Source organism: Paraburkholderia sp. BR10872 (assembly GCF_040965835.1).
GTDB classification, from domain to species: domain Bacteria; phylum Pseudomonadota; class Gammaproteobacteria; order Burkholderiales; family Burkholderiaceae; genus Paraburkholderia; species Paraburkholderia nodosa_A.
This window is the reverse complement of record NZ_JBFRCN010000027.1, coordinates 57052-106252: the sequence shown is the minus strand read 5'-3', so window position 1 is coordinate 106252 and position 49201 is coordinate 57052. Positions and strand designations below refer to the sequence as shown.

General features: G+C 64.9%; 41 protein-coding genes, 2 tRNA genes and 1 riboswitch (1 of these 44 cut by a window edge). Of the genes, 29 read left to right on the top strand and 14 right to left on the bottom strand.

Annotated elements, in window-relative coordinates; translation table 11 throughout:
* On the bottom strand, positions 1–574 hold a 574-nt coding region (locus tag AB4Y43_RS21535), incomplete at its 3' end, for an NAD(P)/FAD-dependent oxidoreductase (RefSeq protein ID WP_368728730.1).
* Between the two features lie 176 nt (positions 575–750).
* Between AB4Y43_RS21535 and AB4Y43_RS21530 the strand changes: the two genes are divergently transcribed.
* Positions 751–1530, top strand: coding sequence for an SDR family oxidoreductase (locus tag AB4Y43_RS21530; protein WP_028204260.1), 780 nt, complete (start codon positions 751–753; stop codon positions 1528–1530).
* Between the two features lie 64 nt (positions 1531–1594).
* Positions 1595–2035 (top strand): thioesterase family protein, encoded by a 441-nt coding sequence (locus tag AB4Y43_RS21525; protein ID WP_069268196.1) that lies wholly within the window; start codon positions 1595–1597, stop codon positions 2033–2035.
* A gap of 47 nt (positions 2036–2082) precedes the next feature.
* Here the strand turns inward: AB4Y43_RS21525 and AB4Y43_RS21520 are convergent, their stop codons facing one another.
* A complete protein-coding gene (locus tag AB4Y43_RS21520) occupies positions 2083–2655 on the bottom strand; it encodes a LuxR C-terminal-related transcriptional regulator (protein WP_069268195.1) in 573 nt (190 codons plus the stop codon).
* A 257-nt stretch (positions 2656–2912) separates the two neighbouring features.
* Between AB4Y43_RS21520 and AB4Y43_RS21515 the strand changes: the two genes are divergently transcribed.
* From AB4Y43_RS21515 to AB4Y43_RS21440, 16 genes are all read left to right on the top strand, one after another.
* Positions 2913–3632 carry a CoA transferase subunit A gene (locus AB4Y43_RS21515; protein ID WP_069268194.1) on the top strand — a complete coding sequence of 240 codons (720 nt, stop codon included), beginning with the start codon at positions 2913–2915 and terminating at the stop codon, positions 3630–3632.
* A 15-nt stretch (positions 3633–3647) separates the two neighbouring features.
* A complete protein-coding gene (locus AB4Y43_RS21510; protein ID WP_069268193.1) occupies positions 3648–4289 on the top strand; it encodes a CoA transferase subunit B in 642 nt (213 codons plus the stop codon).
* Between the two features lie 170 nt (positions 4290–4459).
* A complete protein-coding gene (locus tag AB4Y43_RS21505) occupies positions 4460–5353 on the top strand; it encodes an alpha/beta fold hydrolase (RefSeq protein ID WP_368728729.1) in 894 nt (297 codons plus the stop codon).
* A gap of 96 nt (positions 5354–5449) precedes the next feature.
* Positions 5450–5803 carry a RidA family protein gene (locus AB4Y43_RS21500; protein ID WP_069268191.1) on the top strand — a complete coding sequence of 118 codons (354 nt, stop codon included), beginning with the start codon at positions 5450–5452 and terminating at the stop codon, positions 5801–5803.
* 60 nt (positions 5804–5863) lie between these two features.
* Positions 5864–8113, top strand: a complete 2250-nt coding sequence (locus AB4Y43_RS21495; protein WP_342945945.1) for a bifunctional (p)ppGpp synthetase/guanosine-3',5'-bis(diphosphate) 3'-pyrophosphohydrolase — start codon at positions 5864–5866, stop codon at positions 8111–8113.
* A gap of 86 nt (positions 8114–8199) precedes the next feature.
* A tRNA-Val gene (locus AB4Y43_RS21490) sits at positions 8200–8276 on the top strand.
* Positions 8277–8568: 292 nt separating this feature from the next.
* A complete protein-coding gene (thrS, locus tag AB4Y43_RS21485; RefSeq protein ID WP_368728728.1) occupies positions 8569–10476 on the top strand; it encodes a threonine--tRNA ligase in 1908 nt (635 codons plus the stop codon).
* Positions 10477–10526: 50 nt separating this feature from the next.
* On the top strand, positions 10527–11048 hold the full coding sequence (gene infC, locus AB4Y43_RS21480) for a translation initiation factor IF-3 (protein WP_083245567.1): 522 nt from the start codon (positions 10527–10529) through the stop codon (positions 11046–11048).
* Between the two features lie 290 nt (positions 11049–11338).
* Positions 11339–11536 (top strand): 50S ribosomal protein L35, encoded by a 198-nt coding sequence (gene rpmI, locus AB4Y43_RS21475; protein ID WP_004191477.1) that lies wholly within the window; start codon positions 11339–11341, stop codon positions 11534–11536.
* A gap of 30 nt (positions 11537–11566) precedes the next feature.
* Positions 11567–11926, top strand: coding sequence for a 50S ribosomal protein L20 (rplT, locus tag AB4Y43_RS21470; protein ID WP_004192938.1), 360 nt, complete (start codon positions 11567–11569; stop codon positions 11924–11926).
* 223 nt (positions 11927–12149) lie between these two features.
* Entirely contained in the window at positions 12150–13163 is a 1014-nt protein-coding gene (gene pheS, locus AB4Y43_RS21465; RefSeq protein WP_069268188.1) for a phenylalanine--tRNA ligase subunit alpha, read from the top strand.
* A gap of 108 nt (positions 13164–13271) precedes the next feature.
* Positions 13272–15728, top strand: a complete 2457-nt coding sequence (gene pheT, locus AB4Y43_RS21460; RefSeq protein WP_368728727.1) for a phenylalanine--tRNA ligase subunit beta — start codon at positions 13272–13274, stop codon at positions 15726–15728.
* A 91-nt stretch (positions 15729–15819) separates the two neighbouring features.
* On the top strand, positions 15820–16230 hold the full coding sequence (locus AB4Y43_RS21455) for an integration host factor subunit alpha (RefSeq protein WP_028204248.1): 411 nt from the start codon (positions 15820–15822) through the stop codon (positions 16228–16230).
* A 127-nt stretch (positions 16231–16357) separates the two neighbouring features.
* On the top strand, positions 16358–16756 hold the full coding sequence (locus AB4Y43_RS21450; protein WP_069268186.1) for a MerR family transcriptional regulator: 399 nt from the start codon (positions 16358–16360) through the stop codon (positions 16754–16756).
* Positions 16757–16847: 91 nt separating this feature from the next.
* Positions 16848–16924 (top strand) — tRNA-Pro (locus AB4Y43_RS21445).
* 244 nt (positions 16925–17168) lie between these two features.
* Positions 17169–18107 carry a DMT family transporter gene (locus AB4Y43_RS21440; RefSeq protein ID WP_069268185.1) on the top strand — a complete coding sequence of 313 codons (939 nt, stop codon included), beginning with the start codon at positions 17169–17171 and terminating at the stop codon, positions 18105–18107.
* A gap of 91 nt (positions 18108–18198) precedes the next feature.
* Here the strand turns inward: AB4Y43_RS21440 and AB4Y43_RS21435 are convergent, their stop codons facing one another.
* On the bottom strand, positions 18199–19602 hold the full coding sequence (locus AB4Y43_RS21435) for an MFS transporter (RefSeq protein ID WP_368728726.1): 1404 nt from the start codon (positions 19600–19602) through the stop codon (positions 18199–18201).
* A gap of 637 nt (positions 19603–20239) precedes the next feature.
* Between AB4Y43_RS21435 and AB4Y43_RS21430 the strand changes: the two genes are divergently transcribed.
* From AB4Y43_RS21430 to AB4Y43_RS21420, 3 genes are all read left to right on the top strand, one after another.
* The gene (locus AB4Y43_RS21430) at positions 20240–20809 is read left to right on the top strand and encodes an acyloxyacyl hydrolase (RefSeq protein WP_069268184.1); all 570 of its coding nucleotides are present in this window, start codon (positions 20240–20242) and stop codon (positions 20807–20809) included.
* Between the two features lie 107 nt (positions 20810–20916).
* On the top strand, positions 20917–21237 hold the full coding sequence (locus AB4Y43_RS21425; RefSeq protein ID WP_069268183.1) for a DUF190 domain-containing protein: 321 nt from the start codon (positions 20917–20919) through the stop codon (positions 21235–21237).
* Between the two features lie 186 nt (positions 21238–21423).
* A complete protein-coding gene (locus AB4Y43_RS21420) occupies positions 21424–22284 on the top strand; it encodes a 3-hydroxybutyryl-CoA dehydrogenase (RefSeq protein WP_368617733.1) in 861 nt (286 codons plus the stop codon).
* 16 nt (positions 22285–22300) lie between these two features.
* Here AB4Y43_RS21420 and AB4Y43_RS21415 read toward each other — a convergent pair whose 3' ends face one another.
* On the bottom strand, positions 22301–23401 hold the full coding sequence (locus tag AB4Y43_RS21415) for an aldose epimerase family protein (protein ID WP_069268181.1): 1101 nt from the start codon (positions 23399–23401) through the stop codon (positions 22301–22303).
* Positions 23402–23459: 58 nt separating this feature from the next.
* Complete coding sequence (locus AB4Y43_RS21410; protein WP_368617731.1) at positions 23460–24671, bottom strand: XylR family transcriptional regulator; 1212 nt, start codon at positions 24669–24671, stop codon at positions 23460–23462.
* Between the two features lie 310 nt (positions 24672–24981).
* Between AB4Y43_RS21410 and xylA the strand changes: the two genes are divergently transcribed.
* From xylA to AB4Y43_RS21380, 6 genes are all read left to right on the top strand, one after another.
* Positions 24982–26304 (top strand): xylose isomerase, encoded by a 1323-nt coding sequence (gene xylA / locus AB4Y43_RS21405; protein ID WP_368728725.1) that lies wholly within the window; start codon positions 24982–24984, stop codon positions 26302–26304.
* A gap of 102 nt (positions 26305–26406) precedes the next feature.
* On the top strand, positions 26407–27897 hold the full coding sequence (gene xylB / locus AB4Y43_RS21400) for a xylulokinase (protein ID WP_368728724.1): 1491 nt from the start codon (positions 26407–26409) through the stop codon (positions 27895–27897).
* Between the two features lie 195 nt (positions 27898–28092).
* A complete protein-coding gene (gene xylF / locus AB4Y43_RS21395) occupies positions 28093–29121 on the top strand; it encodes a D-xylose ABC transporter substrate-binding protein (RefSeq protein ID WP_069268207.1) in 1029 nt (342 codons plus the stop codon).
* Between the two features lie 93 nt (positions 29122–29214).
* Positions 29215–30768, top strand: coding sequence for a D-xylose ABC transporter ATP-binding protein (gene xylG, locus AB4Y43_RS21390; protein ID WP_368617728.1), 1554 nt, complete (start codon positions 29215–29217; stop codon positions 30766–30768).
* Positions 30765–31964 (top strand): sugar ABC transporter permease, encoded by a 1200-nt coding sequence (locus AB4Y43_RS21385; protein WP_342945934.1) that lies wholly within the window; start codon positions 30765–30767, stop codon positions 31962–31964. Before xylG ends, AB4Y43_RS21385 begins: the two co-directional genes overlap by 4 nt.
* A 487-nt stretch (positions 31965–32451) precedes the next feature.
* The gene (locus tag AB4Y43_RS21380; RefSeq protein ID WP_368728723.1) at positions 32452–35304 is read left to right on the top strand and encodes an AAA family ATPase; all 2853 of its coding nucleotides are present in this window, start codon (positions 32452–32454) and stop codon (positions 35302–35304) included.
* A 72-nt stretch (positions 35305–35376) separates the two neighbouring features.
* On the opposite strand, the gene AB4Y43_RS21375 is transcribed toward AB4Y43_RS21380, so the two are convergent.
* Positions 35377–37668, bottom strand: coding sequence for an ATP-dependent DNA helicase (locus AB4Y43_RS21375; protein WP_342945932.1), 2292 nt, complete (start codon positions 37666–37668; stop codon positions 35377–35379).
* Positions 37665–39416, bottom strand: a complete 1752-nt coding sequence (locus AB4Y43_RS21370; RefSeq protein WP_368728722.1) for a VRR-NUC domain-containing protein — start codon at positions 39414–39416, stop codon at positions 37665–37667. The genes AB4Y43_RS21375 and AB4Y43_RS21370 overlap by 4 nt, the downstream gene beginning before the upstream one ends.
* A gap of 120 nt (positions 39417–39536) precedes the next feature.
* Between AB4Y43_RS21370 and AB4Y43_RS21365 the strand changes: the two genes are divergently transcribed.
* Positions 39537–40124, top strand: a complete 588-nt coding sequence (locus AB4Y43_RS21365; protein WP_342945930.1) for a hypothetical protein — start codon at positions 39537–39539, stop codon at positions 40122–40124.
* Between the two features lie 131 nt (positions 40125–40255).
* Here the strand turns inward: AB4Y43_RS21365 and AB4Y43_RS21360 are convergent, their stop codons facing one another.
* A complete protein-coding gene (locus tag AB4Y43_RS21360) occupies positions 40256–41353 on the bottom strand; it encodes a DUF3443 domain-containing protein (RefSeq protein ID WP_368728732.1) in 1098 nt (365 codons plus the stop codon).
* A gap of 179 nt (positions 41354–41532) precedes the next feature.
* The gene (locus AB4Y43_RS21355) at positions 41533–42006 is read right to left on the bottom strand and encodes a DUF2844 domain-containing protein (protein WP_342945928.1); all 474 of its coding nucleotides are present in this window, start codon (positions 42004–42006) and stop codon (positions 41533–41535) included.
* A 386-nt stretch (positions 42007–42392) separates the two neighbouring features.
* On the opposite strand from AB4Y43_RS21355, the gene bamC reads away from it, so the two are divergent.
* A complete protein-coding gene (gene bamC / locus AB4Y43_RS21350) occupies positions 42393–43631 on the top strand; it encodes an outer membrane protein assembly factor BamC (RefSeq protein ID WP_069268172.1) in 1239 nt (412 codons plus the stop codon).
* Positions 43632–43741: 110 nt separating this feature from the next.
* On the opposite strand, the gene AB4Y43_RS21345 is transcribed toward bamC, so the two are convergent.
* The 5 genes from AB4Y43_RS21345 to AB4Y43_RS21325 form a co-directional block, all read right to left on the bottom strand.
* Positions 43742–45340, bottom strand: a complete 1599-nt coding sequence (locus AB4Y43_RS21345; protein WP_368617721.1) for an L-lactate permease — start codon at positions 45338–45340, stop codon at positions 43742–43744.
* Positions 45341–45571: 231 nt separating this feature from the next.
* A complete protein-coding gene (locus AB4Y43_RS21340; RefSeq protein WP_368728721.1) occupies positions 45572–45961 on the bottom strand; it encodes a hypothetical protein in 390 nt (129 codons plus the stop codon).
* A 318-nt stretch (positions 45962–46279) separates the two neighbouring features.
* Positions 46280–46501, bottom strand: coding sequence for a glycine zipper 2TM domain-containing protein (locus AB4Y43_RS21335; protein WP_368606296.1), 222 nt, complete (start codon positions 46499–46501; stop codon positions 46280–46282).
* 212 nt (positions 46502–46713) lie between these two features.
* A complete protein-coding gene (gene thiC / locus AB4Y43_RS21330) occupies positions 46714–48645 on the bottom strand; it encodes a phosphomethylpyrimidine synthase ThiC (RefSeq protein ID WP_069268169.1) in 1932 nt (643 codons plus the stop codon).
* A 104-nt stretch (positions 48646–48749) separates the two neighbouring features.
* Positions 48750–48879: riboswitch (TPP riboswitch) on the bottom strand.
* 97 nt (positions 48880–48976) lie between these two features.
* On the bottom strand, positions 48977–49201 hold the 3' portion of the coding sequence (locus tag AB4Y43_RS21325) for a GreA/GreB family elongation factor (RefSeq protein WP_342945925.1). The gene runs 183 nt beyond the window's last position; 225 of the gene's 408 nt are visible here — the last part of the coding sequence; its start codon lies off the right edge, out of view; its stop codon occupies positions 48977–48979.

Genomic DNA, 49201 nt, shown 5'->3' with positions numbered 1-49201 from the left:
TGTACTTGGCGTGCAGCTCCATGCCGAGCTGGAAGTTTTCGGTGGGCTCGCCGTCCTTGCCGACACCCATGTTGCCGGTGGCGACGCCCTTCACGGAACCGTCGTCGTTGTAGAGCACTTCGGCAGCCGGAAAGCCGGGGAAGATTTCCACGCCCAGGGCTTCGGCCTGCTGGCCCAGCCAGCGCGTGACGTTCGCGAGGCTGATGACGTAGTTGCCGTGGTTCTTGAAGTTGTCGGGCAGCGCCCAGTTCGGCACAGCCTTAGCCCCCGTTTCGGAAAGAAAAAGGAACTTGTCCTCGGTCACGGGCACGTTCAGCGGTGCGCCTTGCTCCTTCCAGTCCGGCATCAGTTCGTTCAGGGCACGCGGATCCATGACCGCGCCCGAGAGGATATGCGCCCCGATTTCCGAGCCTTTCTCCAGCACGCAGACGCCGATCTCAGTGCCTTTTTCCGCGGCCAGCTGCTTCAGGCGGATCGCGGCAGACAGCCCGGCGGGACCGCCACCGACGATCACCACGTCGTATTCCATCGACTCGCGTGGACCGTATTGCTCTAAAAGACTTGCGGGGGTCATCAATGCTCCTCTTGCCATTAGAATGCTTTTTTCGGGTTCGTATTGTCGGGTAACGTTCCCCGTGCCGCAACCCAACAGGCTAACATTAGCACGACCGTTCTATTCTTTGGCGTCAGATTTGGCGGGCCGACCCCGCCGCGTTCTGGCGCTTATTTACTTCTGAACAGGAACCGGAAATGGGCCGTTCGATCAATCTGGAAGGCAAGGTCGCGATGATCACGGGGGCCTCCAGCGGGCTCGGCAAGCGTTTCGCGCAGGTGCTCTCGCAGGCGGGTGCAAAGGTCGTGCTGGCGAGCCGTCGTGTGGAGCGGCTCAAGGAACTGCGCGCCGAAATCGAGGCGAGCGGGGGCGCCGCGCACGTCGTTTCGCTCGACGTGACCGACTACCAGAGCATACGCTCGGCGGTCGCGCACGCGGAAACCGAGGCGGGGACCATCGACATCCTCGTCAACAACTCGGGCGTCTCCACGACGCAAAAGCTCGCCGACGTCACGCCCGCCGACTTCGAATACGTGTTCGACACCAACACGCGCGGCGCCTTCTTCGTGGCCCAGGAAGTGGCCAAGCGCATGATCATGCGCGGCAACGGCGGCGGCCCGAAGCCGGCCTACCGCATCATCAATATCGCTTCGGTGGCGGGACTGCGTGTGCTGCCGCAAATCGGCCTGTACGCGATCAGCAAGGCCGCGGTCGTCCACATGACGAAGGCGATGGCGCTCGAGTGGGGCCGCCACGGCATCAACGTGAACGCGATCTGCCCGGGCTACATCGACACGGAGATCAACCACCACCACTGGTCGACCGAGCAGGGGCAAAAGCTCGTTTCGATGCTGCCGCGCCACCGCGTCGGCAAACCCGAAGACCTGGACGGCCTGCTGCTGCTGCTCGCCGCCGACGAGTCGTCGTTCATCAACGGTTCGATCATCACCGCCGACGACGGCTTCGGGCTCACCTGAACTGAGGCGAGTCCGGTCGGCGCCCGGCATTCTGTTTTCCGCAACAACACGAAGTTGAAGTGCAATGAGTGACTACCACCCCGTATTTGAAATGACCATGCCGATCCGTTGGGGCGACATGGATGCGTTCGGCCATGTGAACAACACGGTCTATTTCCGCTACATGGAGCAGGTGCGCATTTCCTGGTTCGAGCATCTGGGCGTGGCCTCCGAGAGCGGCGACGGACAGGGCCCCGTGATCGTCAATGCTTCGATGGAATTTCTCAAGCAACTGCATTACCCCGGCGACATCGTCTGCACGATGACGGTCGGCCAGCCCGGCCGCAGCAGCTTCGACACCGGTTTCGAGCTGCGCCGCGCCGACGAGCCGGACACGCTCTACGCACGCGGGAACGCGCGCTGTGTGTGGATCGACTACGCGGCAGGCAAATCGGTGCCGATTCCCGATATGTTGCGCGCCACCATCGAGCATGCCGGACTGGTGAAGTCCGACCGGATAGGCTGAGCGCCCCGATGTCGCGCGCTGCCCCGCAGTGCGCGGCCCTGGCGTCCTTACTGGCCGAGCAGCCGCTGCAGCAGCTCGGTGGCGTTGCCGGTGTCGTACTTGCGCATGAGACGCGCGCGATAGACATCCACGGTGCGCGGGCTGATATCGAGCACGCGCCCGATCTGCTTGCTGGTCTTGCCCGTAACGAGCTGCGCGGCGATCTCGCGCTCGCGCGGCGTGAGCTCGATGGCCACGCGGCGCGTCGCGCTCAGGTCTTCAAACGTCCAGACGCCCGCCGCGTGCGGCTCGGCGCGATCGAGAGAGCGCCCCGTGACGTGGCACCAGAAGAGTTCGCCGTTGGCGCGCTTCATGATGCGGTCGTCGGCATAGCTGCCTTGCGCCGTCATGATCGGCGGGATGCGTGCGCCAATGCGCTCGAACTCGTCCGCGGAAGGGTAGAGCACCTGGAACGACTGGCCGATCAGCGCCTCGCGTACGCAGCAGAAGATTGCGGCGACCTGGTCGTTGCAGTCGACGATGGTGCGCTCGCGCGCCAGTACGAGGCCGATGGGCGCGAGATGGAACGCGGTCTGGTAGTCGAGCGCGGAGCGTTCGACGGATTGGGTGGGAGCAGCCATGGCGGACGGTGCGGGTATTGCTTTATGTAGTTTTGCGTATTGTGCCGCAACAGGGGGCCAGCGTACGCTTTGCACCCATCGGAGGGGCAGTTTTCCAGGCTCGCGCGGCTCGTTTGGGCCCGTGCGCACGGCCCGGCCGGGCTGCCGGCTTCACGGCAGCGCCGCCGGGGCATGACTAGAATTGAACATCCGGACGCGCCAGACGTCCGCGCGACAAACCGGATTGGCGGATTTCCATTCGAGGAAGGGACACACTGATGAACAAGGTCTATAAAAGCGCGGCTGCCGCGCTCGAGGGCATCGTCAAGGACGGCCAGACATTCGCGGTTGGCGGTTTTGGGCTGTGCGGCATTCCCGAAGCCCTGATCGCCGCACTGCGCGATACGGGCGTGAAGGGCATCACCTGCATCAGCAACAACGCAGGCGTGGACGGCTTCGGCCTCGGCCTGCTGCTGGAGACGCGCCAGATCAAGAAAATGATCTCCTCCTACGTGGGCGAGAACAAGGAATTCGAGCGCCAGTATCTGTCGGGCGAACTCGAACTCGAATTCACGCCGCAAGGCACGCTGGCTGAAAAGCTGCGCGCGGGCGGCGCCGGCATCCCGGCGTTCTTCACGAATACCGGCTTCGGCACGCTGATCGCCGAAGGTAAGGAAACGCGCCAGTTCGGCGACAAGCACTATGTGCTCGAGCATTCGCTCACGGCAGACGTCGCGCTCGTGAAGGCATGGAAGGCCGACAAGTCGGGTAACCTGGTGTTCCGCCGCACGGCGCGCAACTTCAACCCGATGTGCGCGATGGCGGGCAAGATTACCGTGGCGGAAGTGGAAGAGATCGTCGAGAACGGCGCACTCGATCCGGACGCCGTTCATACGCCGGGCATCTTCGTGCAGCGCATCGTGCTCAACGCGCACCCGGAAAAGCGCATCGAACAACGCACCGTGCGCGCCGCAGCTGGCAAACCCGCGGGCAACTGAGGAAGGAGACCGACCATGGCTTGGAATCGTGACGAAATGGCCGCGCGCGCGGCGAAGGAACTGCAGGACGGCTTCTACGTGAACCTCGGCATCGGGCTGCCCACGCTCGTGGCCAACCATGTACCCGCGGGCATGGAAGTGTGGCTGCAGTCGGAAAACGGCCTGCTCGGCATCGGCCCGTTCCCGACCGAAGACGAAGTGGACGCCGACATGATCAACGCCGGCAAACAGACCGTGACAACGCTGGCGGGCTCGTCGATTTTCTCGTCCGCGGACTCGTTCGCGATGATTCGCGGCGGCCACATCAACCTGGCGATCCTCGGTGCGATGCAGGTGAGCGAGAAGGGCGACCTGGCCAACTGGATGATCCCCGGCAAGATGATCAAGGGTATGGGCGGCGCGATGGACCTCGTGGCGGGCGTCGGCCGCGTGGTCGTGCTGATGGAGCACGTCGCGAAGGGCGACCAGCACAAGATCCTCGAGGCCTGCACCTTGCCGCTGACGGGCGTGGGCGTGGTCGATCTCATCATCACCGACCTTGGCGTGATGGAAGTGAGCGATGCGGGTCTGAAGGTGACCGAACTCGCACCGGGCGTCACGATCGACGAGATCAAGGCGAAGACCGGCGCGCCGCTCGACGTGAGCGCCGTGGGCTGAACGTCGTCGCGTAAGCACGATTGGCGGCGGGCGAGACTTCAGTCTCGCCCGTTTCGTTTTTGCGCATGGCGTGCGCACGGTCCGCGTGCGGCTTGACCGACGATGCCGTGCGGCAAAGCCGTTTACAATCGGCCGAAAGCCTTGATGCGCCTTCGAGCGAGGATTCCGCGATGACCGAATCGACCGCAGTGCCGCGCCAGCAATACGTCCAGTGTCTCAGTCCCGCGGGCCTGCACCGCATCGCGTACACCGAGTGGGGCGACCCCGCCAACCCGCGCGTGCTCGTGTGCGTGCATGGACTCACGCGCTCGGGGCGCGACTTCGACCGCTTCGCGGCCGCGATGGCCGACCGGTATCGTGTCGTGTGCCCCGACGTGGCAGGGCGGGGGCTGTCATCGTGGCTGCTCGACCCGCGCGGCTACGGCGTCGCGCAGTATGTGGCCGACATGGTGACGTTGATCGCGCGTACCGGCGTGGAGAAGGTGGACTGGTTCGGCACGTCGATGGGCGGCCTGATCGGCATGGCGCTCGCGGGGCTGCCGGGCGCGCCCATCGGCCGCATGCTTCTCAACGACGTCGGGCCGCATATCGAACCCGCGTCGCTCGCGCGCATCGGCGAGTACGTCGGGCAAGGCGGGTCTTTCGCTACGCTCCAGGAAGGCATCGACAACGCGGCGCTTCTCGCGGCCTCGTTCGGTCCGCTGAGTGCCGATGAATGGCGCGAGATCAATACGCCGTTGCTGCATGAAGTGGAAGGCAAGTGGCGCTACCGGTACGACCCGCGCATTGCGGAGCCCTTCAAGTCGCTCACGCCCGAGCAGAACGAGGAGGGCGAGAAGTTCCTGTGGCGCTCGCTCGCCGCGTTCGAAGGGCCTGTGCTTGTCGTGCGCGGCGCGCTTTCGGACCTGCTTTCGCGTGAAACCGTCGAGAAGATGGTCGCGACCGGGCGCCAGGTATCGAGCGTCGAAATCGAGGGCGTCGGGCACGCGCCGGCCTTCCTCGCGCCCGACCAGATCGCGATCGCGCGCCGTTTCTTCGACGGCGAGGTCCTTCGCGCGTCATAATATGAGATTGGCCGGCATATTCCGGCGCGCGCCGATGCGCACCGGATCGTGCTGGTCCGGAAGTCGACCGTTTTTCACTTCTCAACAGGAATTTTCATGGCAGTCATTCGTCACCACGTTGGCCCGCGTCTCTCGGAAACCGCCATCCACAATGGCACCGTCTACCTGGCTGGCCAGATCGCCGAAGACACGACGCAAGACATCGGCGGCCAGATGCGCGAAGTGCTCGGCCACATCGACCGTCTGCTGGGTGAGGCGAACAGCGACAAGTCGCTGCTGCTCTCGGTGCAGATCTATATCGCCGACATGAAGGATTTCCCCGGCATGAACGCCGAGTGGGACAAGTGGGTTGCGCAAGGCGCGACGCCGCCGCGCGCGACGGTCGAAGCGAAGCTCGCGAATCCGGAATGCCTGGTCGAGATCGTCGTGGTGGCTGCGCAGCGCGATTGAGCGCAGCTGGTTGGATCCTTTTCGTTGTCGCCTGTCCGGCAAGCCGGTGGGCATCGCCTCATGAGTAGCGACACCGTTCCTCCTTCCCCCGCGGTTACCGCCGATCCCGGCGCGCTGCCGTCGCTCGACGACGCGCTTGCGTTCGTGCGCGAGCACGCCGGCGACGCACGTCTTTCCACGGGCGAGCCGCTCATCGAGCATGCGCAGGGCACGGCAGTCATCATGAGCCGGCTCAATGTCGACCCGCCTGCGGTGCTTGCCGCGGCGCTCTTCAATCTCGCGCCGCATCTCGACGATCCGGAAGGCGCGCTCGAAGCGCGCTTCGGCGCGGAAGTCGCGAAGCTCGTGTTCGACGTGCGCAAGCTCTTGCGGCTCGGCACCGTGAGCCTGCGCGCGGCGCAGCACGCCGTGCCCGAAGCGGGTCGCGAAAGTCGCGACGCCCAGGCGGCGCGGCGCGCGCAGGTCGAGTCGCTGCGCAAGATGCTGCTCGCGTTTGCGCAGGACATTCGCGTCGTGCTGATCCGGCTCGCGTCGCGTTTGCAGTCGCTGCGCTTTTATGCGGCGGCGAAGATCAAGCCGGCGCCCGAGATCGCGCACGAGACGCTCGAAATCTACGCACCGCTCGCCAACCGCCTCGGCATCTGGCAACTGAAGTGGGAACTCGAAGACCTCGCGTTCCGCTTCCAGGAGCCCGATACCTACAAGCGCATCGCAAAGCTGCTCGACGAAAAGCGCGTGGAGCGCGAGAGCTACGTGTCCGAGGCGATCGCGCGGCTGCAGAGCGAGCTTGCCGCTGCGCATATCCAGGCCGAGGTGAGCGGGCGGCCCAAGCACATCTACAGCATCTGGAAGAAGATGCGCGGCAAGGAGATCGACTTCTCCGAGCTTTACGACGTGCGCGCGTTCCGCGTGATCGTGCCCGACATCAAGGATTGCTACACGGTGCTCGGCATCGTGCACAACCTCTGGCAGCCGGTGCCGAGGGAATTCGACGACTACATCTCGCGGCCCAAGCCCAACGGTTATCGCTCGCTGCATACGGTCGTGATCGGCGACGACGGCCGCGCGTTCGAAGTGCAGATCCGCACGCACGAGATGCATCAGTTCGCCGAATACGGCGTGGCCGCGCACTGGCGCTACAAGGAAGCCGGTGCGAAGGGCTACGGCGGCCAGTTCAGCGCGAGCAGCAGCTACGACGAGAAGATCGCGTGGCTGCGCCAGCTGCTCGCCTGGAAGGACGATGTGTCGGATGGGCGCCAGCCGTGGGAGCAGTTGCGCCAGGCCACCCTCGACGACGACCACATCTACGTCCTCACGCCCCAGGCGCGCGTGATCGCGCTGCCGCAGGGCGCAACGCCGCTCGACTTCGCCTATCACCTGCACAGCGAACTGGGCCATCGCTGCCGCGGCGCGCGCGTGGACGGCGCGATGGTGCCGCTCAATACCCAGCTGCGCAACGGCCAGACGGTCGAAATCGTCTCGGTGAAAGAGGGCGGCCCGTCGCGGGACTGGCTCAATCCGCAGCTCGGTTATCTCCAGAGCCCGCGTGCGCGCCAGAAGGTCCGCGCGTGGTTCAACGCGATCGAGGCGCAGGAAAACATCGCCAACGGCCGCGCGATGGTGGAAAAGACGCTGCAGCGCGAGGGCCGCACGTCGGTCAGTCTCGATCAGCTCGCCGCCAAGCTGGGCTTCAAGTCGCCCGACGATCTCTTCAGCGTGGTCGGCAAGGAAGAGTTCAGCCTGCGCAACGTCGAGCACGCGCTGCACGACGCGCCCGCGGCCGAGCCCGAAGAGGAGACGCCCGAGCAGCTCACCAAGCGCGCGAGCGGCGCGAACGTCGCGCATGGCGGATCGTCGGGCGTGCTGGTGGTGGGCGTGGACGCGCTCCTTACGCAGCTCGCGCGCTGCTGCCGGCCCGCGCCGCCCGACGCGATCAGCGGTTTCGTCACGCGCGGCAAGGGCATGTCGATCCATCGCAGCGACTGCCCGACCTTCCGGCGCATGGCCGCCCGCGCGCCCGAGCGCGTGCTGCACACCACGTGGTCCGCCGACGTGATGGGCGGGCGCGGTCAGTCGGTCTACCCGGTCGACATCTCGATCGAGGCGACCGACCGCCAGGGTTTGCTGCGCGACATCTCCGAAGTGTTCGCGCGCGAGAAGATGAACGTGATCGGCGTGAAGACGCAGTCTCGCCGCAATGCGGCGTACATGCAGTTCACGGTGGAAGTGTCGAGTTCGGCGCAGATCCAGCGCGCCTGCGTGCTGCTCGGTGAGGTGGGCGGCGTGCAGCGGGCGTCGCGCAGGGGCTGAGGCGGCCAGACGAGGCAGGCAAAGATTGCCGCGCTGCAAAAAATGCTTGCCAAGTCTGTGGCTACTTCATATAATCTTCCTTCTTCAGGCTCGTAGCTCAGCTGGTTAGAGCACCACCTTGACATGGTGGGGGTCGTTGGTTCGAGTCCAATCGAGCCTACCAACGAAATCGAATCCCTGGCTTTGCCGGGGGCTCAAGGCAGTAAATGCACACAGCGCGCTGCGCCTGCAAAGGAAGCAGCCATAAGGCGAATACGGTTATGACACCGCGAACGTTTACCGAAACTACTTCGGAGCGACGCTAGTCGAGGACCTCTTTCGCCTCTGCAGTCAGGTTTGAAAAGTGAATGCGGCCCCTCGAAAGCGGGGCCGCATTTTTTTTCGCTGCGAAGTTTTCCGCGGTCTGTTCCCCACGAACAATACGATGTGCCTGCGCGGCACTTCTGGAGAAAAACATGGTTGCGATACGTCTGCCCGACGGTTCGGTTCGACAGTACGATCATCCCGTCACGGTCGCCGAAGTGGCGGCTTCGATTGGCCCCGGCCTCGCCAAGGCGGCGCTCGGCGGCAAGCTCGACGGCGAACTGGTCGATACGTCGACGCTGATCGATCGCGACGCATCGCTCGCCATCGTCACGGACAAGGACGCCGACGGCCTCGACATCATCCGTCACTCGACGGCGCACTTGCTCGCCTACGCGGTGAAGGAGCTGTATCCGGAAGCGCAGGTCACGATCGGACCGGTCATCGACAACGGTTTCTATTACGACTTCGCCTACAACCGCCCCTTCACGCCCGAAGATCTCGAGAAGATCGAAAAGCGCATGCAGGAACTCTCGAAGAAGGACGAGCCGGTGTCGCGCCGCGTCGTCACGCGCGGCGAAGCCGTGGACTACTTCAAGAGCATCGGCGAGAAGTACAAGGCCGAGATCATCGAGTCGATTCCGGGCGCCGAGGAAATCAAGCTGTACTCGCACGGCGGCTTCACGGACCTGTGCCGCGGCCCGCACGTGCCGTCCACGGGCAAGCTGAAGGTCTTCAAGCTCATGAAGGTCGCGGGTGCATATTGGCGCGGCGACTCGAAGAACGAGCAGCTGCAGCGCATCTACGGCACGGCCTGGACGAAGAAGGAAGACCAGGATCAGTACCTCCACATGCTCGAAGAGGCCGAAAAGCGCGACCACCGCAAGCTCGGCAAGCAGCTCGACCTGTTCCACATGCAGGACGAGTCGCCGGGCATGGTGTTCTGGCACCCGAAGGGCTGGACGCTCTGGCAGCAGGTCGAGCAGTACATGCGCGGCCGCCTGCGCCTGGCCGGCTACGACGAAATCAAGACGCCGATGATCATGGACCGTTCGCTCTGGGAAGCGTCGGGTCACTGGCAGAACTATCGTGAAAACATGTTCACGACGGAGTCGGAAAAGCGCGACTACGCGATCAAGCCGATGAACTGCCCGGGCCATGTCCAGGTGTTCAACCATGGCCTGCGCTCGTACCGCGATCTGCCCCTGCGCTACGCGGAGTTCGGCTCGTGCCACCGCAACGAGGCGTCGGGCGCGCTGCACGGCCTCATGCGCGTGCGCGGCTTCGTCCAGGACGATGCGCACATCTTCTGTACGGAAGATCAGATCATCAGCGAGTCAATCGCCTTCAACACGCTGGCGATGAGCATTTACAAGGATTTCGGGTTCGATCACATCGACATCAAGCTCTCGCTGCGCCCGGATTCGCGCGCGGGGACGGATGAGACGTGGGATCGCGCCGAGCAGGGCCTGCGCGAGGCGCTCACGGCCTGCGGTCTGCAGTGGGAAGAACTGCCGGGCGAGGGCGCGTTCTACGGTCCGAAGGTCGAGTACCACATCAAGGACGCGCTCGGCCGCTCGTGGCAGTGCGGCACGCTGCAGCTGGACATGGTCCTGCCGGAGCGCCTTGGCGCCGAGTACGTGGCCGAGGACAACAGCCGCCGCCGCCCGATCATGCTGCACCGGGCCATCCTCGGTTCGATGGAGCGCTTCCTCGGGATTCTGATCGAGCACCATGCCGGCGCGATGCCGCCGTGGCTCGCTCCGGTGCAGGCCGTTGTGATGAATATCGCGGAAAGTCAGGCCGAATATGCCGCGAATCTGGTCCAATCGTTGCAAAAACAAGGGCTTAGAGTGGTGGCCGATTTGCGCAACGAGAAAATTAGCTATAAAATACGCGAGCACACGCTTGAGAAGGTCCCATACCTGCTTGTCGTCGGCGACAAGGAGCGTGAAGCACAAACGGTAGCCGTGCGTGCCCGTGGCGGCGTCGATCTGGGTGTCATGCCCGTCGATGCCTTTACAGCGCGTCTTGCGGAAGACATCAAGACGTTCAGGTAAGCCACTGCGGCAGCGCGGCTCGTTTTTTTAATTTTTAGAGGAAACGTAACATCGCTACGGATAAGTCGCATCGCATCAACGGTGAAATCACTGCACCCGAGGTGCGTCTCGTCGGAATCGAGAACGAGCCGCTCGGCATCGTAAAACTGGCCGATGCGTTCCGCATGTCGGAACAGCAGGACGTCGATCTGGTTGAAATTGCCCCGCAGGCGGTGCCTCCCGTGTGCCGCCTCATGGACTACGGCAAGTTCAAGTACCAGGAATCGAAGAAGCAGCACGAGGCCAAGCTCAAGCAGAAGGTCATCCAGGTCAAGGAAGTCAAATTCCGCCCGGGTACAGACGATGGCGATTACAACGTCAAGTTGCGTAATCTCATCCGCTTCCTCGACGATGGCGACAAAACGAAGATCACGTTGCGTTTCCGGGGCCGCGAAATGGCCCACCAGGAAATCGGTATGCGTATGCTCGAGCGCCTGCGCACCGACCTCGAAGAAGTCGGTCAGGTCGAGCAAATGCCGAAGATGGAAGGGCGCCAGATGATCATGGTGCTCTCGCCCAAGAAGAAGAAGTAACTGGCGTGCCGCGCGGTTCGACCTGCGCGGCGGTCAACATGCAGTTTTCAATGACGTCTTCGGCGCCCAGGCGCAGGAGGCGGCAAGCAGGTTCCGGAACGGCGCCCGCGCGCTGCACGTGAAGTGCGGCAAACGGGCGTTTTTCCTGGAAGCGGCGGCGAGCTTGTTTTCAAAAGCCAGCCAGTCGCCAAAACAAGTGGAGTGGGTTTCGAAGGGCGGAGTCCCGGCAAGGTGTGTGAACACTGCGCCAACCGCACACCCATGTCCATCAAATAATGGAGTTGTCTGTCATGCCGAAGATGAAGACCAAGAAGAGCGCTGCAAAGCGCTTCGTGGTTCGTCCGGGCGGTACCGTCAAGCGCGGTCAAGCCTTCAAGCGTCACATCCTGACCAAGAAGACCACCAAGAACAAGCGTCATCTGCGTGGTGCAACGGCCGTTCATGATTCCGATCTGAACTCCGTGCGCGCAATGCTGCCGTTCGCGTAATCCTCAACCGATAACTCATAGGAGCGAAACATGCCTCGAGTCAAACGTGGGGTTACCGCACGGGCCCGCCACAAGAAGATCATCAACCTGGCCAAGGGTTACCGCGGCCGTCGCAATAACGTCTATCGCATCGCCAAGCAGGCGGTCATGCGCGCAGGCCAGTACGCCTACCGCGATCGCCGCAACAAGAAGCGTGTGTTCCGCGCACTGTGGATCACGCGTATCAACGCGGCGGTGCGTCAGCACGACATGACCTACAGCGTGTTCATCAACGGCCTGAAGAAGGCTTCGATCGAACTCGACCGCAAGGTTCTGGCTGACATGGCTGTGTTCGACAAGGCTGCATTTGCTGCGATCGTCAAGCAGGTGAAGGCCGCCGTCGCTGCCTGATAGCAGGTATTGCGCAGGTTCGTTGCAGCAGACATTCCGGTAGTCTCGGTGATGCTGCAACAAAAACGGGGCTCCTCACCGAGCCCCGTTTTTGTTGGTAATTACGCTTCTTGCGCCGCTTCATGGAGTGTCTTCGCGCCGTCATTGCCAGGCGTCATCATGGCGTGCCGTGAGCGCGGAGAGGCTCCAAGTCTCAAACTCTGACGCTGAAAAGATGGGATCAATGGATCTGGACCAGATTGTCGCCGACGCGCAAAGCGCGTTCGCCTCCGCCCCCGACGTCAACACGCTTGAAAACGAAAAGGCCCGCTTTCTCGGCAAGTCCGGCGCGCTGACCGAACTGCTCAAGGGTCTCGGCAAGCTCGACGCGGAAACGCGCAAGACCGAAGGCGCGCGCATCAACGCCGTCAAGCAGCAAGTGGAAGCCGCGCTCACCGCGCGCCGCCAGGCGCTCGCGGACGCGCTCCTGAACCAGCGTCTCGCCGCCGAGGCGATCGACGTCACGCTGCCGGGCCGCGGCACGGGCACGGGCAGCCTGCACCCCGTGATGCAGACGTGGGAACGCGTCGAGCGCATTTTCGGCTCGATCGGCTTCGACGTGGCCGACGGTCCGGAGATCGAAACCGACTGGTACAACTTCACCTCGCTCAACAGCCCGGAGAACCATCCGGCGCGCTCCATGCAGGACACGTTCTACGTGGACGGCAAGGACGCCGATGGCCGTCAGCTTTTGTTGCGCACGCACACGAGTCCGATGCAGGTGCGCTACGCGCGCACGCACACGCCGCCCATCAAGGTGATCGTGCCGGGCCGCACGTATCGCGTGGACAGCGACGCCACGCACTCGCCGATGTTCAATCAGGTCGAAGGTCTGTGGATCGAAGAGAACATCAGCTTCGCAGACCTGAAGGGTGTCTACACGGACTTCCTCAAGAAGTTCTTCGAACGTGACGACATTCAGGTGCGCTTCCGTCCGTCGTACTTCCCGTTCACGGAGCCGTCGGCCGAAATCGACATGATGTTCGAGCAAGGCAAGAACGCCGGCAAGTGGCTCGAGATCTCGGGCTCGGGCCAGGTGCATCCGACCGTGATCCGCAACATGGGCCTCGACCCGGAGCGCTACATCGGCTTTGCGTTCGGCAGCGGCCTCGAACGCCTGACGATGCTGCGCTATGGCGTGCAGGACCTGCGCCTGTTCTTCGAAGGCGATCTGCGCTTTTTGCGTCAGTTCGCGTAGAGCGGCGACGCATTCGCTTGCAGTGCGCGAGGCGGACGCAGCATCTGAAGAAGGTGCGCGAGCATCCGCCTACGCGACGGTCACAATCTGTCTGGAACGTAAAACCAAATGCTATTCCCCGAATCCTGGCTGAGAAGCTTTGTCGATCCGAAGCTCACGACCGATGAACTGGCCCACGCGCTCACCATGGCCGGCCTCGAAGTCGAAGGCCTGAGCCCGGCGGCGCCCCCCACCACGAGAATCGTCGTGGGCCGTGTGCTCGAAGTCGTCAAGCACCCGGACGCGGACAAGCTCAACGTCACGCAAGTCGATGCCGGCACCGGCGCGACGCTGCAGATCGTATGCGGCGCGCCCAACGTCGCGCCCGGCATCAAGGTGCCCGTGGCGCTCGTGGGCGCCGAGCTGCCGCCCGCCGAAGAAGGCGGCAAGCCTTTCGCGATCAAGCTCTCGAAGCTGCGTGGCGTGGAAAGCCAGGGCATGCTGTGCTCCGCGCGTGAACTGAAGCTCTCGGAAGACCACAGCGGCCTGATGATCCTGCCGGAAAACACGCCGATCGGCCAGGACATCCGCGAAGCGCTGAATCTCGACGACACCATCTTCGAAATCAAGCTCACGCCGAACAAGGCCGATTGCCTTTCGGTGTATGGCATCGCGCGCGAAACGGCCGCGATCACCGGCGCGCCGCTGCAGGCGCCCGTGTATCCGAAGGTCGAAGTGAAGCTCGATGAAAAGCTGCCCGTGAAGATCTCGGCGCCGGACCTGTGCGGCCGCTTCTCGGGCCGCGTGATCCGCGGCGTGAACGCGCACGCGAAGACGCCGATGTGGATGGTCGAGCGCCTCGAGCGTTCGGGCCAGCGCAGCATCTCGGCGCTCGTCGATATTTCGAACTACGTGATGCTCGAACTCGGCCGTCCGTCGCACGTGTTCGATCTCGACAAGATCCACGGCTCGATGGACGTGCGCTGGGGCCGTAAAGGAGAGACGCTCAGGCTGCTCAACGGCAATACCGTCGAAGTCGATGAAACCGTGGGCGTGATCGCCGACGACCGCGAGATCGAAAGCCTCGCGGGCATCATGGGCGGCGACAGCACGGCCGTCACGCTCGACACCACGAACATCTATCTCGAAGCCGCCTTCTGGTGGCCGGACAGCATTCGTGGCCGCTCGCGCCGCTACAACTTCTCGACCGATGCAGGCCATCGCTTCGAGCGCGGCGTGGACTGGTCGACGACTGTCGAGCACATCGAGCGCATCACGCAGCTGATCCTCGATATCTGCGGCGGCGCAGCCGGCCCGATCGACGATCAAACCGTGAACGTGCCTACGCGCGAAGCGGTGAAAATGCGCGTGGCGCGCGCGAACCGCATCATCGGCGTGAAGATCAGTGCCGACGAGATCGCGCAGATTTTCACTCGCCTCGGCCTCGCGTTCACGCGCAGCGTTGACAACGCGGGCGACGAGAGCTTCATCGTCACGCCGCCGCCGTACCGCTTCGACATCGAGATCGAAGAAGACCTGATCGAGGAAGTCGCGCGTATCTACGGCTTCGAAAAGATTCCGGCGTTGCCGCCGGTGGCGCGCAGCGAAATGCGCGCCACCTACGAAACGCGCCGTTCGATCCACGCCATTCGCCACGCGCTCGCCGCGCGCGACTACGCCGAGACGATCAACTTCAGCTTCGTCGATGCCGAATGGGAACAGGACTTCGCGGGCAACGCGAATCCCGTGAAGCTGCTGAACCCGATCGCGAACCAGCTCTCGGTCATGCGCACGACGCTGTTCGGCAGCCTCGTCAACGTGCTGCGCCACAACCTCAACCGCCGCGCCGACCGCGTGCGCGTGTTCGAGGCGGGCCGCGTGTTCCTGCACGATCCGTCGATCAAGGCGAGCGAGATGACGGTGGAAGGCTTCGCACAACCGAAGATGATCGGCGCGCTCGCGTACGGTCCCGCGCTCGAAGAGCAGTGGGGCGCGCAGACGCGCGGCGTGGACTTCTTCGACGTGAAGGGCGATCTCGAAGCGTTGTTCGCATCGCTCGGCGCCGCGAAGACGCCGCGTTTCGTGAAGGCAGAGCACCCCGCGCTGCACCCGGGACGTAGCGCACGCATCGAAGTCGATGGCCGTGCCGTGGGCTGGATCGGCGAGCTGCATCCGCGCTGGATGCAGAAGTACGACCTGCCGCATGCACCGATGCTCTTCGAGGTCGAGGCCGACGCACTGATGGCGCGCGAACTGCCGACGCCAGGCGAAGTCTCGAAATTCCCGCCGGTCCGCCGTGACATCGCTCTCGTTGTCGATCAAAAGATCGAGGTGCAAGCGCTGCTCGACGAGTTCCAGAAGGGCATGCAAGACGAGCCTTGCCGGATTGTGCAGAGGGTTGCGCTTTTCGATGAATTTCGTGCAAAATCAAATACTTCCGGACTTGGCGCGGACGAGAAAAGCCTTGCCTTCCGGGTGACCCTGCAAGATACTGGCGGAACCCTTCAGGACGAAACGGTCGATACGGCCATCAAGTCCCTGGTGGATCGCCTGGCTCGAGTGTATGGCGCCCGGTTGCGCGGATAAGCTTCTCGGCTCTTCACGTACCGACATCGGCTTCCGGTTTGCGAGGTGGCAAGTCAACCCCGCAACCGGCAGCGCGCCATTGCATAGATAGATGAACGAAATGAACTCGAGTGATTTCGAAGCCCTTCTTGCGGCACAGCGTAGCGCCATGATTCGCGACATTCCTGCCTCGTCGGCAAGCGCCACGAACGACACGCCCACGCTGACGAAAGCCGAACTCGCTGAGCTGCTGTTCGACAACGTCGGTCTCAACAAGCGCGAAGCGAAAGACATGGTCGAAGCCTTCTTCGAAGTGATTCGCGACGCGCTTGAAAGCGGCGACAGCGTGAAGCTGTCCGGCTTCGGTAATTTTCAGTTGCGCGACAAACCGCAACGACCCGGCCGCAACCCGAAGACGGGCGAGGCGATACCCATCGCGGCGCGTCGCGTGGTGACGTTCCATGCGAGCCAGAAGTTGAAGGCGCTCGTGGAGAGCGGTGCCGAGGCGAGCTTCCCGCGTTGATGCGTTGAGGTTGTTTGCCCGCGCTGGTGGCAATCTGGCGGGCGTGAACGTATAAGTAGAAATAGCGGACTTCAAGGACCCAGGCGGCGACGCCTCATTGCGCAACCCCCACGACGGCAACCCGGCGATGACATCGACAAGCGAAAAGGTCGTCTTGCCTCCCATACCCGCCAAGCGCTACTTCACCATTGGCGAGGTGAGCGAGCTGTGCGGCGTGAAGCCTCACGTACTGCGGTATTGGGAGCAGGAGTTCACGCAGTTGAAGCCGGTGAAGCGGCGCGGCAATCGTCGCTATTACCAGCATCACGAGGTATTGCTGATCCGTCGCATTCGCGAACTGCTCTACGAGCAGGGGTTCACGATCAACGGCGCGCGCAATCGGCTCGACTCGCATGGGGCGGCAGTCGACGAAGCCGGGCAGTCGGAAACCGTGGGGGCACCGGTCGCCGAAGGCAAGACCGCCCTCGTGGACGTCGATCAGTTGCGCAAGGAATTGCTGCATGTGCTCGATCTGCTCGGGCGCTGAAACACCCCGCTGAAGGCATATGTGAGTCGTTCACGAATTACGTGCGAAGCGGTTCTAATTAGGGAAACTCTCTGTTATACTTTCTAGCTCTCGGGGCGTAGCGCAGCCTGGTAGCGTACCTGCATGGGGTGCAGGTGGTCGGAGGTTCAAATCCTCTCGCCCCGACCAGAAATAGAGCCCGCGTAGTCGAAAGATTGCGCGGGCTTTGTCTTTTGTGCGCCGCGAAGAAAACGAGAAGCACAGCACACGAACGAGACCGCAAGATCCGGCTGTTAATTTTTCTCACATATCGGTGAGAATCCTTCGTTATACGGCGGGTGCCGCTCGCCTTACGATACGCATACCTTCGCGCCGGTGATTCGTGCAATCGCGCGCCCGCGCGCAACCCTGTGCTCACTCAGCGCCACCTCACATGAACCCGATCGAACTCGCGCAACTGGTCCTCCTCGCCGCCCTGTGGGGCGGGTCGTTTCTGTTCATCCGCGTCGGCGTGACCGACTTCGGCGTCGCGCCGCTGATGGCGTTGCGCGTCGGCATCGGCGCGCTGTTCCTGCTGCTCGTGCTGTTTTCGCGCCGCCCCGCGCGCGAGGCGCTCGGCACGCTGCGCGAACGCGCGTGGCCGCTTTTCATTGTCGGCATCCTCAATTCGGCCGCGCCGTTCTGCCTCTTCGCGTGGGCCGAACTCACGCTCTCCGCGGGCGTCACGTCTGTGATCAACGCGACCACGCCGCTGTGGGGCGCGGTCGTCGCGTATGTGTGGCTCAAGGATCGTTTGAGTGGCCTGCGCGTGGTCGGGCTCGCGATCGGCTTCGCGGGCGTGCTCGCACTGGTGTGGGATCAGGTCGTGACGCACGCCGGCGACGGCGCATCATCCACCAGCGCCGCGCTTGCCGCCTTCGCGGCGCTCGTTGCTGCGGCGCTGTATGGCGTTGCCGCGAGCTACACGAAGCGCCATCTCACGGGCGTCGATCCGCTCACGGTCGCCGCCGGGACGATGACGGGCGCGACGCTCGTGCTCGCGCCGTTCGCCGTGGCAACCTGGCCGGCTACTCCCATCTCGCTGCATGCATGGGGCGCGGTGCTCGGCCTTGGCGTGGCGTGCACGGGCATCGCGTATCTGTTGTTCTTCCGCCTGATCGCAGCGGTGGGCCCGGCGCGCGCGATCACGGTGACGTTCGTGATCCCGATTTTCGGCATTCTGTGGGGCGCGCTCTTTCTCGGCGAGCGCGTGTCGATGGGCATGGTCGAGGCATGCGCGGCGATTCTTGTGGGCACCGCGCTTGCCACCGGCTTCGTGAAGCGCTTGCCGGGATTCACCGCGCGCCGCAGCGGCGCAGGCGCGGAACGCTAGCAGCGTAGGGCGCGTAACGCACTGCCTTGCGCGCCGGTTTAACGAAATCGCGTGACGCTCACCGTCGCGCGATTTGCATTCTGAAGTTCGCTCAAGCCGCCGCGCGAGGCGCGGCTTTCACTTCCTTCTCCCGATCGCTGCGGCCAGCGCGCCCGATCGGCAACGTCGCGACGATCACCGCCCCCATCACGAGCAGCACCGCGGAATAGATGAGCCCCGCGGCATAGCTGTGCGTCGCGTCCTTGAGCCAGCCGACCACGAGCGGATTCGCCGCCGAGCTGATATTGCCGATCGCATTGATCACGGCGATACCCACTGCGCGCGCCTGCGGCGTGAACGCCTGATCGGGCGTGGTCCAGAAGATCGACATCGCCGTGTACGACCCCGCCGATGCGAGGCACACGCCAAGCAACTGCACGAGCGGCGCGCCGCCTTGCGCCGTCAGCACGCAGCCGAGCCCGGAGAGCAGCATGGGCGCGGCGAGGTGCCATTTGCGTTCCTGACGACGGTCCGAGCGGCGCCCCCACACGATCATCGCGACGATGGTGACGATCTGCGGAATCGTCGCGACGAGGCCCACGGTGACGTTGCTCGCACCGGCGCTGAAGCCCTTCACGATCAGCGGTGCCCATACTGCGACCATCGCGAGCGTATTGACGAGGCAGAAGTACGCCGCCGCGAAGCGCAGGACCACGGGCGAGCGCAGTTGATGCCAGAGGCTGCGCTCGCTCGCTGCTTGCGCCGTAGGCGCAGCGAGGGCCTCGGACGGCTCGGCGAGCGCGGCTTCGAGCGTGCGCTTTTCTTGCGCGCTGAGCCAGCGCGCGGCGCGCGGCGTGTCGTCGAGATAAAAGAACGCCACGCAGCCGAGCAGTGCGGCCGGCATGCCTTCGAGCACGAACAGCCATTGCCAGCCGGCGAGTCCCGCATGGCCGTCGAGTTTGAGGATGAAGCCCGAGACCGCGGAGCCGAGCGCGGCCGTCACGGGCATCGCGATCATGAAGAGCGCGTTGGCGCGGGCGCGCCACGCGCTCGGGAACCAGCAGGTGAGATAGAGCAGCATGCCGGGCAGAAAGCCTGCCTCGGTCACGCCAACCAGCATGCGCAGCCAGTAGAGCGTGGTGGCGTTGGTGGCGAACATCGTCGCGGTGGAGGCGAGGCCCCACGCAATCATGATGAAGCTGATCCAGCGGCGCGCACCGACGCGCGCGAGCATCAGATTGCCCGGAATGCCGCACGCGATATAGGCGACGTAGAAGAGGGTGGTGGCAAAGCCGAACTGCGTGCTCGACAGGCCGAGGTCCTTCATCATCGTCAGGCCCGCGAAGCCGATGTTGATGCGGTCGAGGAACGAGACGACGAACAGCAGGAACAAGAAGCCGAGCAAATGGCGCGAGACCTTGCGCGTGACTTGTTCGGTGGCGGCTGCGCAGTTTGACTGTGCCTGCGCGGACGTTTGCGGCACGCGCGAAGCATGCCCTTGCGGGATTGGGCTCATGTGTCTCCTCCTAAGCACCGGGACGTGAGCGTGGCAAGGGTTATGACGTTGTTGTTTGCCGCGGATCACAATTCACGCGGATTATGCGAGGCGCCTGCGCGCTGTCTGTCCTCAATTTGGGTACAGCTGCGCAGCGCATTCCGCGAAGTTCGGGAATACCCGGGTCCAGGCGCCATGCCGGTTTTACGCAGAGGGATATCGGGACGACCAGCAAGTCTGAAAATCGTTATTCAGAGATCTGAATGCCCGGTAAATCTAAAGCTCGTAATTGAGACGGATTCGGTAACGAGGTGAGTCCTATTTCGCAAATCCTTCCGTCAATAATCGATGAGCACCATTTATTCGCCTCAATAATCGAAACTGAAAGCTGGCAGTCAGTCATTTTGAAGCCACAGGGCCTTGCAGTGGCGCGATTTGTTGGCTCGCCAGCGAGCGTGTTCGATTTTTCGACGCTAAACTTCGCTCTCATATGTGCGCCAGTCATTAGTGAACATTGGGGCGTGATGCTATTTGTTCTGTCCAGGTGACAAGCGCGTAGTGCATTTCGTATGGGATTTGTGCGGGTGCCGAACCTGCGCGAATCGTGGTTGTGCCCGATGCATGGCGTCATGCTGAATCGATCGAATCGGGGAAAGCTATGAAAGTAAGAAGATTCGTCTGGCACGCTCATGCAGTGCGTTGGGCGCTCACCGCGCTGTGCGCCCTCGGCGCCGCCGGCGCGCAGGCGGACAACACGTTTGGCGTGCAGCTTGGAGCGGGCGTAGCGGACCACGACGTGAAAAAGCTCGACCTCGGCCTGGTGTGGGATCCGGGCCTGCAGTGGTGGCACATCGGCGGGTATCACTTCACGCTGGTTGGTGAAGCGCATGTCGCCTACTGGAAGCTGAATGCGCCGGACGCCGTCTACTCGCATATCTGGGAATACGGCGTGACGCCCGTTTTTCGCTTCATCAAGGACAGCGGCTGGTTCAAGCCCTTCATCGAGGCGGGCGTGGGCTTTCACTTTCTCTCGCACGTCCGGCAGACGCCCGATCGCGCGACGTCGACGTCCTTCCAGTTCGTCGACATGGTCGGTGTTGGTGCGCAGTTCGGCGAGCACGGCAACTATCAGGCCGGGTTCCGCTTCCAGCATTTGTCGAACGCGGATATCAAGGCGCCGAATCCGGGTACGAACTTCAGTCAGATCTACTTCCAGTACAACTTCTAGGGTGCCAGCGGGCATCCCGGCGTCTGTCAGGACGCGTGCTAGAATTTTTTGCATGCCGCCTGTCGCGCGGCGCTCAATGACTGGATTTCCGACTGCATGGAGGTCCCATGCCCGCAGGCAGTCAACTCACGCTCTATACGAGCCGCAAGCACAAGAAGGGCCACAAGTCGGCGGTCGCGTGGATCATCGACGCCGCGCGTGCGCAGGGCGTCTTCGGCATCACCGTGCTGGAAGGCTACGAAGGCCTCGACGCCCACGGAAAGATGCACGCCGCCCACTTCTTCGATCTGGCCGACGAGCCCGCCGTGGTGCTGATCGTCGCCGACGAGCCCTCTATCGACGCGCTCCTCGTCACGCTCGAAGCGGGCGGCGTCGAACTCTTCTATACGCGCACGCCAATCGAGTACGGCCGCCTCGCCGGCGCTTGACCGGCAGGGTCTTCACGCCGCCGCGCAGGCGCTTCGCCGCAGGTCCTCCCCGTCACGCGGGCGCCAGTCGATTCCCGCAACCCGTTACACTGTGGGTATTGGTGCGGTGCACCACGCATTGCGCCGCACGACCGGCATTTTCCATAGCGACACGCCGGAGTCGCAGACAAGGAGTGAGGACGAGGCATGGCAATCGAATCGGTAGGGATCGTGGGCGCAGGCACGATGGGCAACGGCATCGCCCAGGCCGTGGCCGTGGCGGGGCTCAAGGCGGTGATGATCGACGTCACCGATGCGGCGCTCGCCAAGGGCGTCGCCACGCTCACCCATAGCCTCGAGCGGCTCGTCTCGAAGGGCAAGCTCGAAGCCGGCGCGCGCGACGCCGCGCTCGCACGCATCGAAACGACCACCGACTATCAGCGCCTCGCGAGCGTCGATCTCGTGATCGAGGCGGCGACCGAGAACGCCGAGCTCAAGACGCGCATTCTCAAGCAGATCGAAGCCGCGGCCCGCCCCGACGCGATCGTTGCGTCGAACACCTCGTCAATCTCGATCACGGCCCTCGCGACCACGCTCGCCGACCCGTCGCGCTTCATCGGCATGCACTTCTTCAACCCGGTGCCGATGATGCCGCTCGTCGAGGTGATCCGCGGCCTGCAGACGCGCCCGGAGGTCGCCGAGTCGGTGCGCGAAATGGCGCTGCGCCTCGAGAAGACGCCGATCGCCGTGAAAAACGCGCCGGGCTTCGTGGTGAACCGCATTCTCGTGCCGATGATCAACGAAGCGTTCTTCGTGCTCGCGGATGGCATTGCGAGCGCCGAGGAAATCGACGCCGGCATGAAGCTCGGCGCCAATCATCCGATCGGCCCGCTCGCGCTGGCGGACCTGATCGGCCTCGACGTGTGTCTTTCGGTGATGGACGTGTTTCTGAAGGACTTCGGCGACTCGAAGTATCGTGCGTGCCCACTGCTGCGCGAGATGGTCGCGGCGGGCCAGCTCGGCCGCAAGACCGGCCGCGGCGTGTATCAGTACGACAAGGTGTCGTAAGGCCTGGCGCCCGGCTTCAGGCGAGCACGCTTACGCGGTATTGCGTGACCTGCCGATAGGTCTTGCCGGGCTGCAGCACCACTTCGTCACAGGCGGGCGCTTCCATGTTGATCTGGTTCGGGAAGCCGCCCGCTTCGAGGCACAGCCCCGCATAGCGCGCACACGTCGCGCCCCGGCGTCCCGGCTGTCCCTCCAGATAATTCCCCGTATAAAGCTGCAGGCCGCGCTGGTCGGTCGAGACGGCAAGCTCGCGTCCGCTGCCCGGCTCGTAGACGCGCGCGACCGGCCGCACCGGCCATCGCCCCGGCGCGGCGTGCAGCGTGCCTGCCGTGCTCTCGGGTGCGCGCAGCACGTAGCAGTGGTCGAAACCGCGTGCGCGCTCGAGCTGGGCGTTCGGCCAGTCGAGCCGCGCGCCGAGCGGCGCGCCATGGCGGAAGTCGAAGGCGCTGCCCGAGACGTCGGCGATGCGCGCGGGAATCAACTGCGGGTCGACTTCGAGGAAGGCGTCCGCGTCGATCGTCAGCACGTGGCCGCGAATGTCCGGGCTCGCCTCGCCGGAGAGGTTGAAATAGCCGTGGCTCGTGAGATTGAGCGGCGTAGGCGCATCGGTCACGCCCTCGTATTCGAGCGTCAGCGTGCCGTCGTCGTCGAGCGTGTAGCGCACCTGCACGCTCACGTTGCCCGGAAAGCCGCCGTCGCCTTCGGGTGAGTCGAGTCGCAGCACCAGCGAGCCCCGATCCTCTTCCACCTGCCACATCTGCCGATGAAAGCCGTTCGCGCCGCCGTGCAGCAGATTGCCGTTCTCGTTGCGATCGAGCGGATAGTCGATGCCGTCCAGCGTGAAATGCGCACCGGCGATGCGGTTGGCCCAGCGTCCCACCAGACCGCCCATGTACGTGGTGGCGGCGAGATAGTCCGCTGGCGTGTCGTGGCCGAGCAGGATATCCGCGAGGCGGCCGGCGCGATCGGGCGCGAGCCATGAAACGAGCGTGGCGCCGAGGTCGCTGACTGTCACCTTCATGCCCTGCGCGTTGCGCAGCGTGTAGAGCCGCACGGCGTCGCCGCCGGGCAGGGCGCCCCACGGTTCGGAAGTCAGATGGGCAGCAAGAGTGTTCATGAGGTGAAGGGAACGTATGAAGAAAGCGTGTTTGTCCGGGATGGCCGAAGCCGCTTCATCAAGTGGACAGGCGTGGGCCCGAAGCGTTCGCGACACTGTCCTGATATTCGCGCGGCGTGCATCCCAGTTCGCGCCGGAATACGGCATACATGTACTGCAGCGACGTGAATCCGCAGCGGATCGCCACCTCCGCGCTCGAGGCGTCGCGGCTCGCGAGCATCGCCTTGGCGGCGTCGAGCTTGTGGCGCAGGATTTCCTGGTGGACCGTGCATTGCAGTTCACGCCGGAAATAGTCTTCCAGCGACGAGCGCGATACGCCGACATAGTCGGCCACCTGCTCGGTCTTGATGCCCTGGCAGGCGTACTGGCGGATGAAGTGGCGCGCACGCATGACATGCGGGCTCGACAGCGGCTCGTGGCGGGTCGATTCGAGCACGTTGATGCCGACGGGCGGCACCAGAATGCGTTGGCCCGGAAAACGTGCACCGCGCAGCATCTGGTGCAGCAAGTGCGCGGCGGTCTTGCCCATTTCCTCCGTGCCCTGGATGACCGACGAGAGCGGAATGCGCGTGAGCGTGCGGGTGAGCGGATCGTTGTCGATGCCGATGATCGCCACCTGCTCGGGCACGGCAATGCCGTGAATCAGACACGCCTGGAGCAAATGCCGCGCCCGTGCGTCGGTCACGGCGATCACGCCCACGGGCTTGGGCAGGCTGTGCAGCCAGACGCTCAACTGCTCGATGGCCTGGTTCCAGGCGCTGGCGCTGGTGGCCTGGCCGCGGTAGATCGGCGCCTGTACGCCCTCTTCGCGGGCGAGCGCCTGGAACGCCAGTTCGCGCTCCTGCGCCCAGCGGTTTTCCTGCGCGACGGGCAGGCTGTACATCGCGAGGTTCGGCAGGCCCGCACCGATCAGATGCGTCCAGGCCAGCGAGACCAGTTTGCGGTTGTCGGTCGCGATATAGGGCACTTCGGCCGGGTACTGGGCGGCGTCTTCGAATGACGAGCCCACGGCGACCACCGGCAGCGGGCAGCCGCGCAGGGCGTCGGCCACGTCGGGGTCGTCGAAGTCGGCGATGATGCCGTCCCCGTCGAAGCGTTCGATGCCCGCGAGGCGACAGCGGAAGTCTTCCTCGAGAAAGAGATCCCATGCGACGCGCGTGGAGCGCAGATAGTGGCCAATCCCCGCAATGATCTCGCGGTCGTACACCTTATTCGCGTTGAACAGCAGCGCGATCCGGTGGGGTGTCTGGGAAGCGGGGGCACGGGTCATGTCGGGTCGGCGGTTGTTCGCCCGGCGCGGATCGCCGGCGGAAAACCGCCATGTCTCCAGTTCGGGCGCGGTGCGCGCCAAGGTGCACCGCGCTACGATGTCTCTGGCGCCTGCGGCGCGTCATTTTAAGCGTCCGGTTATTTTAGGCCCACATTCGGGTTCGCGGGCGCACCGGTCGCGGCCGTCGGCAGGAAACGTTAGAGGTCTCACGCAATTTCGCAATTGCCGCGCTTTGCGCGTCGCGGGCAGTATGGCGTCACACAGAGGGATGCACGCTGCGCCGCTGCGCTGCAACAACATTGGAGACATCATGTCGTATTTCGAACATATTCCCGCCATTCGATACGAAGGCCCGCAGTCGGACAATCCGCTTGCGTACCATCACTACGACCGTAGCAAAAAGGTGCTCGGCAAGACGCTCGAGGAGCATCTGCGCATTGCCGTGTGCTACTGGCATTCGTTCGTCTGGCCCGGCAACGATATCTTCGGGCAGGGCGCGTTTCACCGCCCGTGGCAGCAGCCCGGCGACGCCATGGAACGCGCGCACCAGAAGGCCGACGCGGCGTTCGAGTTTTTCTCGAAGCTAGGCACGCCTTATTACACGTTCCACGACACCGACGTCGCTCCGGAAGGCAAGGACCTGAAGGACTACACGGAAAACTTCAAGCGCATGGTCGACTACCTCGGCGAGCGCCAGCAGGCGAGCGGTGTGAAACTGCTCTGGGGCACCGCCAACCTGTTTTCGAATCCGCGCTACGCCGGCGGCGCCGCGACCAACCCCAACCCCGAAGTCTTCGCCTACGCGGCCACGCAGGTATGTCATGCGCTCGACGCGACGCGCAAGCTGGGCGGCGAGAACTACGTCCTGTGGGGTGGCCGCGAAGGCTATGACACGCTGCTCAATACCGACCTCAAGCGCGAGCGCGAGCAGTTCGCACGCTTCCTTTCGATGGTGGTCGAGCACAAGCACCGCACCGGCTTCACCGGCACGCTGCTGATCGAGCCGAAGCCGCAGGAGCCGACCAAGCACCAGTACGACTACGACGTTGCGACGGTGCACGGCTTCCTCACGCAATACGGTCTGCAAAACGAAATCCGCGTGAATATCGAGGCCAATCACGCGACGCTCGCAGGCCACTCGTTCCATCACGAAATCGCCACCGCGTTCGCGCTGGGTGTGTTCGGCAGCGTCGACGCGAACCGCGGCGATCCGCAAAACGGCTGGGATACGGACCAGTTCCCGAACAGCGTCGAAGAACTGACGCTCGCGTTCTACGAGATCCTGCGCCACGGCGGCTTTACCACGGGCGGCATGAACTTCGACGCGAAGGTGCGCCGCGCGAGCAGCGATCCGGAAGACATGTTCTATGGTCACGTGGGTGCGATCGACGTGCTCGCGCTGGCGCTCGAGCGCGGTGCGGCGCTCGTGGAAAACGACCGGCTCGAGCAGTTCCGCAGCCAGCGCTACGCGGGCTGGGACAGCGAGTTCGGCCGCAAGATTCTCGCCGGCGGCTATTCGCTCTCGTCGCTCGCCGCCGACGCACTCTCGCACGGCATGAATCCGCGGCACGCGAGTGGCCAGCAGGAGCGGCTCGAGAATGTCGTGAACCAGGCCATCTACGGCCAGCGCTAGCCGTGCCACGGCGCGCGAAAAATCATTAGCGCGCGCCGTCAAATTCGCAATTGCGCCGTTTGCGATTGAAGGCAAACTGACGCAAAAAATCAGGACGGAGACATGTTCATCGGTATCGACCTCGGCACGTCGGGCGTGAAGGCCGTGCTGCTCGATCGCGCGGGCGATGTGCTCGGCAGCGCGAGCGCGCCGCTCACCGTGAGCCGGCCGCAGCCGCGCTGGTCCGAACAGGCGCCGCAAGACTGGTGGCTCGCCACGCAGAGCGCGTTGCGCGCACTCATCGACGAGGCGCGCGGGCGCGGCTTCGACCCCGCACGCATCGAGGCGCTCGGCCTGACCGGCCAGATGCACGGCGCGACGCTGCTCGACGCGCAGGGCGAGGTACTGCGTCCCGCCATACTGTGGAACGACGGTCGTTCGGATACCGAATGTCTCGAGCTGGAGCGCGCCGTACCGCAGTTGCACGCCATCGCGGGCAATCTCGCGATGCCGGGCTTCACGGCGCCGAAGCTGTTGTGGGTGCGCAAGCACGAGCCGGAGATCTTCGCGCGCATCGCGCACGTGCTGTTGCCGAAGGACTATTTGCGCTGGCTGCTCACGGGCGTGTTCGCCACCGATCCCTCCGATGCCGCCGGCACGCTGTGGCTCGATATTGCGAAGCGCGACTATAGCGACACGCTGCTCTCGGCCTGCGACCTCACGCGCGCCCAAATGCCGGAGGTATTCGAAGGCAACCGGGTGACCGGCACGCTACGGCCCGAACTCGCGCGCCAATTCGGCCTGCGCGAAATTCCGGTCGTGGCGGGTGGCGGCGATAACGCGGCGGGCGCCGTGGGCGTGGGCATCGTGCGGCCCGGCGACGCGATGCTTTCGCTCGGCACTTCCGGTGTCTATTTCGCAGTTTCGGACGGTTTTCTCGCCAATCCCGATTCCGCGGTGCACAGCTTCTGCCATGCGTTGCCGCATACGTGGCACCTGATGTCGGTGATGCTCAACGCGGCCAGCTGCCTCGACTTCACGGCGCAACTGACGAGTTACGAAAGCGTCGCCGCGTTGCTCGCCGACGCCGAGGCAAACTCGAACGCCGAGCGCGACGCGCGCCGGCCATGGTTCCTGCCGTATCTGAGCGGCGAGCGCACGCCGCACAACAACGTCAACGCGAAGGGCGTGTTCTACGGTATGACCCCGCAGACCTCGCGCGCCGATCTGGCGAACGCAACGCTGGAAGGCGTGGGCTTCGCGCTGCTCGACGGCATGGATGCGTTGCATGCGGCGGGGCTCGTGCCGGACACGATCACGGTAATTGGCGGCGGCTCGCGCAGCGCCTGGTGGACGCAGATGCTCGCCGATATCAGCGGCCGCGCGCTCACGTTGCGCGCAGGCGGCGAGGTGGGGCCGGCCCTTGGCGCCGCGCGCCTCGCGCATCTCGCGCTCGAACCGGGCGCGCCGCTCGACGAAGTGTGCCCGCAGCCGCCCGTGCTGGCGATTCGCGAACCTGACGCCGCACGCCACGCCTGGTATCGCGAGGCGCGCCGTCCAACCTTTAGCGCGCTGTATCGCGCGCTCGAACCGGTTTTCGCCACCGGCGCCTGACTAGCGGCGCCGGCGAAGGAAAAACTGCACGGCCAGTGTAGTCGTGCAGCTGATTAGTCGTCCTACGGTTATACCGCACGCTGTGCTGTTTCGCGTGTGTTCCGCATTTACATCGGCAGCACCCTGATAACCATCGCCGCGGCGGCGACGCGTTCGCGCGCGCCTGCGCACCGGCATCAAGAGGAGTATGGAGACATGAATTTCGCCAAACGTCGTTCGGTTCTGAGTTCGCTCGTATGCGGGGCCGTGCTCGCGAGCCTGTCGCTTGCTGCACCGCTCGCGCACGCGAGCAAGGATCACCCCGAGATCGGCTTCTGCATCGACGACTTGCGTGTCGAGCGCTGGTCGCGCGACCGCGACTACTTCGTCGCCGCCGCGGAAAAGATGGGCGCGAAGGTGTCGGTGCAGTCGGCGGACGCGAGCGAAGAGCGTCAGGTCTCGCAGATCGAAAACCTCATCTCGCGCGGCGTGGATGTGATCGTGATCGTGCCGTTCAACTCGAAGGCGCTCACCAATGTCGTTGCCGAAGCGAAGAAGGCGGGCATCAAGGTCGTTTCGTATGACCGCCTGATCCTCGACGCCGACATCGACGCGTACATCTCGTTCGACAACGAGAAGGTGGGCGAGCTCCAGGCGAAGGGCGTCTACGATGCACAGCCGAAGGGCAACTACTTCCTGCTGGGCGGCGCGCCGACCGACAACAATGCGAAGATGCTGCGTGAAGGACAGCTGAAGGTCCTCAAGCCGGCCATCGACCGTGGCGACATCAAGCTGGTCGGCCAGCAGTGGGTGCCGGAGTGGAGCGCGTCGACGGCGCTGCGCATCATGGAAGACGCGCTCACCGCGAACAACAACAAGATCGACGCAGTCGTCGCCTCGAACGACGGCACGGCAGGCGGCGCGATCCAGGCGCTCGCCGCGCAGCATCTCGCGGGCAAGGTGCCCGTGTCGGGCCAGGACGCGGACCTCGCAGCGGTCAAGCGGGTGGTGGCGGGCACGCAGACCATGACGGTCTACAAGCCGCTCAAGCTCATCGCGGGCGAAGCCGCGAAGCTCGCCGTCGATCTGGCGAAGGGCCAGAAGCCGGCGTACAACGCGCAGTACGACAACGGCAAGAAGAAGGTCGATACGGTGCTGCTGCAGCCGACGCTGCTCACGAAGAGCAACGTGGACGTCGTCGTGAAGGACGGCTTCTATACGCAGGCGCAACTGGCAAGCCAGTAACGCTTATGGCCTGACGGCCCGTGCGCTCCACGAGTGTGGCCACGAATGTGGCCACTGCGTCGCGCGCGGGCCATCGCAGCGAGTAACCAGCGTATGACCGAACCCTTGCTGACGATGCGCGGCATCGTCAAGTCCTTTGCGGGCGTGAAAGCGCTCGACGGCATCGACCTCACCGTGCGGCCCGGCGAATGCGTGGGGCTGTGCGGCGAGAACGGCGCCGGCAAATCCACGCTCATGAAAGTGCTCTCGGGCGTGTACCCGCACGGCACCTGGAGCGGCGAGATCCGTTGGGAAGGCGCGCCGCTCGAAGCGCAAAGTGTGCGCGACACCGAACGCGCGGGCATCGTCATCATCCACCAGGAACTGATGCTCGTGCCCGAGCTGTCGGTGGCCGAGAACATCTTTCTCGGCAACGAAATCACGCTTCCGGGCGGGCGCATGAATTACGCGGCGATGTACCAGCGCGCCGACGAATTGCTGCGCGAGCTGAACATCGACGCCATCAACGTGGCGCAGCCGGTGATGAACTATGGCGGCGGCCATCAACAGCTCATCGAGATCGCGAAGGCGCTGAACAAGCGCGCGAAGCTGCTGATTCTCGACGAGCCGTCGTCTTCGCTCACGGCGGCGGAAACGAAGATCCTGCTCGACATCGTGCGCGACCTGAAGCGCCGCGGCGTGGCGTGCGTCTACATCTCGCACAAGCTCGACGAGGTCGAAGCCGTGTGCGACACGGTGAGCGTGATTCGCGACGGCCGGCACGTGGCCACCGAGCCGATGGCGACGCTCACGACCGATCGGATCATCGCGCAGATGGTGGGGCGTGAGATCCGCAATCTCTTTCCGCGCGAGGCGCATGACATCGGCGAGGTCGTGTTCGAGGCCCGCAACGTGACCTGCTACGACGTGACGAATCCGCGCCGCAAGCGCGTGGACGACGTCTCGTTCTCGGTGCGTCGCGGCGAAATCCTCGGCGTGGCCGGACTCGTCGGCGCGGGCCGCACGGAAACCATGCAGGCGATCTTCGGTGCGTATGCGGGCGCATGCACCGCGACGGTCTTGCTCGATGGCAAGCCGCTGAAAATCCGTTCGCCGCTCGACGCGATCAACGCGGGCATCGCCATGGTGCCTGAGGACCGCAAGCGTCACGGCATCGTGCCGCAACTGGGCGTGGGCCACAACATCACGCTCTCGGTGCTGCAGCGCTTTTCGAGGCACGGCCGCATCGACACGGCCGCCGAACTCGATACGATCCGCACGGAGATGCAGCGCCTTTCGGTGCGCGCGGCGAACCCCATGCTGTCGATTGCGAGCCTCTCGGGCGGCAATCAGCAGAAGGCGGTGCTCACCAAGATGCTGCTCACCGACCCGAAGGTGCTGATCCTCGACGAGCCGACGCGCGGCGTGGACGTCGGCGCGAAGTACGAGATCTACAAGCTGATCTTCCAGTTGGCCAAACGCGGCGTGGCGATCGTGATGGTGTCGTCCGAATTGCCCGAAGTGCTGGGCATCAGCGACCGCGTGCTCGTGATCGGCGAGGGCGAGTTGCGCGGCGACTTCGTCAATGACGACCTCACGCAGGAAGACATTCTCGGCGCAGCGATCCAGAGCGTGCGCGCCCAACCCGATACAGCGAGTGCAGTATGACCCCCGACGTCACGACCCAGAGCGCACGCGAAGACCTGCCGCAAGGCGGTAATGGCTTCGCCATGCGTTTCCAGCAACTCTTCGCCCGCTACAAGATCCTCGCGCTGCTGCTCGCAGTAGCGGTGATCTGGCTGTTCTTTTCGCTGCTCACGCACGGCGCGTTCGTCACGCCGCGCAACGTGTCTAACCTGCTGCGGCAGATGTCGATTACCGGCATGCTCGCGTGCGGCATGGTGTTCGTCATCATCGCGGGCGAGATCGATCTATCGGTCGGCTCGCTGCTCGGCCTGCTCGGCGGCGTCGCGGCGATTCTCGATGTGAATCGCGGCTGGCCGATCGGCGTGACCGTGCCGGCGGTGCTCGTGCTTGGCGTGCTCGTCGGACTCTTCAACGGCTGGTGGTCGACGTACCGCCGCGTGCCGTCGTTCATCGTGGGTCTCGGCGGCATGCTCGCGTTTCGCGGCGTGCTGCTCGGCATCACGGGCGGCTCGACCATCGCGCCGGTGTCCGATCACTTCGTGTTTCTCGGCCAGGGCTACTTGCCGCGCGTGGCGGGCGACGTGCTGGCGCTCGCGCTCTTCGTGCTGCTCGCCGTGCTCACGGTGCGCCAGCGTGGGAACCGCAGGCGCTATCAGCTGAGCGTCGTGCCACTCTGGCAAGACGGCGTGAAGATCGTCGGGGCGGGTGCGATCCTGCTTGCCTTCGTGCTGATGCTCGACAGCTATGGCGGCATTCCGGTGCCCGTGCTGCTGCTGCTCGCGCTGCTCGGTATCTTCACATGGATCGCCACGCAAACCGTGTTCGGCCGGCGTATCTACGCGGTGGGCTCGAACCTCGAAGCCACGCGCCTTTCGGGCGTGAACACGAACCGCGTGAAGCTTGTCATTTTCGCGCTCATGGGTCTCATGTGTGCCTTCGCGGGTATCGTCAATACGGCGCGTCTCGCGGCGGGTTCGCCCTCGGCGGGCACGATGGGCGAACTCGACGCGATCGCGGCCTGCTTTATCGGCGGCACGTCGATGCGCGGCGGTTCCGGCACCGTGTATGGCGCGCTGATCGGCGCACTCGTGATGGCGAGCCTCGACAACGGCATGTCGATGCTCGACGTGGACGCGTATTGGCAGATGATTGTGAAGGGCGGCATTCTCGTGCTTGCCGTGTGGATCGACGTGGTGTCGGGCTCGAACCGCCGCTGAGAAAGCGTGGCGCGCACGATTGCAAACCTGCTGACGCCATGAAAATCATGACCGTGTTCTTGCATCGCGCGTGACACCGCGGCGTAATTTTTGCGGATGACTGCCACGCGCAGTTGCTCTCCTCGCGCGCGCCGAGCGCGCTCTCAGGGCGGGACTCATGTCCCGCCCTTTTTCTTTGCTGTGGCCGCTCGAGCATCTCGCACCGAGCGGCGCATGTTCGACGCGCCGGCGACCGTTTCCTGCCACAATCGTTCGCACCTGTGCAGGGCGGCATGCGCACGCGATACGTGCGATTCATGCCGTCCGCAAGGTCATCGTCAGCCACAGCACCGCGTCGTCGTGTTCCAGCGCGTGCTCGCCGATTTGTCGCTTTGCTGGTGCAACCGCTGCATGAGCGCTCGCGTTGCACCGAATCATGCCGCGAGGTTGTGCCAGCGTTTTGCCAACTTCGGCGGCGCGATTCCGAACCTCCGGAGACAAGCCGACCATGCCCACTCTTTGCGAAATTTGTAACTCCCGGCCTGCAGTCGCGCGCGTGACTGTCGTGCAAAACGGGCAGCGCAAGTCCATGTCGATCTGCGACTACGACTACCGCCAACTGATGCGTCACCAAAGCATGCTCAACCCGTTCGATTCGCTGCTGGGCGGCAGTGGCCTGTCACGCTTTTTCGGTGGACAAGGCGGCGAGGACGAGCACGACGACGAGGGGCACGACCTCGCCGCCGAGGTGCCGCGTGAATCCGTGGACGCGACCGATGCCTTCAGCGAGCAGACGCTCGAAATCCTGCAACGCGCCGCGGAAAAAGCCCATGAACTGCAGCGCAATGAACTCGACACGGAACACCTGCTGTACGTCCTGGCGGACACCGATGTTTGCGCCGCACTCCTGAAGGAGTTGAAGCTCTCGCCGCAGGACATCAAAGGCTATATCGATCAGCACGCGCAAAAGGGCACGGCTTCGCCCGATGCGCCCATCGACAAGATGACGATTTCGCCGCGCCTGAAAAAAGCGTTTCAGTTCGCGTTTCAGGCCTCGCGCGATCTCGGTCACTCGTACGTCGGCCCCGAGCATCTGCTGATCGGACTCGCCGCGGTGCCCGACAGCATTGCGGGCGCGCTGCTCAAGAAGTACGGCGTGACGCCCGAGGCGCTGCGCCAGAAGGTCGTGAAGGTCGTGGGCAAGGGCGCGGAAGACGGCCGCGTCGATGCGCCTACGGGCACGCCCACGCTCGACAAGTTCGGCCGGGACCTGACAGCCATGGCACGGCAAGGCAAGCTCGATCCGGTGCTGGGCCGCGCGCAGGAAATCGAGAGCACGATCGAAGTGCTCGCGCGGCGCAAGAAGAACAACCCGGTGCTGATCGGCGAACCGGGCGTGGGCAAGACCGCCATCGTGGAAGGGCTCGCACAGCGCATCGTCAATGGCGACGTGCCGGAGGTGCTGCGCGGCAAGCGGCTCGTGGAGGTGAACATCAATTCGATGGTCGCGGGCGCGAAGTACCGCGGCGAGTTCGAGGAGCGCGCGAAGCAGCTGATCGACGAAGTGACCGCGAAACACGACGAGTTGATCCTCTTCATCGACGAACTGCACACGATCGTTGGCGCGGGGCAGGGCGGCGGCGAAGGCGGACTCGATATTGCCAACGTGCTGAAGCCCGCGCTGGCGCGCGGCGAGTTGAGCCTCATTGGTGCCACGACGCTGAACGAGTATCAAAAGTACATCGAGAAAGACGCGGCACTCGAACGGCGCTTTCAGCCCGTGCTCGTGCCGGAGCCCACGGTCGAGCAAACCATCGTGATCCTGCGCGGTTTGCGCGACAAGCTCGAAGCCCACCATCAGGTGACCTTCGCCGACGACGCCTTCGTGGCCGCGGCCGAATTGTCGGATCGCTACATCACGTCACGCTTCTTGCCGGACAAGGCGATCGATCTCATCGACCAGGCAGCCGCGCGCGTGCGCATCGGTTCGACGTCGCGTCCCGCCGAGATGCAGGAACTCGAAGCGGAGATCGCGCAACTCAAACGCGAGCAGGACTACGCGGCTTCGCGCAAGCGCTTCGACGAGGCTAAGGGTTTCGAGGAGCGCATCAACGAGAAGCAGGCAAAGCTCGAAGAGCTGACCGAGGCGTGGCAGCGCAAGACGGGTTCGGAAACGCTCGAAGTCACGGTGGCGTCGATTGCCGAGGTCGTGTCGCGGCTCACTGGCATTCCGGTCGCGGATCTCACCCAGGAAGAGCGCCAGAAGCTGCTCAAGATGGAAGAGACGCTGCGCGAACGCGTGGTAGGCCAGGAAGATGCCGTGGTCGCCGTAAGCGACGCCGTACGTCTTTCGCGCGCCGGACTCGGTCAGTCGAACCGGCCGATCGCGACCTTCCTGTTCCTCGGGCCGACCGGCGTAGGCAAGACCGAGCTTGCGAAGGCGCTGGCGGAAACCGTGTTCGGCGACGAGCAGGCGATCATCCGCATCGACATGAGCGAGTACATGGAGCGTCATGCAGTGGCGCGGCTCATCGGCGCGCCGCCGGGCTACGTGGGCTACGACGAGGGTGGCCAGCTTACCGAGCGCGTGCGGCGCCGCCCGTACAGCGTGATTCTGCTCGACGAGATCGAGAAGGCGCACGCGGACGTCTACAACGTGCTGCTGCAGGTGTTCGACGACGGGCGTTTAACGGACGGCAAAGGTCGCGTAGTCGACTTCAGCAACACGATCCTGATCGCCACGAGCAACCTGGGCGCGTCGATCATCATGGACAACCTCGAGCGCCCGGAGAAGTCGCGGCTCGACGACAAGACGATCCGTGCCGAACTCATGAAGGTGCTCAAGGGGCACTTCCGGCCCGAGTTCCTCAATCGCATCGATGAGATCATCGTGTTTCATGCGCTCTCGCGCGAGAACATCCGCGCGATCGTGCAGATCCAGCTCGAGCGCGTGACGCGCACGGCGTCCGCGCAGGGCATCACGCTCTTGATGGGTCAGACGCTCGTCGATCATCTCGTGGAGGCCGGCTATCAGCCGGAGTTCGGTGCGCGCGAACTCAAGCGGCAGATTCGCCAGGAAGTGGAAACGCGCCTTGCCAAAGAGATACTCGGTGACGCGCTGCAGTCGGGCGATACCGTCGAGATCGGCTACGACAAGACGAACGATCAAGTCACGATCAGCAAGATCGCTGTGCCACCCGACGTGAAGGAGAGCAAGCCGGCGAAGAAGGCCAAGAAAACGGCGGCACCGCCTGTCGACGAAATCGCGAGCGAGATGGCCGCCGACGACATGGAAGGCGATCCACCGCCGCCGCCTCCGAAGAAGAGCGGCAAGGGCGGGGGCAAGGCGAAGCCTGTTTGATTGAGTGGAGCAACGGCTGGCGCACCGAAACGTGCGCCAGTTTTTTACGTTACGATTGATCTGGAATCCAGATTAACTCGTGGCGATACGCCACCACGTGGGCAGCAGCGCGCGCACGCCGGGCTGTGCGAAGCGGTCGTCCAGCAGGTGTACGACGCCGCGATCCTGCTCGGTGCGGATCACGCGCCCGGCGGCCTGCACGACCTTGCGCAGGCCCGGAATCAGGTAGGTGTAGTCGAAGCCGTCGCCGTAGAGCGTATCCATGCGTGCGCGCATCGCCTCGTTCACGGCGTTCACCTGCGGCATGCCGAGCGTCGCGATGAACGTGCCGATGAGACGTGTGCCCGGCAGATCGATGCCCTCGCCGAACGCGCCGCCCAGCACCGCGAAACCGATGCCGCAGCCGCCTTCCACGAAGCGCGCGACGAAGGCCTGCTGATCCGCTTCGTCCATGGTGCGCGACTGGAGCCAGACTTCCACCTCCGGATGGCGCGCCGCAAACGCATCGGCGGCTTGCTGCAGATAGTCGTAGCTGCTGAAAAAGCACAGATAGTTGCCGGGGCGTTCGACAAATTGCGCGGCCACGCGCCCGACCAGCGCTTCGAGCGAACGTCCGCGGTCCTTATAGCGCGTCGAGATATGGCGGGCGATGTGGACGTCGAGCTGCTCGGCGCGAAATGGCGTGTCGATGTCGACGCTCACCGTGTTGGCGGGCAGCCCGAGCATGTCGCTGTAGTAATGCGTGGGCGAGAGCGTCGCCGAGAAGAACGTGATGCTGTGTGCCGTGGCGATGCGCGGGCGCAAGGCATCCGCCGGCACGATGTTGCGGATGGCGATCGTGGAACGCGGGCGGCGCGCGTTCTGATGCGCCAATGGCGTGACGTCGAAGAGTGAATGCGTATCGAAGCGTTCGGCAATGCGCGTGAAGTGCAGGGCGTCGAAATAGAAGCGCTCGAGTTCGGGATCGCGCACGACCGCGGGTTCGGCGAGCTGGTCGCCGATCGCCCCGATCACGTCGCCAAGCGCAGCGACGAGGCCTTCGGGCAAGGTGTCGCTCGCGCGCCAGGCGCCGGGCAACACGGCGTTCTGCGCGTTCCAGTGCTTCTGCAGGCGCGCGAGCGCGCGCTTGAGCGGTGCGCTCGCGGCGCGGCGCACGGCGTCGATGCGCGTTTGCACGAGTTCCGCCGAATACATCGCGCGGGCGCGCTCGGGGAGGTTGTGGGCTTCGTCCACGAGCACGCTCGCGCGCCACTGATTGTGCGCGGCGAGCATAAAGAGCATGGCGCTCGCGTCGAACCAGTAGTTGTAGTCGCCGACGATCACGTCGCTCCAGCGCGCCAGCTCCTGGCCAAGGTAGTAGGGGCAGACGGCATGCTCGCTGGCGACATCGCGCAGTGCCGCGCGGTCGAGCCGCACGCGCTCGAGCGCCGCCGCGCGCGCGGCCGGCAGACGGTCGTAAAAGCCGCGCGCAAGCGGGCACGATTCGCCATGACATGCCGCTTCGGGATGCTCGCAAGACTTTTCGCGCGCGACGAGTTCGAGCACGCGCAGGGGCACGGGCGTTCGATGCGCTTCGGCGCTTGCTTCGTCTTGCGCGCTTGTCAGCGTAGCGAGCGCGTCGAGTGCCAACTGACGCCCAGAGCTTTTCGCGCTCAGAAATACGACCTTGTCGATTGCCGCGCGCGGGCACGCCTTCAACTGCGGAAAGAGCGTGCCGATGGTCTTGCCGATGCCGGTGGGCGCCTGCGCGAGCAGACAGCGTCCCTGCGTCGCCGCGCGCCAGACGGCTTCGGCAAGATCGCGCTGGCCGTGTCGAAACTGCGGATGCGGCAGGCACAGTGTGGCAAGCGCGGTATCGCGTGCGGCGCGGTGGGCGCTTTCCTGCTCGGCCCATGCAACGAAGCGACGACATTGAGTTTCGAACGCGGTGCGCAATTCCCGCGCGCTCGCATGCTCGACGAGCGCCGTCTCGCGCCCCGAACCGATGTCGTAGTAGACCAAAGCGAGTTCGAGCCCATCGAGGCCGAGTTTTTCGCAGAGAAGTGCGCCGTAGACGCGCAACTGCGCCCAGTGCAGCGCGCGCTGATTCTCGCGCATCGCATCGAGGTCGCCTCGATAGGTCTTGAATTCTTCGAGCCTGCGGCGCGCGGGATCGTAGCCGTCGGCGCGGCCGCGCACGCTCAGCGATTCGAACGTGCCGGAAAGCGCGATCTCGGTCTCGTAGCCGGGCGGGCGCCGCGCGGCGATGGCGGCGTGGCCGGCGCGGCCGTCGCTTGCGTCGGGCGAGGGCGTGAAGCGCAAGTCGAGGTCGCCGCGCTTCGCGGTGAACTCGCACAGCGTGCGCACGGCCACCGTGTAGCTCATGGCGCGGGCAGCGCCTGGGCGGCGTTTTCGACGGCTTCTTCTGCTTCTTCGGCTTCGTCGTGCAGGTTGGGCCAACGCACCTGCAATACGGAAACCGGCATGCCGTGCTGCACGCAATAGGCCAGCCAACGGCGCTGGTTGTCCTGCAAGCGGTCGCCGGGGCCTTTCACCTCGATCAGTTCGTAGCGCCGCTCGTGCGGCCAGAAGCGCACGAGATCGGGCAGACCCGAGCGGTTCGCGACGGGTTCGCGCAGCAGTCGCTCGAACCACAGGCGCAGATGAGCGGCGGGGAAGCAGTCGAGGGCGAGCGTGAGCAGTTCGTCACTCAATGCGGGCCACGCGACGAACGGTGACTGGATGCCGGATTTTTCCGCATAGCGGCGCACAATCGACTCGCGGTAGGCGAGCGTTTCGAGTTCGGCGAGACATGTTTCGAACTGCGAAGCACGTCGTGCGACGAAGTCGGCGGCGTGCAGGTCGGCGGGGCCGCGCTGGAACGGGTGGAAGAACGCGCCTGGCATCGGCGCGAACAGCGCGGGCCAGCAGAGCAGGCCGAAGAGCGCGTTGATCAGCGTGTTCTCGACATAGAACACGGGCGCTTGCGGCGTGGCGAGCTCGATGCGCGTGGCTTCCTCGACGCGCAGTGGGCCAGGCGCCGCGGGCAGCGCGAGTTCGAGCTGCGCGAACCCCGGCCCGGCGCTCGTCTTCGACTTCGCCCGGGTGCGCGCGAGACGCCCGAGCGTGCGCGCCGCGCGCTGCGCTTCCTCTTCGTTCGCGGGCGCATCGGCAATGGTCTGCGCGAGCGCCAGCGCTTCCTCGCGTCGGTTCAGTTGTTCGAGCACACGCACGCGGCGGTAACGCGATTCAGGGTGAGCGCAGTCGAGATAAGCGCGCCACGCGAGTTCGGGTTCGCCCGCGCGCTCGGCGGCGAGCCCCGCGGCGTGACGCAGCTTGTCGTGGCGAGCGCGCAGCCAGGCGTTCGCTTGCGTGCGCGGGGCCAGCGCGTCGAGTGCTGCGAGTGTTGCGGTGATGGCGCCGGCAGCGTCGAAGTCCTGGGTGTCGGCGGCGCTCTCGAGTCCGTCGCGGCAATCGCGCAGCGCCAGATACGCGTCGATGTCCTCGCGTCGCTGGAACGCACGCGAGGCGTGATCGAAGGGCACGCTTTCGTAGCGAAAGACGCCGAGGTCGGCGAGCACGAACTCCGACCAGTCCTGATGCAGGTTGCCGAAGAACATCAGGCGCAGGCGCTCGCAGAGCGGGGCGCTCGCGAACAAAAGCACAGTGTCGGACGAGGCCGGGAACCACGCACGCCAGTCGCGCGGTTCGGGCGCGGCGGCATAGTGTGCATCGAGCGCCTCGAGCGTTGCCGCGCGCGTGGCGCGAGCTTCGAGCGCGATGCCAAGACGCTCGGCGAGCGCTTGCAGTTCGGCTTTCGTCACGAGCGCGGCGAGCGCGCCGAGATCGAGTGCGGGCGCGTCGTCGAGCCAACCCGCCGCGACGAGCGGTGCCGCAGCCGCGCGCGGGCAGCCGATCTCGTCGTACGCGAGCCGGCTGGCGCGAAAATAGGGACCCTTACGCATCAGCATGCGCACGAAGAGCGCGCGAGATGCTTGCGGCACCTGCACGAATTCGTCGGCGAAGCGGCGCTCGGCGTCGTCGAACAGGTCGGCGCAGCGCGCGTCGAGCCACGCTAGCGCACGCTCGAAGTTCGCGAGGTAATAGAACGGATCGGGAGAGTCGGGAAGCACGCGTGGCACTGTACGGATATACAGCAGCGATGATAGCAGGGTCGCAGGTGGGCGCGAGCGCCGTCAGGGATTCCCCGCCCCGTACGCTACAATTGCCGCAGCCTGAAAATCGGATGAGCGATGAACACACGTAACGCATGCTTCGCCGGCCTCGCGGCCGCCGTCACCCTGCTCGCGGGATGCGCGGCGCAGTACCGCAACACCAGCGCCTGCGAAGAGGCGATGCGTAGCCGCCTTGCCGAGGCGACGCTCGGCGACCTTAAGGTCACGCATAGCGCGACGACGTATCGTGGCGCCCGTGTGGTGGTCGAAGGGCAGCTCGAGAACGGCGCGGCTTCGGCCGCCGTGGTCGCCTCGGCGCCGTCGGCGTCGGCGGCGTCGGCCGCATCGGCCGCATCGGCGGCGGCGTCCACCACGGCGCAGGGCGCCAACGAGGCGCCCACGGTCACGGCGCCGATGGTGCAGGCGGCGGCGCTGCCCGGCACGATTTCGGTTCCCACCGCTCCGGTCGCCCAAGGCGGCACGCCAGAGGGCAAGCCGACCACGCCGGTCGCCGCGCTGGTCGCAAAGCTTGGTATCAAGAAGGCCGTCGGCACACCGGCGGCCGCGGAGTGCACCTTCAACGAGTCGGGCCTCGCGACGTTCCGCTGGCTCGCGCCGCCTAAGCTCGCGAAGACCACGCCCGACCCGAACGCCTCGAACGATTAAAACGAACGCACGCTGCTCGCCGTGGCGTTGCTACGGCAGCACCCGTCGTTGGCGCATTCTGCGCTCATGAAGGCCTCGCATGAGGCCTTCGTCGTTTGTGGCTGACAAGGCTTGGGTGATCGCCGGCGCGCTCAAAACGCGAAGAATGGTCCGCTGCCTGCAGGCGTGTCCTGCAAGGCGATCGCCGTGAACACGCGGCGCCCGAAGAAGAACGGCAGTCCCCAGCCGAACGCGCGACCGTTGTAGCCAGCGAGATTGCTGAAGGCCCAGTTGCCGGTGGCGAGCAGCGTCGTCGAGCTTGCGACCGCGAAGGTCACGGAAGCGCCCACACCGTCGATGCCGGCTATCGTCGCACCGAGGCTGACCGGCGAACTCGGGCAATACCAGAACCCGCAGCGCGTCATCGTCGGGCTGTTGAAGTACAGCGCGTTCGAGCCCGTGTCGAGGTAGCTCAGCGAGTAGACCGTGCCGTCCGATGTCGTCGTCTTCACATAGCCGGTGCCCGAGTTCGCGCGCAGCACCGTCGCGCTGCCGAGCGCGTTGTTCGCCTGCGTGCCGATGCCGAAGATCATCGACCCCCTCACCCCGGACGCGCCGCTGTCGGCCAGGGGCGGCAGGTCGATGATCACGCCGTTGTTGTCGGTGGCAAAGCCCGCCACCGGGTTGCTGACCTGTTGCGCAAGCGGTTGCGCGCTCGCCGTGCAGCCGCTCGCGCGGCAGGCGTAGTACCACGGCGTGGCTGCCGCCCTGACGCAGGACACGCCGCAATCGGCGCTGAACGGCCCGACTCCGAGAATGCCGTTCGAGCGCAGCGTGGCGGCGCTGTTCATCGCGAGGCCGCTGCCGGCGCAGCCGTCCGGCGCTGACGCGGGCACGGCCGGGTCGGCGATCAACTGGATCGGCAGCGAAGCGGCAGTCTCGCCCGCGAGCTTCACGTCGGCGCTGCGCACCGTGCCCCACGTGTAGCCCGTGCCGAACACGGCGCATTCGCCGGCGATGTCGGCCCCCGCACCGGCTGGCACGGGGGGCAGCGAGAAGCCTGCCGGCAGCGCCGAAGCGAGCAGGCGCAGGCCTTGGGAGCCGGTATCGACCTGGACGTTGTCGACGCTCGTGCAGTCCGCGGTGCCCGGCACGCAGACCGTGACGCTCGTCATCAGCATGTTGTGCGTCGAGGTGGGCGTCGGGCCCACCGTGACGGCCACGACATTGGGCGTGGTCGATTGCGGAATCGTGCGGCTCGTGCCGGCGGTCGACGGCGCGCTCGAGGGAGTTTAGGCGCTGGCGGGTTCCGCGGCGCCTGTGCTCGCGGACGCGGTTCCGGCATCGCCGCCACCGCACGCGGTGAGCGCGGCGCAAAGCGAGAAGAGCGCGAGGGGGGCGACGAGGGCGAGGCGCCGGGAGCGGGCCTTCATTGGAGATCCCCGACGCTCACGCCAGCGGGAAGTGCGGCGGGCAGCCACGCGCGTCCCACGTAGGCGCGCATGTGGCCGGCCGTCTCGACCACGACCTGAGCGCCGTCCACGCGCGCAGCGTGCAGGCCGTTGCGGCCGGTGGCGTGAAGCGCCGCGGCGGCGCTGCGCCAGTCGGCTGCGTAACGGCCCAGTAGCGCCCCCACGTTGGGCTGAGCCGGCCCCTGCCACGTGTACGCGAAGACCGTCCCGGCCGCGCTGCCCACATAGGCGTTGATGGTCGTGCCGTTGTCGTCGACGTAGCTGACGACGCGGCCGGCGCCGCCACCGATGCTGCGTTGGGCGGCGCCGGCCGGTACGGTCGCGGTGTCGCCGAGCGCGGCCCGGGCCGGCGCGGCGGCGAAGCCGAGGCAATTGAGCGCGCAGGCGAAGGCTGCGGCGCGGCCCGCCTGGGTGAGGCTGCAAGTTTTCATGACGCTCTCCGGTCCTGCTATTTACGAATCTTTTTTGAGATTTCGAGATGAAATTAGCACCAGGGTCGTTCTTGCGAGCGTCCCAGGCCGGGAGGGCGGCACAGCGCAAAGCAGCGTTTGCGCGTGGGGAGGAGTTAATGCGTTGATCCAAAAGGAAATTGGCGGCTTTTCAGTAGGTTCGCCGCGCCGGATCGAATGTGGATGAATGTTAAGGCGCGGTCGGTCTGGAGTGCCGCGACCGCGGTTCGGCGCGCGTCGCCGCTGCGGATATCGGGCCTGGATTGCGTGCCACCCCGTGGTTTTTGCACAGCGGGCCGCCGGACCGGTAAAATGTTTGGTTGATCCACGGAAACTGGCCGTGGCGTAGCCGAAGGGATTACCCGAACATGAGTGATTTTCATCAACGTCTTGCCGCACGCGCGCTCGCGCTTCTGATGGCGGGCGGGCTGGTCGCCGGCTGCAGCTCGCCGACGCCAGGCAAGATCGATTACCGTAGTGACGCCAAGGCGAAGCAGTCCTCGCTCGCTGTGCCGCCGAACATGCTCGACGAAGCGTCCGACCAGCGCTCGCTCGCGCCGCAGGGCGGCGAAACCTCGCTGTCCTCGCTCAAGCAGACCCAGGCCGCCGCGCCGCAGTCCGACGAGGCCCAGGTGGTCCCGCAGGTGCCGGGCATGCATATCCAGCGTGACGGCACGGAAAGCTGGCTCGTCATCGACAGCCGCACGCCCGAGCAGGTCTGGGCGCAAGTGCGCCGCTTCTGGCAGGAACAGGGCTTCCTGCTCGTGGTCGACCAGCGCGACAAGGGCGTGATGGAAACGGACTGGAACGAAACCCATCCGAAGATCAGCGACGGCCTCATCCGCAACACGCTCTCGTGGGCCACGGGCAACTCGTACGTGACCGCCGAGCGCAACAAGTACCGCACGCGCCTCGAAACGTCGCCCAGCGGCGGCACCTATGTGTTCATCAGCCAGAAGGGTCTGAGCGAACAGCTCTCGGGCACCAACAACGACACCAGCAAGTGGGTGCCGAAGCCCAACGATCCCGCGCTCGAAGCCGAGTACCTCAAGCGCCTCATGATGACGCTCGCGAACGCGAAGCCGGGCGTGCCCGACGCGCAGGTCGCGGCCGAAGCCGACGCCAAGGCCAACAGCAAGGGCACCGACGCGAAGTCGAAGGCTCCGGACGCCGCTGCGGCCGCCATGGCCGCGCAGAACGTCGCGGCCGTGGGGCAGCAATCGGGCAGCGGCTCGTCGAACGCGCAGGGCACGTCGGGTCAGTACACCTCGTCGGAGCTCACGCTCGGTGAGCCGTACGACCGCGCATGGGTGCGCGTGGGCATCGCGCTCGACCGCGCCAACTTCACGGTGGACGATCGCGACCGCACGAAGGGCATCTACTACGTGCGCTATGTCGATCCGAAGGACCACAGCTCGGACGAGCAGGGCTTCTGGAACCAGATCTTCCACGGCCGCAAGGAAAAGACCGCGAAGCAGTACAAGCTCAACGTACGCGCCGTGACGGACAACCAGACGCGCGTCGCGATCGTGGACGACAGCGGCCAGATCGACTCGTCGCGTCCGGCGCAGGAGATCATGAGCCTCGTGGTCGACGAACTGCACTAAGCATTGCGCGCACGCTCGAGCCAGCGTTGTCTGGCTCAAGGCCGCAAAAGAAAACCCGCCTGCGCATCGCCGCGCAGGCGGGTTTTTTCATGCCCGCGCGCGAGCCGTATTCAGTGCGGAATCATCCAGGTGAGCACGTTCTGCTGCAGCCACACGAGGATGCCGAGCAACACGGTCAACAGGATCGAGTGCTTGAACGTCTTCGCGAACACAATGCCTTCCTGGCCCTTGAGGTCCGTGGTGGCGACGCCCGTCGCGATGTTTTGCGGCGAGATCATCTTGCCCATGACGCCGCCCGACGAGTTGGTCGCCGCCATCAGGATGGGGTTGAGATTGAGCTGTTTCGCGGCTACCACCTGGAGGTTGCCGAACAGCGCATTGCCCGAGGTGTCGCTGCCCGAAAGGAACACCGCGACCCAGCCGAGGAAGGCCGAAACGAGCGGGAAGAACGCGCCGACCGAAGACACCGCGAGACCCAGCGTATAGGTGAGGCCCGAGTAGTTCATGAGGAACGCGAGCCCGACGATGGTCGCGACCGTGAGGATGGCGATGCGCGTCTGCACCCAGGTATCGACGATCGCGACGCCGAAATCGGCGGGCTTCAGGCGCACGACGAACGCGGTGATGATCGCCGCGACGAGAATCGCCGTGCCGGTGGCGAGCGGCTGGAAGTCCCAGATCGCGCCATAGGGCGTGTTGTAGAGCGTGATGTAGACGGCCTTGTCGAGGCCCGGCCACGGCACCTTCACCTCGCCGATCGTGAAGACCCGCGCGACGGTCCAGATGATCACGACGGCCGCGACGATGATCCACGGATACCAGCCCTGCGCGCCCGTCACGGCGCCGCGCGCTTCCTTCGCGCGATCGACCTTGATGGCGAAGCGAGGATCGGGCGCGGGCTTCCACACGCGCAGGAACAGGATGGTGAGGATCAGCGAGACGAGCGACGAGAGCACGTCCGTGAGGCTGTAGTTGATGAAGTTGGCGGTGATGAACTGCGTGAGGGCGAAGCTGCCGCCCGAGACGAGCAGCACCGGCCAGATGCGCAGCATGCCGCCCATGCCCGCGTAGATCGCGATGACATAGAACGGCAGCAGCAAGGCGAAGAACGGCAACTGGCGGCCGACCATTTGACCGAGCAGATCGGCGGGCAGGTGCGTGACCGCGCCGAGCACCGTGATCGGCACGCCGAGCGCACCGAACGCAACAGGCGCCGTGTTGAAGATGAGCGTGAAGGTCAGGGCCTCGAGCGTCGGGAAGCCGAGCATGATGAGCAGCGAACTCGTGATGGCGATTGGCGTGCCGAAGCCGGAAATCCCTTCGAACAGCGCGCCGAACGAGAAGCCGACCACGACGAGCACGATGCGCCGGTCGTTGGGCAGATTGTCGAGCAACCACATGCGAAACGCCGCGAAGCGGCCCGAGCGCAGCGCGATGTTGTAGAGCAGGATCGCCGTGACGACGATCCACATCACCGGCCAGAGTGCGAACACCACGCCCGCGAGCACCGAGCTGATCGCGAGATTGACCGGAAACTGCCAGCCGGCGATCGCGACGATCAGACCGACCACGAGCCCCGCGAGCGAGGCTTGCCATGCGGGCCGCCGCGCCCAGCCGAGCAGGGCGAGTACGGTGAGAATCGGCAGCACGGCGATCAGAAACGAAAACAGCAGCGAATTGCCGATGGGGGTCAACAGCTGGTGGAACATCACGTCTCCTTTATGCTGGTTCGTTATCGGCGCAGCAGTGCGGCAGCATGCGCCGGGGCGCGTCGTCGGCTGTGGAGTTCAGGGCCCGGCCAGGCGGCCGAGTTAAGGCGGTGCTTCAATCCCCGCTAGCCCACTTGGAGGATAGATAACGAGACGGGAGCGTCAAGGAGGGAAAGTACGGTCCGGCACCGTTTTGTGGCGCAGTTCGCGGCGTGGCTGGGTGCGTGAACATCAGTGATGCCAGTGCCTGCCGCCGCCCCAGTAGCCGAAGCCGAAAGAGACGGCGGGCGCGCCCCAGCCCCAGCCGTACGCAGGGTAAGGGTAGTACGCGGGATAGGTCGCGGGGTAGACCGCTGGATATGCTGGATAGGCCGGCCACGCAGGCACGGCGATCGCAACCGGCGGCGAGGGATAGAGCGGTCCCGGATACTGCGCGTCGGGCACGGCGGCAGGCGCGGGGTTCGGCGCCGTTTGCACGACCGCGGTTTCCTGCTGGGTGGCGGCGACGGGCACGGTGCCGTAGTAGTAGAGCGGGTAGCCGTAGGGGGCGTAGTAGTAGCAGCCGGAAAGCGCGGGGAGCGCGCTCGCGGCGGCGATCACAAGCACAGACGGACGTTTCATGGCGGGCTCCGCGAGTGGCGAACGGCCGCGCAGGATGATCGCCATCGGGCTCGGGCCGTCTGATTCGTTCGAGCTTACGCCGTACCAACGCGCTTTGCGTCGTGCTTCGTTAACAGAATATTTCACGTAGCCGTGCCGCTGCGACGACATCGACCCAAGCAAACGCGGCGCAGCCCGTGAGGGTCTGCGCCGCGCATCCTTCCCTGATGCACGCCGTGGATGGCGTGTTGCCTGTCGTGTCGTTTCTGCTCTGTGCCGTCGCTTCGATCGTGCAGCCCGTCGTGCAGCCGCATCGTCGATCCGTACTGGCGCTAACGCTTACTTGCCCACCTGATTGCCGATCACGCCACCCACCGCTGCGCCGCCCACGGTCGAGAGCGCATTGCCGCCGATCGCCGCGCCGGCCACGCCACCCACGCCCGCGCCGATCACCGTATCGCGGTCGCGTCTCGACATGTTGTCGCAAGCGCCAAGACTGCCCAGCACGGCGATGAGTGTCGTCACCGTGAATAGCGTGCGTGCACGTTTGAGCGTATTCATTTTTCGACTCCCTACGCATGATGCGTTCGAGTGTGCGGTGCGGCGCGCGCTGGCACGCACGCTGCGCCTTCGACACCCTCATGCTAGCCACGCGACCCGTATCAGGGTGTGTGCGCTTGTCAGAGAGTTGTGGGAATCGTTAGTAAATGTTTCGGCGGGCGGCGAGCGCCCGCCGGGGCGTAGTGAGCCCTGAGTCAGCCCGAAGTCAGCGCTTACTGGCGCTGATAGATTTCGGCGCCTTGCTTGATGAACTCGACCGCCTTCACTTCCATGCCCTTCTTGAGGGCCTCGTCGTCGCTCACGCCTTGCCTGGCCGCGAAGTCGCGCACGTCCTGGGTGATCTTCATCGAGCAGAAGTGCGGGCCGCACATCGAGCAGAAGTGCGCGACCTTGGCCGAGTCCTTCGGCAACGTTTCGTCGTGGAACTCGCGCGCCTTGTCCGGATCGAGGCCGAGGTTGAACTGGTCTTCCCAGCGGAACTCGAAGCGCGCCTTCGACAGTGCGTTGTCGCGCACCTGCGCGCCTGGGTGACCCTTCGCGAGATCGGCCGCATGCGCCGCGAGCTTGTACGTGATGATGCCTTCCTTCACGTCGTCCTTGTTGGGCAGGCCCAGGTGTTCCTTCGGCGTGACATAGCAGAGCATGGCCGTGCCGAACCAGCCAATCATCGCAGCGCCGATGCCCGAGGTGATATGGTCGTAGCCCGGCGCGATGTCGGTGGTGAGCGGCCCGAGCGTGTAGAAGGGCGCTTCCTTGCACCAGTCGAGCTGGAGATCCATGTTCTCTTTGATGAGCTGCATCGGCACGTGGCCCGGGCCTTCGATCATCACCTGCACGTCGTGCTTCCACGCGATCTGCGTGAGCTCGCCAAGCGTCTTCAGTTCGCCGAGTTGCGCTTCGTCATTGGCGTCGTAGATCGAGCCGGGACGCAGGCCGTCGCCGAGCGAGAAGCTCACGTCGTATGCCTTCATGATTTCGCAGATCTCTTCGAAATGCTCATAAATGAAGGACTCCTTGTGATGTGCGAGACACCACTTGGCCATGATCGACCCGCCGCGCGAGACGATGCCCGTCATGCGGTTCGCGGTGAGCGGCACGTATTGCAGGCGCACGCCCGCGTGAATCGTGAAGTAGTCCACGCCCTGCTCGGCCTGCTCGATGAGCGTGTCGCGGAACATTTCCCACGTGAGGTCTTCGGCTTTGCCGTTGACCTTTTCGAGCGCCTGGTAGATCGGCACCGTGCCGATCGGCACCGGCGAGTTGCGGATGATCCACTCGCGCGTTTCGTGAATGTGCTTGCCGGTCGAGAGGTCCATGACCGTGTCGCCGCCCCAGCGGATCGCCCACGTCATCTTATCGACTTCTTCGCCGATCGACGAAGTGACCGCCGAATTGCCGATGTTCGCGTTGATCTTCACGAGGAAGTTGCGGCCGATGATCATCGGCTCGCTTTCCGGGTGGTTGATGTTCGCCGGAATGATCGCGCGGCCGCGCGCGATTTCGTCGCGCACGAACTCGGGCGTGATTGCCTTGAGCGCGTTCTCGCCGAAAGCGGCTGCGCCGAACGCCTGGCCCGGATGCTGGCGGCCCATCATCGCCGCGAGCTTCGCGCCGTTCGGGCCACTCGCCTTGAGGCTTTCCAGATACTCGGCGCGGCGCTGGTTCTCGCGAATCGCGATGTATTCCATCTCCGGCGTGATGATGCCCTGACGCGCGTAGTGCATCTGCGTGACGTTCTTGCCGGCCTTCGCGCGGCGCGGCGTGCGGTGCAGGCCGGGGAAGCGCAGTTCGGCAGTCGCGGGGTCGGCGGCGCGCTCGCGGCCGTATTCGGAGGAGAGGCCCGGCAGCGCTTCGGTGTCGCCGCGCTTTTCGATCCAGCCCTGACGCAGCGCAGGCAGGCCCTCACGAATGTCGATCTTCGCTTCAGGGTCGGTGTACGGACCCGAGGTGTCGTAGACGTAGATCGGCGGATTCTTCTCGCCGCCGAAGCCCGTGGGCGTATCCGCCTGCGTGATCTCGCGCATCGGCACGCGGATATCGGGCTGCGAACCGGTCACGTAGATCTTGCGGGAATTGGGCAGCGGCGCGATCGCGGCTTCGTCGACGTGCGCGTTGGCGGAAATGAACTTCGGATTCGCGTTCATGCGTCTCTCTCTCCATGCAAAGCAAAGTGGGAACAGCGGCTTAGCAGGAGACGAGACGGAACGTGGACGGACTTCGCTGTGATGAGGTGAGGCGCTGAGCGATGTTGCGAAGTCCGGACGCTTCCCTGCGCTGGCATTATCCAGATCAGGTTCAAAGGGTATTTCTCACCCGCGAAATACGCTGCACGACTTTCGTTCGATGCGGCGCATGACGCAGGACCCCCGCGTAAGCAAGGCCAAACGATACACCGCGCTGCGACGATCTGGCAAGTGCCATCTCGCGCGCGATGTGCCAGGCGCGGGGTGTCGCGATGTGTAGTATGGGCCGAGCTTACAGCGTGAAATCCTTCGAAGCTTCCGGCTGAAACAGGATGCGCTCGATCTTCAGCGTTTCGACCGCGCCGCCCGGCGTCGTGAAGCGCACGGTGTTGCCGCGCTTCGCGCCGAGGAGCGCGAGACCCGCGGGTGAGAACACGTTCAGGCGCCCGGCGTCGACGTTCGCCTCATGCGGATAGACGACGGTGTACGTGAGGGATGCGCCGTTACGCTCGTCCAC

Bases quoted from the DNA above. Each gene is read 5' to 3' on its own strand.
- AB4Y43_RS21505 (WP_368728729.1), top strand. From the start codon at position 4,460: ATGACCGAATCGACCGCAGTGCCGCGCCAGCAATACGTCCAGTGTCTC.
- AB4Y43_RS21455 (WP_028204248.1), top strand. From the start codon at position 15,820: ATGAACGAAATGAACTCGAGTGATTTCGAAGCCCTTCTTGCGGCACAG.
- pheT (WP_368728727.1), top strand. From the start codon at position 13,272: ATGCTATTCCCCGAATCCTGGCTGAGAAGCTTTGTCGATCCGAAGCTC.
- AB4Y43_RS21500 (WP_069268191.1), top strand. From the start codon at position 5,450: ATGGCAGTCATTCGTCACCACGTTGGCCCGCGTCTCTCGGAAACCGCC.
- AB4Y43_RS21415 (WP_069268181.1), bottom strand. From the start codon at position 23,401: ATGAACACTCTTGCTGCCCATCTGACTTCCGAACCGTGGGGCGCCCTG.
- xylB (WP_368728724.1), top strand. From the start codon at position 26,407: ATGTTCATCGGTATCGACCTCGGCACGTCGGGCGTGAAGGCCGTGCTG.
- thiC (WP_069268169.1), bottom strand. From the start codon at position 48,645: ATGAACGCGAATCCGAAGTTCATTTCCGCCAACGCGCACGTCGACGAA.
- xylG (WP_368617728.1), top strand. From the start codon at position 29,215: ATGACCGAACCCTTGCTGACGATGCGCGGCATCGTCAAGTCCTTTGCG.
- AB4Y43_RS21340 (WP_368728721.1), bottom strand. From the start codon at position 45,961: ATGAAACGTCCGTCTGTGCTTGTGATCGCCGCCGCGAGCGCGCTCCCC.
- AB4Y43_RS21375 (WP_342945932.1), bottom strand. From the start codon at position 37,668: ATGAGCTACACGGTGGCCGTGCGCACGCTGTGCGAGTTCACCGCGAAG.
- xylF (WP_069268207.1), top strand. From the start codon at position 28,093: ATGAATTTCGCCAAACGTCGTTCGGTTCTGAGTTCGCTCGTATGCGGG.
- AB4Y43_RS21365 (WP_342945930.1), top strand. From the start codon at position 39,537: ATGAACACACGTAACGCATGCTTCGCCGGCCTCGCGGCCGCCGTCACC.
- rplT (WP_004192938.1), top strand. From the start codon at position 11,567: ATGCCTCGAGTCAAACGTGGGGTTACCGCACGGGCCCGCCACAAGAAG.
- AB4Y43_RS21345 (WP_368617721.1), bottom strand. From the start codon at position 45,340: ATGTTCCACCAGCTGTTGACCCCCATCGGCAATTCGCTGCTGTTTTCG.
- xylA (WP_368728725.1), top strand. From the start codon at position 24,982: ATGTCGTATTTCGAACATATTCCCGCCATTCGATACGAAGGCCCGCAG.
- rpmI (WP_004191477.1), top strand. From the start codon at position 11,339: ATGCCGAAGATGAAGACCAAGAAGAGCGCTGCAAAGCGCTTCGTGGTT.
- AB4Y43_RS21450 (WP_069268186.1), top strand. From the start codon at position 16,358: ATGACATCGACAAGCGAAAAGGTCGTCTTGCCTCCCATACCCGCCAAG.
- AB4Y43_RS21495 (WP_342945945.1), top strand. From the start codon at position 5,864: ATGAGTAGCGACACCGTTCCTCCTTCCCCCGCGGTTACCGCCGATCCC.
- AB4Y43_RS21520 (WP_069268195.1), bottom strand. From the start codon at position 2,655: ATGGCTGCTCCCACCCAATCCGTCGAACGCTCCGCGCTCGACTACCAG.
- AB4Y43_RS21420 (WP_368617733.1), top strand. From the start codon at position 21,424: ATGGCAATCGAATCGGTAGGGATCGTGGGCGCAGGCACGATGGGCAAC.
- AB4Y43_RS21515 (WP_069268194.1), top strand. From the start codon at position 2,913: ATGAACAAGGTCTATAAAAGCGCGGCTGCCGCGCTCGAGGGCATCGTC.
- AB4Y43_RS21430 (WP_069268184.1), top strand. From the start codon at position 20,240: ATGAAAGTAAGAAGATTCGTCTGGCACGCTCATGCAGTGCGTTGGGCG.
- thrS (WP_368728728.1), top strand. From the start codon at position 8,569: ATGGTTGCGATACGTCTGCCCGACGGTTCGGTTCGACAGTACGATCAT.
- bamC (WP_069268172.1), top strand. From the start codon at position 42,393: ATGAGTGATTTTCATCAACGTCTTGCCGCACGCGCGCTCGCGCTTCTG.
- AB4Y43_RS21530 (WP_028204260.1), top strand. From the start codon at position 751: ATGGGCCGTTCGATCAATCTGGAAGGCAAGGTCGCGATGATCACGGGG.
- AB4Y43_RS21355 (WP_342945928.1), bottom strand. From the start codon at position 42,006: ATGAAAACTTGCAGCCTCACCCAGGCGGGCCGCGCCGCAGCCTTCGCC.
- AB4Y43_RS21335 (WP_368606296.1), bottom strand. From the start codon at position 46,501: ATGAATACGCTCAAACGTGCACGCACGCTATTCACGGTGACGACACTC.
- AB4Y43_RS21435 (WP_368728726.1), bottom strand. From the start codon at position 19,602: ATGAGCCCAATCCCGCAAGGGCATGCTTCGCGCGTGCCGCAAACGTCC.
- AB4Y43_RS21425 (WP_069268183.1), top strand. From the start codon at position 20,917: ATGCCCGCAGGCAGTCAACTCACGCTCTATACGAGCCGCAAGCACAAG.
- AB4Y43_RS21385 (WP_342945934.1), top strand. From the start codon at position 30,765: ATGACCCCCGACGTCACGACCCAGAGCGCACGCGAAGACCTGCCGCAA.
- AB4Y43_RS21410 (WP_368617731.1), bottom strand. From the start codon at position 24,671: ATGACCCGTGCCCCCGCTTCCCAGACACCCCACCGGATCGCGCTGCTG.
- AB4Y43_RS21510 (WP_069268193.1), top strand. From the start codon at position 3,648: ATGGCTTGGAATCGTGACGAAATGGCCGCGCGCGCGGCGAAGGAACTG.
- pheS (WP_069268188.1), top strand. From the start codon at position 12,150: ATGGATCTGGACCAGATTGTCGCCGACGCGCAAAGCGCGTTCGCCTCC.
- AB4Y43_RS21440 (WP_069268185.1), top strand. From the start codon at position 17,169: ATGAACCCGATCGAACTCGCGCAACTGGTCCTCCTCGCCGCCCTGTGG.
- AB4Y43_RS21380 (WP_368728723.1), top strand. From the start codon at position 32,452: ATGCCCACTCTTTGCGAAATTTGTAACTCCCGGCCTGCAGTCGCGCGC.
- AB4Y43_RS21525 (WP_069268196.1), top strand. From the start codon at position 1,595: ATGAGTGACTACCACCCCGTATTTGAAATGACCATGCCGATCCGTTGG.